Here is a 57,671-nt window from a genome sequence, read left to right on the forward strand (position 1 = left end):
GGCAGGCCGCCGCTGGGCGCCAGCCAGAAATAGTCGGCGACGACCTACGCCGCCACCGCCTGGCGCGGCTCGCTGCGCCGGTAGCTCAGCGCCTCGGCGATGTGCAGGCGGCGCACCGCGTCGGAGCCGTCGAGATCGGCCAAGGTGCGGGCGACCCGCAGCGTGCGATGCCAGGCGCGGGCCGACAGGCCGAGCCGGTCGGCGGCACGGGCCAGCAGGGCACGGCCGTCGGCGTCGGGCTCGGCGATCGCCGCGAGCAGCGCGCCATCGGTGTCGGCATTGCAGCGCGGCTTGGACCAGTGGCGCGCGCGCTCCGACAGGAGGCCAGCCGTCTGATCGGGCTCGACCGTGACGAGCTTGCCCTTGCGCTCGAGCGCGGCCAGCCGCTCGCGCTGCACGGCGCGCGCCGCAGCCACGCGCTGGGCAACCTCGGCCGAGGACTCGCCAGGCGGCGGCAAGGCGAGGTCGGACGCCGCAACCGGCGGCACGTCGACGGTGAGGTCGATGCGGTCGAGCAGCGGACCGGAAAGCTTGCCCTGGTAGTCGAGGCCGCAGCGCGGCGCCCGACCGCAAGCCCGGCTCGCTTCCATCAGATGGCCGCAACGGCACGGGTTCATCGCCGCGATCCGGCTGGCGCAGGGCCTCCAGGGCGGCGCGGTTGAACTCCGGCAGCTCATCGAGGAAGAGCACGCCATGGTGGGCGAGCGACACCTCGCCGGGCCGGGGGCGCAGGCCACCACCGACCAGGGCCTGCAGGGTCGCCGAATGGTGCGGATCGCGGAAGGTGCGGCGGCGGCTCAGCCGGCCCTCGCCGAGATCGCCGGCCAGGGAGCGCACCATCGATGCTTCCAGCGCCTCCTCCGCCTCAAGCGGCGGCAGGATGCCGGGCAGGCGCGCCGCCAGCATCGACTTGCCCGAACCCGGCGGACCGATCATCAAGAGGTTGTGGCCGCCGGCGGCGGCGACCTCGAGCACCCGCTTGGCCGTCTCCTGGCCCTTGATCTCGGCGAGGTCGGGATAGTGCGCGCGATCCGGCTCCATCAGGGCCTGCGGTGGCGGCAGGATCTGCTTGCCGCCGAGATGGTTGATCAGGGCGAGCAGCGACGGCGCGGCGATGATCCGCGGCGGCTCGAGGCCGGCGCCGCGGGGGACGGCGCCGGCCTCGTTCGCGGACTCGAAGCCGCCCCACGCGGCCTCGCCCCCGCAAACCGCTGGACAGATCACGCCGCGCCCCGCCGCCCGGGCGGCGATCGCCGCGGGCAGGACGCCGGGCACGCGCATCAGCGCGCCGTCGAGGGCCAGCTCGCCCAGCACGACATGGTTCTCGATGCTCTCGCGCGCGACCACGCCCAGCGCGGCGAGCAGGCCGACCGCGATCGGCAGGTCGTAGTGGCTGCCTTCCTTGGCGAGATCGGCGGGCGAGAGGTTGACGGTGATGCGCAGCGGCGGCAGCGCCAGGCCGAGCGCCCGGAAGGCGGCCCGCACCCGCTCCCGGCTTTCGCCGACCGCCTTGTCGGCAAGGCCGACCAGGGCGAAACCGAGATTGCCGGGCGCCACCAGCACCTGGACATCGATCGGCAGGACGTCGATACCCTGGAACGACACGGTCCTGACCCTGGCTTGCATGATGTTCCCCCCGGTGTATGCGGAGAACAATCTATGAACGTTGATGAATTAAGTAAATCGTCTTAAAGTTGTATTCTGCAATGACAGACGGATGCTGTCGCGGCGACGGCGCCGGGGCCGTTTACCGCGATGATCGCCGGCGATACCGTCCGTCCGGGTTGATGCGCCGCGCTTGCGGGGAGGATTTTCATGGCCGTCTACGACTACGATCTCGGCTCCTACAGCCGGCCCGTCACGACAGGCTCGGCGGAGGCCCAGGCATGGTTCGATCGCGGCCTGGTCTGGTGCTACGGCTTCAACCACGAGGAGGCGGTGCGCTGCTTCGCCAGGGCCGCCGAGGCCGACCCCTCCTGTGCGATGGCCCATTGGGGCATCGCCTATGCTGCCGGGCCGAACTACAACAAGCAATGGAAGGCGTTCGATCCCGTCGACCTCGAGCAGTCGCTGCAGCGCGCCCGCACGGCGACCCGGCAGGCGCTGGCCCTTGCGAGCACGGCGAGCCCGGTCGAGCAGGCCCTGATCGCGCCGCTGGCCGAGCGCTACCCGTCGGACGATCCCGCTGCCGTCACGCCGGACTGGAACGACCGCTACGCCGAGCGCCTGCGCGCGGTCCATCGCGCCCATCGCGACGATCCCGACGTGGCGGCGCTGTTCGCCGAAGCGCTGATGAACCGCACGCCCTGGCAGCTCTGGGACATCAGGACGGGCAAGCCGGCCGACGGCGCCGACACGCTCGAGGCCAGGGCGGTGCTCGAACGGGCGATCGCCCGCCCGGGCGGCATGGCGCATCCCGGCCTGCTGCACCTCTACGTCCATCTGATGGAGATGTCGTCCGAGCCGCAGAGCGCGCTCCGCGCCGCCGATGCATTGCGCGGCCTCGTCCCCGACGCCGGCCATCTGGTGCACATGGCGACGCACATCGACGTCCTCTGCGGGCTGTACAAGAGCGTGATCGACGGCAACGGCCACGCCATCGTCGCCGACCGCAAGTACGTCGCCCGCGCGGGCGCCACCAATTTCTACACCCTCTATCGCTGCCACGATTTCCACTTCAGGATCTACGGCGCGATGTTCCTCGGCCAGCTGCAGCCGGCCCTCGAGGCGGCCGATGACCTGATCGCCAGCCTGCCCGAGGACCTCTTGCGCATCGAGTCGCCGCCGATGGCCGACTGGCTCGAAGGCTTCGTGCCGATGAAGCTGCACGTGCTGATCCGCTTCGGCCGCTGGGCCGACATCCTCGCCATGAAGCTGCCGGCGGACCGCGATCTCTACGCGGTCACCACGGCGATGACCCACTACGCCCGCGCCGTCGCCCATGCCGCGAGCGGCGACGTGGCGGCGGCCGAGCACGAGGCCCGCGCCTTCGACGCCGCCTACGCCCGCGTGCCGCCCTCGCGCTACCTGTTCAACAACACCTGCCGCGACATCCTGGCGGTCGCCGCCGAGATGCTTCTGGGCGAGATCGCCTACCGCAAGGGCCGGTTCGACCAGGCCTTCGCCCATCTCGCGAGGTCGGTCGAGCTCGACGACACCCTGCCCTACGACGAGCCGTGGGGCTGGATGCAGCCGACGCGCCACGCGCTGGGCGCCCTGCTGCTCGAGCAGGGTCATGTCGAGCGCGCCGAGGAGATCTACCGCGCCGACCTCGGGCTGGGCGGCACCCTGCCGCGCGCCTGCCAGCATCCGGAGAATGTCTGGAGCCTGCATGGCCTGCACGAATGCCTGGTGCGGCTCGGCAAGCACGCCGAGGCGCGCATGGTGAAGCAGCGCCTCGACATCGCCACCGCGTGGGCCGACGTGCCGATCAAGGCGTCGTGCTTCTGCCGGCTGCGGACGGCTGCATGAGCCTCGGGACTGACAACCTGCCGTCATAGACCTGGACTGCCGAAACCCATTCCGAGATCCTCGCTGCCGCCTGATCCCCGCCAACCGCCAGCACCGCGGCCGGCGCCGCACGCTTCCCCACAATCGGCTCCAGTCGCGACGGGCACATGAAAAGGCCCCCGTCACCGGGGGCCCTTCCATCCCTTTGCGGGAGGCTCTTTACGAGCCGCGATAGCTCGTGTCTCCATGGCTGCGGGGGCCCCGGTCGATGTCCCTGGCTCCCTCGGCCTTGGCGCCATCCATGCTCGAATGAGTGCCGTTGTCCACGTGGGTGCCGGCGCTTTCGCTCTGGCGCGTGGACTTGCCGGTTTCGGAATCCCACGTGACATCGCGGGTAAGGCCACAAGAGCTGGTCGTTCCATGTTTAACGGACATTGTCCTTCTCCTTCAGGGTCGTTCGGGTCATCATTGGCAATCCAATGACAGTCGTGATTGTGGGCGGAAGACACGACAAAAGTCGTCCGACGGAGAGCGGCAGGAATGAGAGGATTCTCAAAATCGACAATTTTTTTGAGACAGGACCTGGTCGTCAAGCTGGTCAACGATCAGTACGGCGGCTTTACCCAACTGGCGGCTGACTGGGAGAAAAAGGCTGACGACTCTCCTGACTTTCCTCGCCCCAAGCAACGATCGAGCATATATCGCTGGATGTCACAAGGCGTTCCGGTCAAGGGTCCCGAGAACAGATACAAACTGCTCGCGCTATGTGGACTTCTCGACGTCGATCCACTTGCGGTTCTCGACTACGAGAAACTTGGATACTTCTCCAGTTTCACCAAGGTCCGACAATTGATCTATTCGACTCAACTTGTCATGGATTCTATCGGACCTCTTTTCGAGCTATATAAGCCAAATGAACATTGGCCTTCTTCGCGTCTGGCAAAGATGTACTTTGGCCACGACTGGCATGACAGCACCTTCTCCAACGCCAATGAGTGGAAAGAGGATCACTACGGTCTGCTGAGAGCTACTTTTTCCAGCAATCACCTCGAGAGACCCAAGGCTGTTCACATCGCCTATCGCAGGACGCGGTATCCGGATACGATGTGGCGATATTATGGGACCGTCATTTCGGTGGGCATGGAGCTCAGGTTGTACTCCGAGAGCGGGGCATACCGGATCATGCCAGCCGTACACGATCGAGAGATCAGATTTCGCACCTACTTCGGGGCAAGACCTGTGGAGTTCAAGGTTGTCAGCCTCCACGAGTTCAAGCTGGAGAGGGAGTGGCCCTTCGATGACAAGGATACGATTGGATTTGAATGGTGAACCACTCGATGTCTCGCCGGCTATTGCGTGACTCGCGCGGTGCGCCATTCATCCGGTCTCAATCGGCTGCGCCCTGAGCCGGCGCCGCGAAGAAGCCGGCGCGCGGGAAATGGACGACGACGTCGCCCACGCGCTCGTCGTGGCGGGCAAGCGAGATGCGGTCGGCCGTCAGGCCGACCAGGCTGCCGGTCACCGGCACCCGGCCGGTATCGTCGGGCGTGACGCTCAGGATCTGGCCGGCTTTCAGTCCGCTGGGATCGTCGGCGGCGACGCTTGTCGGCTCGGGCTTCGCCGCCTTGGCGATGGCAAGCGCATCGCTCGCCGCGAGCTCGCGTCGCGTGCCGCCCTTGCCGGCTGCGGTCATGCGCTCGGCCCAGGCAACGATGCGCGGCAGGCGGTCGAGCGGGCTCGCCGTCGGGCCGACCTGCTGCTGGATGAACCACACCGGATTGTAGAGCGCGCAATCGGGAAGCGAGGCCGCATCACCCAGCAGGAACGGCCGGCCGTCGACGAGCATGGTCTCGGCGAGCGACATCAGCGCATAGGTCTGGTCGCGCACGATGGGCAGCGCCGCGCGCAGCCGCTCGGGGTCGAAATTGCGGCCGGAGAACTCGCTGCGGTCCTTCTTGAAGGCCGGGCCGAAACGCTCGTCGACCGGCACCTGGCTCATCACCACGCCGACCGCGGGACCGAAGATCGAGCGGTCGATCCACAGCGCCAGCGCCCGCGCCTCGCCTTCGCGCCCCTTGGGCAGGAAGCTGGGCGTCGGCAGGCGGCGCTCGAGCTCCATCATGATCAGCTGGGTGTCGCAGTAGGCGTCGGCGCCGATCTGCATCACCGGCGTCTTGCGATAGCCGCCGGTCAGCGGCATCAGGTCGGGCTTGGGCATGATGCTGGGAATGTCGACCGACTGCCACGCCGCGCGCTTCAGCCCGAGGGCGATGCGCGCCTTCTCGGCGAACGGCGACACGGCATAGTGGTGGAGGATGATGTCCGTCATGGCTCGACACCGTCGCCACCTCGCCCGGGCTTGTCAACGCGCGCAGCGCGGCCTTGAATGGCGCCATGCGCCGCCGCCATTTCCTGTCCGCAACTGCCAGCCTGATGGCCGCGCTCCCGTCGGCCGAGGCATGGGCGTGGCCCGACCAGCCGATCAAGATCGTGGTGCCCTTCACGCCGGGTACCGGTCCGGACATCATCGCCCGTTTCATCGACGACCGTCTGTCGCCAAAGCTCGGCCAGCCGATCGTGGTCGAGAATGTCGCCGGCGCGAGCGGCAACATCGGCACCCAGCAGGTCGCGCGTGCCAAGCCGGACGGCTACACGCTCCTGTCCCAGGTCAGCACGCTGGTGATGAACGCCAGCCTGTTCAAGAATTTGCCCTACGATCCGGTGGCCGATTTCGCGCCGATCGGCCTCACGGCGCTGGGCTCGCTGGTGCTGGTCTCCCATCCCGGCCAAGTGCCCGCCACGCTCGCCGAGCTCGAAGCCGCGGCGCGGGCCGCGCCCAAGATCCTGACCTACGGCAGCCCGGGGGTCGGCACGCCGCATCACCTGTCGATGGCCCTGGTCGAAACGACGATGGCGATCGAGCTGGTGCACGTCCCCTACAAGGGGACAGCGGGCGCCCTGCAGGACCTGCTGGGCGGCCAGATCAACTACATGTTCCTGCCCATCCATGTCGCTGCCCAGCACGTCCGCGGCGGCAAGCTGAAGGCGATTGCCGCCGGCAGCCAGCGCCGGCTGGCGCAGCTGCCCGACGTACCGACCTTGAGCGAAAGCGGGCTGAAAGGCATCGATGTCGACATGTGGTACGGCTTCTTCGCCCCCAAGGGCACGCCGGCCGACCTGATCGATCGTCTCAATCGCGACATCGGCGCCGTGCTGGAAACACCCGACGCACGCCGCGTATTCGAAGCGCAGGGCCTGATCCCGGTGACCTCCACCCCGCAGGCGCTGGGTGAGATCGTGGCGCACGACCGCGACCGCTGGGCCGACGTCGTGAGCAAGCGCGGCATCCAGGCCGGGTAGCTCAATCGTACAGGTGGCACGCCACGGCGCGGCCGCCGCCCTTGTCGCGCATCGGCGGATCCACCGACCTGCAGGCGTCCATCGCCCTGGGGCAACGGGTGTGGAAGCGGCAGCCGGGCGGCGGGCGCAGCGCGCTCGGAATCTCGCCGGTGATGATCTGCTGGCCACGCTCGGCCTCGAGCTCGGGATCGGCGATCGGCACGGCCGCCAGCAGCGCCTGGGTGTAGGGGTGCAGCGGGTCCTTGTAGAGCTGGTCGCGGGTGGCGACCTCGACGATGCGGCCGAGATACATCACGGCGATACGGTCGCTGATGTGGCGTACCACCGACAGGTCGTGGGCGATGAAGATGTAGGTGAGGCCGAGCCGGTCCTGCAGCTCCATGAACAGGTTCACGACCTGCGCCTGGATCGACACGTCGAGCGCCGACACCGGCTCGTCGCAGATCAGCAGGCTGGGCTCAAGCGCCATGGCGCGGGCGATGCCGATGCGCTGGCGCTGGCCGCCCGAGAACTCGTGCGGATAGCGCTCGGCCATGTCGGGCAGCAGGCCGACCATCGACAGCAGATCGGCGACGCGCGCGCGGTAGCGCGGCCCGTCGTCGGCCAGGCCGTGCACGACCAGCGGCTCGCCGACGATGTCGGCCACCTTCATGCGCGGGTTCAGGGAGCCGTAGGGATCCTGGTAGACCATCTGCATCTTGCGGCGGATCGGCCGCATGCGCGCGCGGTCGTGGCGCGTGATGTCCTCGCCCTCGAACTCGACCTTGCCTGACGTGATGTCGAGCATGCGCAGCACGGCGAGCCCGGTCGTCGACTTGCCGCAGCCCGATTCGCCCACCAGGCCGAGCGTCTCGCCGCGCCGCACCGTGAAGCTCACGCCGTCGACGGCTTTCACCGTGCCGGCCTGGCGACGCACGACGACGCCCGCCGTGACCGGAAAGTGGACTTTCAGGTCCTCGACCTTGAGGACCGTTTCAGGCGGCGACGGCGAGTCGGTCATGGAACAGGCAGGCGGAGAAATGGTTGGGGGCGCTCTCGACCAGCGGCGGCCGCTCGGCACGGCAGCGCTCGACGGCATGGCGGCAGCGCGGGGCGAAGGCGCAGCCCGGCGGCAGGGTGGCGAGGTCGGGCGGCTGGCCCTCGATCGGCACCAGCGGCCGGTCCGTGTCGCCATCGAGCCGCGGCACCGACGCCATCAGGCCCCGGGTGTAGGGATGGCGCGGCGTCCTGTAGAGCTGGCGCGCCGGCGCGGTCTCGACGATGCGGCCGCCATACATCACCACGACGCGGTCGGCGTAGCGCGCCACCACGCCGAGATCGTGGGTGATCAGGATCATCGCCGAGTTGGCCTCGCGCGTCAGCTCCTTGAGCAGCGCCAGGATCTGCGCCTGCACCGTGACGTCGAGCGCCGTGGTCGGCTCGTCGGCGATGATGAGCTGCGGCTGGCAGGCGAGCGCCATGGCGATCATGACGCGCTGGCGCATGCCGCCCGAATATTGGTGCGGATAGGAGGAGAGCCGGCTGCGGCCGTCGGGAATGCGCACCTTGCCCAGGAGCTCGGCGGCCTTGTCGAGGGCGGCCGCCCACGGCGTCTTGCGATGCAGGTTGATCGGCTCGCCAACCTGCAGGCCGACGGTGAGCGCCGGATTGAGCGAGCTCATCGGCTCCTGGAAGATCATGGCGATGCGATCGCCACGGATGGCGCGGATCTCCTCGTCGCTGAGCTTCAGGAGATCCTTGCCGTCGAACACGATCTCGCCGTCCTCGATGCGGCCCGGCGGATCGGGGATCAGGCGCAGGATGGAGAGCGCGGTGACGCTCTTGCCCGAGCCCGATTCGCCGACGATGGCCAGCGTCTCGCCGGCGGCGAGGTCGAACGACACCCCGTCGACCGCCCGCACCGTGCCGCGCTCGGTGCGGAAGCGCGTCGACAGGTTGCGCACGCTGAGCAGCGGTGCGCGCTGGACCGGAGGGACCATGGGCCTAGTAGCCCATCTTCTTCTTCAGCTCCTGGTCGACCCACATGCGGGCATAGATCGGGCCCGGCCGTACCGCGCCGGCGCGCAGCTCGCCGCCGTAGTTCTTCACCCACGGCCACCACGCCGTATAGATGTAGGGCGTCGGCAGCCAGATGTAGGGCGCCTTGTCGAGGATCTCGCGCGTCAGCTCCTTGGCCATCGCCTGGCGCTTGCTCTCGTCGGGCTCGCGGTACATCTCGGCGATCTTGGCGTCGAATGCCGGATCGCTGTACTGAGAGGGGTTCCACACCTCCTTGGTGACGAAGCTCTTGCGCAAGGTCGTCGTCGGGTTGGTGTGGCCGTTGTTCATGAAGTAGCCCGGCGCGTTGGTCTTGGTCGTCATCGCCGACAGGAAAGCCGCGTACTCCATGGGCTGGATCTCGAGCTTGACGCCGACCGCCTCGAGATAGGCGGCGACCAGCGGCAGCAGGTCCATGTGGTCCGGATTGCACGAGCAGACCTGGACCTTGAAGCTGAAGCCCTTTGGATAGCCGGCCTCGGCCAGCAGCTTCTTCGCCTTGTCCGGGTTGAAGGTGAACAGCTCCTTGACCGAAGGCGGCATGGCGTCGAGCGTCTCGAAGTAGCCGAGATAGTCGGGATGCTGCGGATAGGCGAACAGCTCGGCGTTGCCGCCGTAGTAGGCCTTCACGATCTCCTGCTTGTCGACCGCCATGTTGAGCGCGCGGCGCACGCGGATGTCGTCGAACGGCTTGGTGTCGACGCGCATCGACAGGAACGTGCCCGACATGTTGAGCCATTTCGACCATTTGAGCTGCGGCGTCGACTTCTTGAGGTCGTCGGCCGCGCTCCACCGGATGCTCTCCAGCATGTCGAGCTTGGCGGTGCGCAGCGCGGTCAGGAAGGTCGCCTCGTCCTTGATGGTGCGATAGACGACCTTGTCGACGAACGGCAGCTTGTACTCCTCGCCGCCGATCTTGTCCTTGTCCCAGTAGATCGGGTTTCTGCTGTAGACGTTCATGCTGCCCTGCACGAAGTCGCTCAGCATGAACGGCCCGGTGCCGTTGATGTTCTTCCAGTTGGCGGCGCCCGCCTCGGCCACTTCCTTCGGCACGATCGGCGAGTAGTAGCCCCAGCCGAAACGGTAGTCCCATTCGGCGTGGAAGCCCTTGAAGGTGAAGACCACGGTGTACTTGTCGGTCGCCTCGACCTTGTCGACATGGTCGAAGTAGCCGGCGATCTTCTTCGGGCTGTTGTTCAGCCGGTTGTACGAGAACACCACGTCCTCGGCGACCAGCTCGCGCGACTTCATGACGCCCGGCTTGTCGGGGAACATGATTCCCTGACGCAGCTTGATCGTGACGCGCGTGGGGTTTTCGTCCCACTTCCAGCTCTCCGCCAGCTCGCCGCGGATCGCATCGGTCGCCAGCCACGCGTCGGCGTAGAACGGATGCTTGCCGCCATTGCGCACGCTCTTCGACAGGTCGGCAGCGAACAGCTGCTCGTAGACCGCGCCGGTGTCGTGGTTGAGCTTCCAGTTCCAGTCGGCCGGATCGAACGACAGGGCCGAGAGCGTCACGTAGACGGTGCCGATCTCGAGCGTGCCGCCGTATCTAGGCTTCTCCGGCGTTTCCGCCAGAACCGGCATCATCGCCAACCCCAATGCTGCCGCCGCACCCAACAGCACCTTGCCCAACCTGCGCATACGCATCCTCCTCGCTATCAGATTCATCGTCCTCCCCAACTTCGTTGGGGAGGTGTCGCCGTCCTACGGCGACGGAGGGGTCATGAGCACCACCACTGACACTTATGACCCCTCCGCCCCGTATGACGGGGCACCTCCCCACTGCGTGGGGAGGAATAACTCGCTAGTAGCCCATCTTCCTCTTCATCTCCTGGTCGAGCCAGATGCGGGCATAGATCGGGCCCGGCCGGATCGAGCCGACGCTGAGCTCGCCGTTGTAGTTCTTCACCCACGGCCACCATGCCGAGTAGACGTACTGCGTCGGCAGCCAGACATAGGGCGCATCGGCCACGGCGCGCGCCGTCAGCTCGCGCAGCAGGACCTGGCGCTTGGCCTCGTCCTTGGTCCTGTAGACCTCGTCCATCTTGGCATCGAACTCCGCGTCCGTGTGCATCGACGGGTTCCAGGTCTGGCCCGTCACGAACTGCTTGCGGATCGAGGTCGTGGGATTCGTGTGGCTCTGCGACATGAAGTAGCCGGCCGAATGCTTCTTGGTCGTCATCGCCGAGAGGAACGCCGAATACTCCATCGGCTTCAGCTCGGCCTTGACGCCGATCGCCTCGAAGTAGGCGACGAGCAGCGGCGCCAGGTCGACATGGTCGGGTGCGCAGGCGCAGTACTCCATGGGGAAGGTGAAGCCCTTGGGATAGCCGGCCTCGGCCAGCAGCTTCTTGGCCTTCTCGGGATTGTACTCGAAAAGCTCCCGGGCTTCCGGCGGCAGCTTGTCGAGCGTCTCGTAGTAGCCTGTCCAGTCAGGATGCATCGGGAAGGCGAACAGCTCGGCCTCGCCCTGGTAGTGCGCCTCGATGATCTCCTTCCTGTTGACCGCCAGGTTCATGGCGCGCCGCACGCGGATGTCGTCGAACGGCCTGACGTCGTTGCGCAGCGCGACGTAGGTGCCGAGCACATGCAGGCGCTTGTTCCATCTCAGGGCCGGCGCGCTCTTCTTCAGCTCGGGCACGTAGCGCGCGTTGATCGATTCCAGGATGTCGATCTTGGCGGTGCGCAGCGCGGCATGCTGGGTCGTCTCGTCCTTGATGGTGCGATAGACCAGCTTGTCGACGAACGGGATCTTGTACTCGACGCCGTCGAGCTTCTCCTTGTCCCAGTAGACCGGATTCTTCGAGTAGGTGTTGGAGTTGCCCTGCACGAAGTCGGTCAGCATGAACGGCCCGGTGCCGTTGACGTTCTTCCAGTTGGCGGGGCCGGCGTCGATCACCTCCTTGGGAACGACCGGGGTGTAGAAGCCCCAGGCGATGCGGTAGTCCCACTCGGCGTTGAACTCCTTGAAGTGGAAGACGACGGTGTGCCTGTCCTTGGCCTCGACCCTGTCGAGGAAATCGTAGTAGGTGGCGATGTTCTTGGGGCTCGACCGCATGCGGTTGAAGCTGAACACCACGTCGTCGGCGACGAACTCGCGCGACTTCATCACGCCGGGCTTGTCGGGATACATGATGCCCTTGCGCAGGTGGAAGGTCACCGACAGCGGGTCGTCGCTCCATTCCCACTTCTCGGCCAGCTCGCCGCGCTGGGAGTCGGGCGCCAGGAAGGCGTCGATGATGTAGGCGTACTTGCCGCCCTTCCTGACGCTCTTGTCGAGGTCGCCGGCAACCAGCTGCTCGTAGAACTGGCCGGTGTCGTGGTTGAGCTTCCAGTTCCAGTCGTAGGGATCCCACGACAGCGCCGACAGGGTGGCGAACCAGGTCGCCACTTCCAGGGTGCCGCCATATTGCGGCTTTTGCTGCGCCTCGGCGGCGCCGCCCCCCACCCAGCCGGCCAACGCCAAGCCGGCGACCCCGGCGACGAGACCGCGTGTCCACTTTCGCATCGACATGGTTTCCTCCGTCTGTTCATCGTTGATTGTCTTTTTTGGATCAGCGCGAGCCGCGCATGCGCGGATCGAGCAGATCGCGCAGCGCGTCGCCGAACATGTTGGTGGCGTAGACCACGACGGTGAGGCAGAGGCCGGGCGCCAGGGCGAGCCACGGTCCCTGCAGCATGAAGGTGCGGCCGCTGCCCGACAGCAGACCGCCCCAGGTCGGCGCCGGCGGCGGCACGCCGAGCCCGAGGAAGGACAGGCCCGATTCGGCCAGGATCACCGTGCCGACGCGAGTGGTGAACAGCACGATCACCGGCGCCATGACATTGGGCAGGATGTGGCGCCACAGGATGCGCAACGTCGACGCGCCGGTCGACTGGGCGGCATGCACGTACATGTTCTCGCGCACCGAGACCACGGCGCCACGGATGATGCGGCTGCCGGCGATGCCCAGCAGCAAGCCCAGGGTGACGATGATCTGCGGCATGCCGGGGCCGACCACCGAGACCACGACAATCAGGATGATGAGGTCGGGGAAGCTCATCCAGGCATCGACGAAGCGCTGCAGGACGAGGTCGAATCTGCCGCCGAGATAACCCGACACCACGCCCAGGATGATCGAGATCACGGTGGCCAGCCCGGCGGCGCAGAAGCCGATGATGACCGAGAGCTGGGCGCCGTAGATGCAGCGCGAGAGCATGTCACGGCCGAGATTGTCGGTGCCGAACGGGAACTGCAGCGACGGCGGCTTCAGCCGGTTGAGCGGGCTGATCTTGTTGTAGGCGTAGGGCGCCAGCACATCGGCGAAGATGCCGACCAGCAGGAACGCCACGAAGATGATGGCGCAGATCGCACCGAGCGGCTTCTCGCGGAACAGCCGGCCGATGAAATGCAGGACCGGTCCGCGGCGGCGGCGCGGTGCGGTGGCCGGCGAGATGTCGGCGATCGAGGCCATCAGCGGTACCTCACCTTGGGATCGAGCAGGCCGTAGCTGAGATCGACCAGCAGGTTGATGATCATCACCGCCACGCCCACGATCAGGAACACCCCGGTGATCACCGGATAGTCGCGCTGGCTCACCGCATCGAGCAGCAGCAGGCCCATGCCGGGAATGACGAAGATCTGCTCCATGATGACGGCGCCGCCGATCAGCAAAGGCGCCTGCAGGCCGATCAGGGTGACGACCGGGATCAGGGCGTTGCGCAGGGCGTGGCGCGCCACCACCAGCTTCTCGCCCAGGCCCTTGGCCCAGGCGGTGCGGATGTAATCCTGCCGCAGCACCTCGAGCATCATGGTACGGGTGAGCCGCATGGTGAGCGCCGACAAGGCGAGTCCCAGGATGATCGCCGGGATCACCATCTGGCTGAGATTGGCCAGCGGATCCTTGCTGAAGGCCACGAACTGGATGGGCGGCGACCAGCCCCACCAGATCGACGGGAACACCATCACCATGGTGCCGATCCAGAAGCTCGGCACGGCCAGCATCAGGATCGAGAAGGAGCGCGCCACGTAGTCGCCGCCGCTGTCCTGGCGGACCGCCGAGTAGACGCCGATCGGAATGGCGACCATCAGGCCGACGATCAGCGCCATGGCGCCGAGCTCGAAGGTGATCGGCAGGCGGGCCATCAGCTGCTCGGCAACCGGCGTGCTCTGCCACAGCGACTTGCCGAAATTGCCCTCGAGCAGGATGCCGCCGATCCAGCGCCCGTACTGCAGCCACATCGGCTGGTCGAGGCCGAGCGCCTTCTCGAGCTGCTCGCGGCCCATCTTGGCGGCGGCGATGTCGTTCTGCGACAGCATCAGGTCGATGATGTCGCCGGGGATCAGGCGGACCGTCACGAACACGATGACGCTGGCGAAGAACAGGGTCGGCACCAGCGCCAGCAGGCGTCGGACGATGTAGGCCTGCATCAGGCGCCTCCTCCTGTCACGATGACCTCCCGATCGACAAGCTCGGCATAAAGACGCGCCACGTCGGCGGCGCGCCGCTCGAGGATGCGCCGGCTGTTGAGCGAGCGCTTGTCGGTGACCTCGCCGGCCTCGGCCGACGGCGGCTCGTCGACCACCAGCAGGCGCTGCACGCTGAGGCTCGATCCGCCGCTGCGGCCCTCTGGCCGGCCGTTGAAGGCGGCGAGCAGGCGCTGCAGCGCCGGCCGCCAGGCCGTGGGGCCGCCAGCCTCGGCACAGGCCGTCGCGTCGAGCCACAGCAGAGCGCCGAGAAACGGCCGGTCGGGGGCCGCGATCACCAGGTCGCGGACATAAGGCTGCAGCGCATCGATCAGCCGGGTGCGCAGCGTGGTGGCACGCACCCAGGTGCCCGACGCCAGCTTGAACTCCTCGGACAGTCGGCCGGCGAAGGCGATGCCGGCGACCGGATTGTCCTGATCGACCCAGCGCGCCGCGTCGCCGGTACGGAAGAAGCCTTCCTCGTCGAACGCCGCCTGCGTCGCCGCCGGATCGCGATAGTAGCCCGCCATGACGTGCGGACCTTTTACGCGCAGCTCGTAGCGATCACACGCCGGCACCAGCTTGGCCGCCGCACTGGGCGGCGGCAGGCCAAGCAGGCCCGAGCGGTCGACGTTCCAGTAGACCATCAGGCCCACGCTGGTGGTCTCGGTCATGCCCCAGCCGCAGCCGAACGGCAGGCGCTCGCCGAGCTGGCCGACCGCCAGCGCCTGCAGCCGGTCGAAGCTTTCCTGCGGCAGGAGCGCCCCGCCGTAACCGAGCCCGCGCAGGTTCTTGAAGAATTTCTGGCGCAGGTCGGCGTCGCGCTCGAGCGCCTCGAGCAGCATCGGATAGGCCGCCGGCACGGTGGCGAAGCCCGACGGCGAGAGCTCGCGCAGGTTCTCCAGCGTCTCGTCGAAGCGGCCCGGCAGCGGCAGGCCGCCATCGATGTAGAGCGAGCCGGTCGAGCGGATGACGCCGTTGAAGTTGGAGTTGCCGCCCCAGGCGTGATGCCACGGCAGCCAGTCGAGCGAGACGCCGACCCGGTTCTCGTCGAGCGGCTCGCCCAGCGAGCGGTTCATCTCGGTAGCAGCGGCGAGATTGCCGTGGGTGTTCAGCACGCCCTTGGGCTGGCCGGTCGAGCCTGACGTGAACAGAATCTTGGCCGGCGTGTCCGGCCCGAGATGCAGCCGGCGCTCGGCCACCGCGGCATCGATCGAGGCGGTGGCCAGCGCGCCGAAGGCGAGCCCGCGGCCGTCGTCATAGCGGCCATCGACCGTGACGACGCGGGCGCCGCGCGCCGCGACGCACCTGAGAGCGGCGCCATAGACCTGCGAGTCCTGGGCGAACACCAGCGCCGGCTCGATCAGCGCCAGCGCCTGCTCGAGCCGCGCCGGGTCGGCCGAGCGCGACAGGTTGGGCGACAGCGGCGCCACCAGCGCGCCGGCGCGCTGGGCGCCTAGCATCAGCAGTGCGTACTCGAGGCTGTTGTCCGACAGGATCGCGATCGGAGCGCCGCCCGGTCCGAAGCCCTGGGCAATCAGCCAGGAGGCGACGGCGCCGCTCCTGGCCCACGCCGCGGCATAGGTCAGCCGCTGCCACGCCCGGTCGGGTCCGCGCCGCTCGGCGAGGAAAGTGACGTCGGGCCGGCGCAGCGCGGCGCGCTGCAACAGGTCGATGATCAGCGGCAGATCGGCCGGCAACTCACGCCCGGCCGTCAGCACCAGCGTGCCATCCGCGCGCCGCTCGACCGAAACCGCCGGCTTGGGCCGGTTAAGCACGCGCATGGGGGCGACGTGACTCACCCGCTCGATCCCTCCCGAACCTCTCAGCCCCTGCCCGCCCTGTACGGGACTCGTTGGGCTCAGGCTGCCGGGATTGCAGGCGCGGCGCAAGGCTGCTCATGCTCTTCCGAACCGCCGGCGCGCCCGCCGGTCCAGACGGAAGTCACTCGGAAGCCCCCAGAAACCGGTGAAAATTTGCGAGCTTAAGACCCGATCAGCCGCTTCTTCAGCTCGCCGGCGATCAGCTCGTTGCTGAAGGCGTTGGGATGGCCGTCGTGCGGAATGAGGAGCTTCGAGACGTCGTACATCCAGGTCAGGCGGTCGACGGCGAGCAGCGGCATTCCCTCGCGGCGCAGCCGGCTCAGAACTGAGACGAGCTCCTTCTGGTCAATCCCGGCGCCGCCCCACGAGCCTGCATTGGCGTGCTCGTCCGGCCAGGAATAGACCACGATCAGGGGTGCGTTGAACTTCTCGCGCGCATACTGCTGCAGGCGGGACAGGATCGCGACGAACAGCTCCATCTGCTCGTCCTGGCGCTGCTTGCGCCCGATCGCATCGACGAAGGCGAACTGCTCGCCCAGCAGATAGCGGGCGCCGGCGATCGGGTTGAGCAGGCGGTATTCGTTGAACGAGCCGGTGTGGCGCAGCACGCCGTTCTCCAGCACGTAGCGCGGCGAGGAGCCGAGCCAGGAGCCGTCGCCGGTGACGCGGGCGAGCTGGGCCGGGATGATCCAGGTCACCACCGCCTTCACCGGATGCTTGGCGTAGCGGTCGAGCAGGCCGCTGTCGAACAGGCGCAGCAGGTGGTTCGGGCCATAGCCCGGCACGCCGAGATTGACCCCCCGCACCTTGTAGTTGTTGGCCTTGGCGAACTGCGCCGCCAGTGATTCCTCGTCCACCAGCCCCTGGCCGAATATGAACGAATCGCCCAGGAACAGGTAGGTGTCGGCATCGGCCGGCGCCGTCGGCGTCACCCGCGCCGCCTCGGCATCGAAATGATAGGTCCGACGGTAGATCATCTCTCCGTTCCAGGTCGCCGTCGCGATCGCCTCGGAGTTGGGCAAGGGCCGGAAGCCCATGATCGGGTTGGGCTGTGGCCACCAGCGCGGCTCGGTCAGGCGCACCAGCCCCTGGCCCATGGGCGTCGGCGTCAGCAGCCCGGCGAAGCCGTCGAGCAGGGCGAGGCCCAGCGCCACGGCCCCGACCAGCAGGGCGCCGCTACGCCAACGGTTGCCGCGGAACAGCACGACACCGGTCAACCCAAGCAGGGCCGCCACCAGGCAGGTCCACAACGCGGACGGCAGCAGCATGGCGGCTGCCGCCAGCACGCCGGCCATCGCGGCCGCAAGCCAGAGATTTCGACCGACGCCGGCCATTGACCTAGGAATGCCCCACAGAAGTAGGCTGCGGTGTAAGGGTTTGGCGGGAAAACATCAATGCGCGGGAAATTGCCCTTTGCGGGCCTCCGGGGGTCGACCTGACGAGCCTCATTGCCTGCCCGGTCGCCGCGCGACCGTGCCGGGCGATTGCGGCGCCCACGTGATCAAGATCGAGCCACCGGGTAAGGGCACTCCTCGGCGGCGTGATCAACATCGCCACCCGAACGCTGAGCGGGAGGGTTCGCTGAGCCTTCGGCTGGAGCCCCTGGCCGGCGACCTCGGCGTCGCAGACTTCAATCGGGTGACGCGCGGTTCTACAATTCGGCAATGCAGTTGCTTAGTCGTGGGTCGGCAACGACGGTGAGGGCACGCCGCAAAGGCAACCCGGAGCCGCATCGGCCGCGTTCCTCGCATCGCCGCGAGCACGAGCGGCGGGTCAACCGCAACATGGACTGCGTGCAGGCCCACCTCTCCGAGGACCTCACGCTCGACAAGCTGGCCGCGGTCGCGGCGTTGTCGCCGTTCCATTTTCATCGTGTCTTCGCCTCCATCACCGGCGAGACATCGTCCGGCGGGGTCCGTGCGGTGCGGTGCGAGCTCCGCCTCCCCGGCCGGCCCTCTCCCTTGCTCTCCTCCCCAGCTTCGCTGGGGAGTTGTCGCCGTTCTACGGCGACGGAGGAGCCATGAGTCGTGACCCCATGACCCCTCCGCCCCGCATGACGGGGCACCTCCCCAGCGAAGCCGGGGAGGAGAATGAAAAGCCCGCCCATATACGAATGTCCTGCTCTGAAAGCGCGCGCGACCAGTCGCCCGCGGCGTGGCGGCAGGAAGCACGGCACCTCGGGCGCTCCGGGACGATTCTCGCCGTCAATCAGCTCGCCCAGCTCGCCATTCCCTTCGTGACGGTGACGATGACCGGCCAGCTCGGCGTCGCTCCCCTCGCGGCGGGCGGCGTGGTCGGCAGCATCGGGCTGCTGCTGTTCATCACCGCGCTCGGCGTGATGCAGGGCCTGATCCCGCAGCTGAGCGCCAGCCTGGGCGCGAAGGACCTCCAGGCAGCCGCGCGCACCGTGCGCGGCGGCTTGGTGATCGCCGTCGCGATGGGCCTCGGGGCGACCGTGATCATGGCCGGCGTGCCGTGGTGCCTCGCACGCGCCGGGCAGGATCCGGCCGTGCTGGCGGAGGCGCGACGCTTTATCCATGCCCTGCTGCCGGGATACCTGCCGGGCATCGTGGCGATCGCGCTCCGCTTCTTCCTGATCGCGGCGAACGACCTTCGCTGGCTGAACGCGATCATCATTGCCGGCACGGCCTTCAATCTGGCCTCCAACCTGTTCCTGGCCGGCGGCCGATTCGGGCTCGACGGCATGACCGCGATCGGCATCACGATTGCCATGACCAACTGGCTGATGCTTGGTCTGCTGATGACGGCAGCGGCCCGCTCGCGGCATGTCCCGCCGGGCGTCCTGAACCGGCATACCGGCCTGGCGATGCGCGAGGCACTCCGGCTCGGCATCCCCGTCGGCGCGATCTTCTTCACCGAGACGCTGCTGTTCACCGGGTCGAGCGTGCTGATGGGCACCTTCGGCAAGGCCGCGCTCGCCGCCCACGGCATCGTCCTGCTGTGGCTCAACATCGCGCTGATGATTCCCATCGGCATCTCCCAGGCCGCGATGGCGCGCGTCGCCGCCCTGATGGGGCAGCGTGACTTCGCGACCTTGCGGCAGGCCGTGCTGGTCTCGCTGGTGATCGGCTTCGCGCTGTCGATCGCCATCGGCATCGTGCTGATGATCGGCTCGAGCGGGCTGGTTCTGCTCACCTTGGGAACCAATTCGGCCGCCGACCAGGAGGTGATCACGGCAGCGCGCGGCTTCTTCCGGTTGTGCGCGATCACCCAGCTCCTGTCAGGTCTCGTCATCGTCATGGCGAGCATCCTGCGCGGCCTGCGCGACACCAACAGCGTCCTGTGGTTCGTCATGCTGATCTATTGGGGTGCCGGCCTCGGCGGCGCCGTCCTGTTCGCCTTTCCCCTGGGGCTCGGCGGCACAGGAGTTTGGCTCGGCATCACACTCGCCTTCGTCTTCGCCGTCACGCTGCTCACGGTGAGGTTCGGGCGGGCAATCTCTAGATTGCCGCGGCCCGTAGGCACCGCGCCGGGCACCGCCACGTCCCTGTCGTGACCAGGACAAGAAGGCTCGAGCGTCAGGCGCCGGCGCGATCCGGGGAAGCGAGGCGTCTGCTCATATGGACGGCGGTGCCGCTGTTCAGCACCTCCTCGCGGTCGATCCGATAGCCCAGGCGCTGGTAGAGCGTGACGTTCGCGGCAAAAAGCTTGTTGGTGTAGAGGCGCACCTCGCCGTAGCCCGCCGCGACCGCCAGTCGCTCGGCGTGAGCGACCAGCGTGCGGCCGAGGCCCTGGCCCTGGAAGGCAGGCGACACGGCGACGTTCTCGATCAGGAGGTGGTCGGTCTCGGCCACGGTCTCGATCAACGCCGCCAGCTCGCCCTCCTTGTAAAGGAGGTCGATGCGATGATCGCGCAGCGCCGCCTCGTAGTCAGCGCGCATCGGCAACGGCTCGCGGCCGGCGACTGGAACCCACTTGGCATAAGCGAGCCGGGTCAGCGCGCGGATCGCCGGTGCGTCGGCGGTGACGGCGCGGCGCAGCCCTTCGATGGGCTTGTCGTCGGGAGCGACGCGCTGTGGGATGTTCATGGTCAATTCTTGCGTCCGTTGCGTCAGTGCGTCAGTGGACTTTGGAATCAATAACTTGGCACTGACGCAAGAACGCGTGCTGACGCACGCTTACGTCGGTCGCTTCGGATTGCATCAGCAAGTTGGTCACAGCGCCTCTCTCTCTCTCGTTGGCACGCGTCGCACGTCGCCTCTCTCCTACCGCAGGAAACGGCGACGCGGAACGCTGGCCTGCCTTGCTGGCTTGCGTCTGCTGCCAATATCCGTGCAATCAATTGCACGGGGTTCACGGCTCGCGATCGAGCGCTCGATCTGCCGCATGCTGCTTCGGGATACGGCGAAGCGGAACGCCGGCCTGCCGCGCTGGTTCGCCTCTGCCGCCACTATCCATGCAATCGGAACTGCTTGCCCCCGGCGCACGGGCGATTGCGCGTCGGCACGGCAGAATGGAGCCGAGTTGGCGCCACGTAAGCCAATCATGCTCTAGGCCTCCGGAATCGAGCGGTCGACCTGCCAAGTGGCGCCGGAGACGGTCGGTTCGAGACTCAGCCGGCCAACGATCTGTTCCAGCGCCTGGTCGGTGCGCTTGCCGGCGACTGCCTGGGCGGTGACGGTCACCTTCGACGTGTCGGGAATGTCCTCGCTGTCGATCCGGCGCAGGCCGAGCCCGGCCTGGGTCAGCGACTGCAACAGCAGCGCGCGCATGTGCGCCTCCTCGCTGCCGCGGCAGGTGATCTCGATGCGATACCAGGTCTCGGCGTTGGTCGCGGCAAGCAGGCGGCGGTTGAGCCTCGACACGATCGGCCGCAGCGCGAAGTTGACGACGATCACGAAAGCCGCCGCCAGGGTGCCCGGCCCGAACAAGCCGCCGCCGACCAGCGTGCCGACCATGGCCGAGCACCACAGCGTCGCAGCCGTGTTCAGCCCGTGCACGTTGATGCCCTCGCGCAGGATGACCCCGGCGCCCAGGAAGCCGATGCCGGTCACCACCTGCCCGGCGACGCGCGTCGGATCGCCCTCGCCGACCAGCCCGGAGAAGGCGACGAAACCGCACGCGCCCAGCCCCACGAGGGCATTGGTGCGCAGTCCCGCCATCTTCTGGTTCCACTGCCGCTCGAAGCCGATCGCCGAGCCGAGCAACAGGGCAACAACAAGCTTCAGGGCCATCAGGGGCAGCGCGGCGAGGTCGAGGATCATCGGGCCGTCCTACCCGCAGGAACGTTACGCATTCATGACGTTCGCGGGAAGCGCGCTTCCGTGGCTCATGCGGCAGGGCATCTGCATACGGCAATAACGCCGTCTTCCCGACCGAAACCGAGCGCAGCAGAGGGACCTTTCTTGTTGTCGCTTCAACAAGATAAGGTCCCTCGACTGCGCCGCCCTTTGGGGCGGCTTCGCTCGGAATGATGGAATTTTGGCCGTACGCGAATGCCCTGCGGATCGCGAGCCGTCTACGGATTGATGACGGGCCGCCGTTCGACTAGGCGTAAGCCTCGCCGCCTTTAGTCCGAGGCCGCCACGTCTGAACCCCTGCAGGTAACATGAGCACATCCGACATCACCCGCGTTCCGAACAAGAAATTTCCCGCCAAATCGTCGGTGGCAATCTATCGCCTGCCGGGCGGCGGCGGCTTCCTGTGGGCCGTGGCGGTATCGCCCGACCGCACCCGGGACATTCGCGTCCAGACGCTGGGGGCGCTTGGGGTCATCGATACATACCTGAAGGAGGCCGGTCTCGACCGCACCCGCATCGTCAAGGCCGAGATCGTGGTGACCGACCACGACAACAAACCGGCGTTCGACGACGCCTGGGCGAGCTGGATGCCGGCGGGCTACGGGCCGGTCCGGTCCTTCGTGCAGTCGGTGATGCCGGAAGGCGACCTGATCGAGATCATCATCACGGCCGCGCTGCCGGCCTAGAGCCTAGTCCAGCTTCGCGCCGGAAGCCTTGATGATCTTCGCCCACTTCGCGGAGTCCTCCGCGAGGAACTGACCGAATGTCGCGCCGAAGACCGTGCCGGGCTCGGCGCCGACTTCGGCGAGGCGCTTCTGCATATCCGGCGATTGGAGAATGGCGGCGACGTCCTTTTCCAGCTTGGCAAGGATCGGCGCCGGTGTCTTCGCCGGCGCCACCAGGCCGAACCAGGAGAAGACCTCGAACCCGGCGAGGCCGGATTCGGCGACGGTCGGAACGTCGGGCAGCGCTGCCGCGCGGCGGGCGCCGGCGACCGCCAGGACGTTGATGCTCTTGCGCTGCACCTGCTGCAGGACGCCCGGCATGTTGTCGAACATCATCGCGATATGCCCGGCGACAAGGTCGTTCATCGCCGGTGCCGCGCCCTTGTAGGGCACGTGGACGATGTCGATGCCGGCGACGCTCTTCAGCAACTCGCCGGTGAGATGATTGGTCGATCCGTTGCCCGAGGATCCGAAATTGAGGGTGCCGGGCCGCGCCTTGGCAAGGGCGATGAGCTCCCGGACATCCTTGGCCTGCAGCGAAGGATGCACGACGAGAACGATCGGCACGGTCGCGACCAGCGCGATCGGCGCGAACGCCTTGACGGGATCGAGCGGCAGGGTCTTGTAGAGCGCCGCGTTGATGGTGAGCGGCGGTGGAGCCGAGAGCAACAGGGTGTAGCCGTCGGGCTCCGAGGCCGCGACCACCTCCGCGCCGACATTGCCGCCGGCGCCGGCGCGATTCTCGACGAGAAACTGCTGGCCGTTCAGGTCCGACAGCTTTTGCGCCAGCATGCGCGCAATGATGTCGTTGGAGCCGCCGGCCGGAACCGGAACCACGATCCTGACGGGGCGGGACGGGTAGGCCTGCGCCATCGCGGCGGCGCTGAGCGCCACCAGGCAGCAGGCAGTCAACATGGTACGGATGAAATGGCAGCTCATGGTATCGACGTGGCCTCCCCGGCGCAGGGCGTTCGAGCTTGGACGCCCACTCATTCTCCTCCCCCGCAATCAGGGAAGGTGCCCCATAGGCGTTAAAATGCAAAGGGACCTCACCCTGAGGAGCGGCCTGCCCTTCGACGCGCTCCCCTCCTCACCCTGAGGAGCCGCGCACAGCGCGGCGTCTCGAAGGGCGAGGAGGGGAGCTTGCTCAGGATGAGGAGGCCGCGTCTCGATTCGGGCGAAGTAACCTTCGCCCTTTGGTCGGCAACAGTGAAGGACGCTGGGTAATGTCTCAGTTCGAATTTTCGGGATGGCTACTGCCATTACTCGCCCCGCTCGCTCCTCCTGATCTGCTGCGCGACCTGCGGCATCACCTGGTCCAAAAGAGCCAGGCAGTCTCGATAGCCGGCCAGGCCGAGTTCATAGGGGTCCGGAATGCCGCCTTGATGTTCGTTTGCGACAATCACGTGCGCCAGGTCGGCGCCCATAGCGGAACGGACCTTGTCGGCCTCGTCGTGGCCGACACAAACGATCCATCGGTACTGACCGAGATCAAGGTCCCCGATCCAGCGGCTGACATGGCCGCTCAAATTGACCCCACGCTCCTTCATGCACGCGACCGAGCGGTAGTTGGCGGGGCGTCCTGCCAGCTCCTTCGTCAGGCCAGCACTTTCGACTAGGAACGCGGTGCCAAGATGCTGCTGAAGCACCACTTGCATCATCGGGCTGCGGCTGATGTTACCGACACAGACACAGAGGACTTTGCGACCCATGGTGGCTCCTAGACTTCCTGCTCTTTGTAAGCTCCACGCGGTCCTTGGGGGAGGGATGAGTAAGCGTCCAGATGCGAGTGGCATGCCTTGCGGCGCCTGTCGATGACCCTTGACTCGGAGCACCGGTCCCTCAAGTCGTCGCGCGCGTGCACCTTCCCCCGTCGCTGGCCGATTGCTAGACAGCAAGCCTCTCGGGGGGACTAGCACCATGGCCAATACGCCCGTCGATATCCTGATCGTGGGCGCCGGCGCGTCCGGCGCGGCGGTGGCGTGGCGGCTGTCGGAGGCGGGCTTCCGCATTGTCTGCCTCGAGCAGGGCGGCTGGCAGAAACCGGACGAATACTCGACCACCTTCCCCGACTGGGAATTCCGCGGCGCCACCAGCTTCAGCTTCAACCCCAATGTGCGCGCGCTGCCCGAGGATTATCCGGTCAACGACGCCGAGTCCGACATCACGCCGCTGATGTTCAACGCGGTCGGCGGCAGCACCATCCATTGGACGGCGCATGCGCCGCGCTTCCATCCTTCCGACTTCCGGGTGAAGAGCCTCGACGGCGTGGCCGACGACTGGCCGATCTCCTACGCCGACCTCGAGCCCTACTACGATCTCAACGATGCCTGGATGGGCTGCTCGGGCATCGCCGGCGATCCGGCCAATCCGCCGCGCACCAAGCGGCCGATGCCGCCGCTGTCGCTCGGCCCGGACGGCGAGCGCCTGGCGCGCGCCTTCGACCGGCTGGGCTGGCACTGGTGGCCGTCCGACTCCTACATCAACTCGATCCCCTATCGCGGCCGCGGCGCCTGCAATCATTGCGGCCCCAACGGGCTGGGCTGCACCCAGCGCGCCAAGGGCTCGACCGACATCACCTACTGGCCGGCGGCGATCGCCAACGGCGTCGAGCTGCGCACCGGCGCGCGCGTCTGCGAGATCGCTACCGGCCCCGACGGCCGCGCCACCGGTGCGCATTATTTCGCGGCCGACGGCACCAGGCAGTTCCAGCCGGCGCGGCTGGTGATCCTGGCGGCCAACGGCATCGGCACGGCGCGGCTGATGCTGCTGTCGAAGGGCGTGCGGCATCCCGACGGGCTCGCCAACTCGAGCGGGCTGGTCGGCCGCAACCTGATGTTCCACCCCTGCGCCATGATCACCGGCTTCTTCGACGACGGGCTGGCGCCGACATGGCAGGGCGCGCTCGCCAACATCCTGCTGAGCCAGGAATTCTACGAGACCGATCGGGCGCGCGGCTTCGTGCGCGGCTACACCTTCCAGATGGCGCGCGGCAGCGGGCCGGCGGTCACGGCGATGGGCCTCAACCTGCCGCCGGTGCGCTGGGGTGCCGGCCATCACGCCGAGTTCGCCCGCCGCTTCGGCAAGTCGACGATGATCGCCGCGCACGGCGAGGACCTTCCCGAGGCGCACAACCGGGTCGAGCTCGACCCGGTGCTGACCGATTCGCACGGCATCCCGGCGCCCAGGATCTTCTACAAGCTGTCGGAGAACTCGGCGCGGCAGATGGCGCACGCCGTCGAGACCGCCGGGACGGTGCTGCGCGAGGCCGGCGCGCACACGGTCCAGGCGACGCCGCTGCTGCGCGCCGCCGGCTGGCATCTCATGGGCACCGCCCGCATGGGCGACGATCCGGCCGGCTCGGTGGTCGACCGCAACGGCCGCGCCCACGACGTCGACAATCTCTACATCGTCGACGCCAGCATCTTCGTCACGGGTGGCGCGCTCAACCCGACGCCGACCCTGCAGGCGATCGCGCTGCGCATCGCCGACCACATTCGTCTCGCGCACGCCGACCTGCGCGGCGCGGCCTAGGGAGCAAACGATGACGGATACAGGATCGCCGTCCGACACGAGGGCGCTCACCCAGACTGAGCGCAGCGCGCTCAGCGCCCTGATGGACCGGCTGGTGCCACCGATCGACGACCTGCCCGGCGCCGGAACGATGGCGTTGCTCGCCGAGGTCGAGGCGATGGCCGGCCGGCACGCGCCGTACCGGCGCGCGCTGCTGCATATCGCGGACGCGCTCGGCACGGCCGCCTTCTCCGCCCTCGACGGTGCCGCCCAGGACGCCGCGATCAGCCGCTTCGAAAAGGCCGAGCCCATGACCTTCGAGGCGGTGCGGGCCATGGTCTATCTCGCCTACTACGGCAACGGGCGCGTCCACCAACGCATCGGCTGGCGCGGCGGGCCCTTGCAGCCGCACGGCTTCCCCTTGCCGCCGTTCGACGAGCTGGTGCTGGAGACGACCCGCAAGCGCCAACCGCTGTGGCGGCAGGTCTGAAACACCTCCCCAACGAAGTTGGGGAGGTGTCGGCGTAATCGCCGACGGAGGGGTCAGGAGTCTCAGTGGGGCTCTCGACCCCTCCGCCCCGTAAGACGGGGCACCTCCCCGGCGAAGACGCCAGGGAGGAGTCCGACTACGCCGCCACCGCGAGGCCCGTCGTCTCGTCGACGCCGGTCTTGAGGTTGATCACCTGGACCGCCGCGCCCGAGGCGCCCTTGCCCAGATTGTCGAGCGAGGCCACCACCAAAATGTTCTCCTCGGCGTCGTTGCCGTAGACGGCGAGCTCCATCGAGTTGGTGTCGATCAGCCGGTCGGCGCGCAGGAAGCGGTCGCGCTCCAGCCACTTGCGGTCGGCGAGCGGCCGCACGGTGACGAATTTCTCGCCCGCATAGTGATCGGCCAGCACCTTGTGCACGTCGGCCGCCGTCACCTTCTTCGCCACGATGTCGCGCGTGATCGGCACCATGACCAGCATGCCCTGAGCGTAGTGCCCGACCGACGGCACGAACAGCGGTGCGTGCTCGAGATGCGAGTACTTCTTCATCTCCGGCACGTGCTTGTGCGCCAGCTCGACACCGTACAGGCCGAACGGCTCGACGTCCGGGTCCTCGTGAACGGCGATCAGCTCCTTGCCGCCGCCGGTGTAGCCGGAGACGCCGAACACGGCGGGCGTCGCGTCGGCGCGCACGATGCCGGCGTCGACCAGCGGCCGCATCAGGGCGATGCCGCCCGTCGAGTAGCAGCCGGGATTGCTGATCCGCTTGGACTCGCGCAGCTTCTTGCGCTGCGCCTTGTCGAGCTCGGGGAAGCCGAACGTCCAGCCGTCGGCGATGCGGTGTGCCGTGCTGGCGTCGATCACGCAGGTATCGGCGTCACCCAGCGCCGCCATCAGCTCCTTGACCGCGGCGTCGGGCAGGCAGAGCACGGCGATGTCGGCCGCCTTGGTGATCTCGACGCGCTTGGCGAGATCCTTGCGGTCGGCCATCGGCAGCTCGAGCAGCTCGATGTCCGGCCGATCCTTCAGCCGCTCGTGGATCTTCAGCCCGGTGGTGCCGTGCTGGCCATCGATGAAGATCCTGGTCTTGTTGCTGGTCATGGTCTTCTCTCGCGCAAGTTGGAGGCCTTCTGGAACCGGCCGACTGGAGAAGAAGGATGATGGGAAAGCCGCTCGATCCTCTCCAGCGGCTTCACAATGACGGCGCGCTGTTACGCGCGCGCGTCTTCACGCCGCTTGTAAAAGCGGCGGCGTCGCGACCGGAAGGGAGCGAACGGCTTCATGGTGGACGCGGATATTTCACCGGCGGGGGCCTGTGTCAAGCCCGGGAAGCGGCTGACCCGAATTGCCGGGCAAGCGTCGTGTCCTGCCATACGCAGCCGGAAGCTGACCGGCGCGAGCTTTCCTACCTACGCTCACGTCGGCAAGGCGAAGCTCCGATGGTTCACGGGCGAGGATCTGATCCATCGTTTCGAATCGTCGCCCGGCAGCTTCCGCGCCTTTTGCCGCGTCTGCGGCTCGATGGCGCCGGGACAGGCGCCTTATCTAACAACCGTGATGTCGCTCACGAGGAGCGCGCCGAAGGGAAAAGCTCCGCCAAGGTCCCGACCGCGCGCTCCGCCTCGGCGCGGTCGGGCGTCTCGTCGGTGACGTCGTAACCCTCCATCTCGCCGCCGGCGAAGGACTGGACGACGATCCCGTCGCGTCGCGGCACGGTCAGGATATGCCGGTAGACCAAGCCGTAGCGCACGTCGGGTTGCGGGATCAGGCGGGCGATCTGTCCGCGCACCGGGACGAGCGTCTCGTCCCGCCATAGCGCCCGAGCGCCGTAGCCCGTGCAGTTGATGACGACCTTTTTGCCCAAGGCGGCGATCTGCGACGGCGAGGTGAACTCGGCGCGCCGGAACTGGCCGCCGGCGATGAAGAAATCGTTGAGCAGCGTGCGGCCATAGTCGGGAATGTTGAAGATCATGATCTCGCTGCGGGCGACGGAGGCCGCCGTGAACGGCGAAGCCTCGGCCGGCACGCGGCGCCAGATCGGCGTGATGTCGGCTATGCGCCGTCGATAGGAGACGAAGTCCAGGGCTGGCCGGGCAACGGAAGGGCTGCTCGCGCCGCTGTCCGCTCCGGCCGGAGGTGCGGGTGGGGTTACGCTGTACTGGTCGACCCATTCCACCGGCGTGCCCGGCAGTCCCAGGTAATCGCGGTGCGTCTTGAAGGCGGTGCGCGCCATATCCTCCCACACCGTTCCAAAACCCGCATCCGCCTTGTCGGCCAGCGCGACCCGCGAGTCGGGAGTCCATTCGCCGGTGGCCCTGGCTGATGTGGTCAACGGCAACTGGTCGCGGGCATAGATCGTCACGCGCGCGCCGGCGCGCTGGGCGAGGGTCGCCGAGGTAAGGCCGAGTGCGCCGCAACCGATCACCGCGACCTCGGTGGGACTGCCCTGCATCGCCAGCCGCACCGCCCGGGCGCTGGAGCCCCAGGACAGCGACCAGCCGCTGCCGCCGTGTCCGTAGTTGTGCACGATCAGCATGTCGCCGAGCCGCTCGGTATCGACGCGCGGCCCGGCCGGCCGGAACGGCCTGAGGCAGACGGCGATGTCGATGATCCGGTCGGTTCGCGCGCGGATGGGCACGAGCGACGGCGCGGCCTCGAAGGACGATCGGCCGGGCACCTGCGAACAGGCTGCTGCCAGCATGCCGCCGCCAAGGACGGAAGAGGCCTGCAGCAGCCCGCGCCGGCTCAAGCGCGCCTTCTCGCCCATTCCTGATACGGTCGTCGCGAATGCCGGACGGGCGGCCGCCGGCTTCTCTTGGCAATCAACCCGAAGGCGGATTGTCGGGCGGCTCGCCTTTGCAGGCTCGGCTCGTGAGCCAGCAACTGGTTCCCCTGATCGAGCGTCGCTTGGCGAGAGGCGCCTGGCCCAAGTCCGTGCCCGAAATGCCCGCTATCCATCCGGCACTGGCGAAAGGATACCGTCGCGCCGTCTTCCCCTGCGGCTTGTCGATCGATAGTGATCATCCGGCGAGCCAATGATTACGCGGCTACGCCTGGTTCCGATCGGAATGACGGTGCTTTTGCAGGTTGCAAATGCCGACCGGGACAACAGGTCTCGCTGATCCGCTTGTCGCTGCAGTCCCCACTCGGACTGGTGTCAGCGTACGGTGACGGTGGTCGTCGAGGCCTGGGCCGGCGCGGTGTAGACCGGGGCCGGGCGCGTGACCGTGGTCGTCGCGCCGGACGGCGTGTTGTAGGTGGTGGTCGTGGTCGCGGCTGCGGGAACCGGGCTCTGGACAGTTCGTGATTCAACGGCGCACGCCGACGTGCCAGCGGCCAACGCCAAGCAGATCAACAACCGTTTCATGAAGTCCTCCTTGCGTGCCGACCTCGACAACGGCGTCTCGGAGGAACGGTTCCGGACCGTCCAGCCGGAACGCGGCGCTCTATTTCCGGTCGGGATGCCAGACTCCGTCCCAGTCCGCCGGCGCGCCGTGCTCGGCGAAGCCGCGGCAGCGCTCGATGAACACCTTGCATGGACCGTCGCCCGGCTTGAGCGCCAGCGCGCGCTCGAAGTGGCGGGCCGCATAGGCGAAGCGGCGGCCGCGATAGGAATCCTTGCCCTTCTCCCACGCCTCGAGGAAGGCGTCGTGGCCCTCGTCGGGCGCCGGACCGAGCGGCTGCCAGAGCTCGAGCACGCCCGACGTGCCGACCGCCACCACGCGATCGACATGGCGCCACACGAAGCGGCTCCTGGCGCGGTCATGGACCTCGCCGCTTGCCAGCACCTCGGTGCCGTAGATCTTGTTCAGGCCCTCCAGGCGCGAGGCCTGGTTGGCGACGGCGCCGACCAGCGTGTAGTTGATGCGCTCGCGGGCGCCGACATTGCCGACCACGGCCGGGCCGGTATGCAGGCCGAAGCGGGTGCGAAAGCCCGGCCGGCCGCGGTCGCGCCATTTCGATTCGAGCCGGCGGCTGGCCTCGGCCGCCTCGAGCGCAGCGCGCACCGCGTTGACGACATGGTCGGGATCGGGCGCCGGGGCATTCCAGAACGCCATGATTCCGTCGCCGATATACTTGTCGATCATGCCGCGGTGGTTGGTGATCGCCGTGCCCAGCACCTCGAAGTAGCGCGACAGGCGGCTGGTCAGCAGCTTGGGGTCGATGCTCTCGCTGATGAAGGAGAAGCCCTCGACGTCGGTGAACATCACGGTGAGCTCTCGCTGCTCGCCGCCGATGCCGGAATCCTCGGGCGAGCGCAGGATCTGCGCCACCAGGTCCTTGGAGACGTAGCGGCCAAAAATCTGCAGGCCGCGGCGCATGTTCTCGACCGAGTCGGAGAGCTGGCGCAACTCGGTGATGCTGCTCGACACCGGCACGGGATCGGAGAAATCGAGATTGCGGATGCGCTCGGTGCGCTGGGCGATCCGCCTGACGGCGCGCGACATCAGGAGCGACACGCCGAGCACCGCAAGGGCGGCGATCGCCAGCGCACCGGCAGCGATGGCGGCGGCGCGCTGCAGCAGCACCTTGGATGCGGCCGAGAGCTCCTCGTCCGGCACGGCGACGCCGATCATGAAGGTGCGGCCGAGCAGCGCCGGCATCGACCGCACCAGCAGCCGATAGTCGCGGCCATCCAGCGTGACATTGCGATCGGCCCTGCCGCCCGTGCCGGAAGCCTCGACCAGGAGCCGGCCCAACGCCTGGCGGGCCAGCGCATCCTGCCTGAAGCAGTCGGGATCGGCCGGCCTGCACGGCTCCGACCCGATGAGGGCCCCCGGGCTGCCCGGCGAGGCCATGACGATGGCATTGGGCGTGATCTTGTACTGGGTGATCAGCTCGTCGAGGGTGTCGAGCGAGAAGTCGAAGCCCAGCACACCGCCACGCAGCGGGATGCCGGCCGAGATGCCAACCTCGTCGGCCCAGGCGAATCGGTAAGGCTCGGTAAGGGTCGGCGCCTTGCGGTTGGTCGCATCGATGTACCAGGGGCGCTGGCGTGGATCGAAGCTGGTCGGATGCACGCGCGGCGGCGTGGTGCCGCCGCCGGGCAGGACGAACCACCAGGTCTCCGGCCGCGTTCCCGGCCCGGCCTCGACGCTGCGCACGATGATGGCCTCGCCGTCGGGCGCACCGAATTCTTCACGCTGAGCGATCGACAACAGCGACAGCCGGCCGGCATAGAGGAAGCGGCCGTCGTCGTAGCCGACGAAGGCCGCCTCGACGGCGGGATGGCGGTCGAGCAGGTCGACCAGCTGGCGCCGCCTCTCGTTGTCTGCCGCCTCTCCGGCCGATGCGGCGAAGCTTGGCTGCGCCGCCAGCGTCATGCCGACCGAGACGATGGAGCGCAGGCCACCGGACAGGAAGTTGGATACCGCCGCTTCCAGGGTCGCCATGCGATGCTCGACGCTGCGCTGCTCGAGCAGATCGACCGAGCGCCAGCCGAGCCACAGCAATGCCGAGGAGAGTGGCACCACGACCAGCGCGGTCATCAGCAGGATGCCGACGCTTCCCGCTCGCTCATGGCGATATGAGCGAGCGGGACGCTCGAGGTCCGGAAGAACATTAGGTCTGAGCGTCACGTGCCGCAGCGGAAGCGGACGAACAGGTTGACCTTGTCGGCAAGCTGATGGTCGAGCACCACGAACGGGCCCTTGCAGGTGCGCTCCAGGAAGGGCTGGACGACGTTCCAGTTGCGCTCGCTCTCGCGCTTGGGGTCGGGATCGACGACGACGGTGCCGCGCACCAGCAGCAGCTGATAGTCGCCCGCCGACTCGGCCGGCGCGATGCGCACCTCGTAGAGGCGGCCGTCGACGCGCACCGTCTCGACCCGCGAGCCCTCGAGCGTACCCTTTGACGTGACGCAGGCCGGGAGCCCGAGGACCACTGCCGCCAACGTCAAGACAGGCAGCACACCGCCCTCTTCGCGCCTCTTCACCTTACGCTTGGGACGACGGCGCCACCGCATGGCGCAGTGCCCGGAAACTGCATGCATGTATCTGCTCCAACGGCCCGTTGCGCTGCTTTAGTAGCTGCAGACCCTCGCAGTCCTGGATTGTGGCAGCTACATGGCGCGGACTCACCCATCCGTGCGTTGACGCATTCTGGCAAGGTGTCTTTAATTCGCTTGGGGTGTGAGAATTTGGTAGTTGCATACCGTCGTGCGTCCAGACGCGCGGTGGGCAAGGCGTCCGACTGGGGCGCCTGGCAGCGAAATCGCGACGTGCATGAGGCGCTTGCCCCGGCGCTCAAGGGGGCAGCGATGGCAAGTCTCGTCAACGGTCTCGGCGGCAGCGCCGGCTTCGGCGAAAACTCGATGCCGCTCAACGACGACTCGCCGTCGATCCCCATCGACCTGACATCCCTCTTCGGCCTCACCGGGCTGAACTTCTTCGGCACGACCTATACGGGCCTGTACCTCAACTACAACGGCAGCATTTCCTTCGGCTCGGGCATCACCTCCTTCAGCCCGACGACCATCAGCGGCAACACCAGCGTGCCGATCATCGCGCCGTTCTGGGCCGACGTCGACATCCGCAACACCAAGGATCCGCATCCGGGCACCAACCAGATCTGGTGGGACCTCGACGTCGCCAACAAGACCTTCACCGCCACGTGGGACAATGTCGGCTACTTCAACCAGCACAACGACAAGACCAACGACTTCCAGCTCCGCCTGGTGGGCAAGGACACGCCGGGCGATTTCGACATCTTCTTCATCTACGAGTCGATCGACTGGCTGACCGGCGACGCCTCGGGCGGCACGGGCGGCACGGGCGGCAGCATGGCCCGCGCCGGTTACTCGTCGGGCAACGGCAAGAACTTCAAGGAAATCGCCGAGTCCGGCACGGCCGCGATGGCGAACCTCGAGAGCCTCGGCAACGCGGGCGCGGGCATCTTCCTGTACGAGGTGCGCAACGGCGTGGTGCCGCTGTTCACCAGCGCCGGCGACACCGTCGACTTCAACAACCTGACCGACGAGCAGAAGGCGTCGATTGCCGCCGGCAACGACGTCTATGTCGCCAAGGGCGGAAGCGACACGGTCACCCTGCCCAACCCGGCCAACTACAATCAGGTCGTCGGCAAGGACAAGGACAACAACGACATCACGCTCGACTGGGATGACAGGTCGACCTTCGACACCCAGTCGAGGGCTGGCGACACCAGCACGATCAGGGCCGGCAACGGCAGGCATGTCATCCAGACTGGAGCTGGTACCGATATCGTCCTGATCGACGGCGCCGGCGACAACAAGATCATGACGGGCAACGGCCACGCCCTGATCACCATCGTCTCGACCGCCGGCAACAATACGATAGAGGCCGGCGATGGCGAGCTGGACGTCAGCATCGCCACGACAGGCGCCGGAAACAACAAGATCGCGGCCTCCTTCGGCGACACGACCATCGAGGTCGACTCGACCAATGCGACCGGCCTCAACGAGATCACGACCGGCTCGGGCGACGCCGAGATCGACATTCTCCAGGGCAATGCGACCAACAAGATCACCGCGATGAACAGGGGCAAACTCGACATCGAGATCACCTCGACCGGCAGCGGCAACAACGAGATCACCACGGGCACCGGCGCGACGACCATCAAGATCGACTCGACCACCGGGACCGGTTCCAATGCGATCAAGATCGGTACCGGCGAGACCAAGATCGACATCGTCCAGGGCCAAGGGGTCAACCACATTGTGCACGACGCCGGCCTTCTCGACGGCAAGCTGGAGATCAAGATTGAGCTGGCCGACCGGACGGGGAGCAATTCCATCGATCTGAAAGGCAACACGGCCGTCAGCATCCTCGGCAAGCCGACAGTCATCAACACCGGCAGCCAGGTCATCAATGTCATTGATGGCTTCTCGACCATCACATTCGACGGCAACTTCACCGACGCCACGGTGACGGGGTCGTCGTCCGAATTGGACAACCCTTTGATCATGGGGCTGACGCTCAAGAACTTCCGCACCACCCTGGAGATCGAAGCCAAGGCTCATATCGCCGACCTGCGCATGGAGACGGACAGCATCGTGAAGGTGGCGGATGGCGGCTCGCTGACCATCACCCATGTCCACAATGTCGGCACGGGCTCGCTCGACGGCGGACGCATCGACGTCGGCGCGAATGCAACGCTTTTGCTCGTCAACGAGTTCTACGGCACCGTCAATCTCGGGACGGGGTCGAGCACACTGGTGCTCGACCGGCCGGGCGAGTTCGGCTTCGCGCGGACCGCCAACTCGAGGGCGCTGGAGTTCAAGCTGGGTAACATCAAGACCGGCGACAAGATCATCCTCGAGGGATCACTTTCGGAGAACATCACCGTCACATCCGCAACGCTCGGCAACTTTACGCTCGCCGACGGCATCGTCCAGCTCACGCTGGAGCTCGGGGATCTCACGCAGATCGCGGTCGGCTCGATCGACGGCGAGACCGACGCCGCCGGCGTCTATTTCGACGTCAGCAAAGACGGGGCCAATACCGTCCTGACGCTGAAGGACGGCAACAACGTCGACGCGACGATGCAGGGCCCCCAAGTGCGGGCGGCTCACGACCTGACGGGAAGCGGCCTCAAGATCGGCATCATCGGGACGAGCTTCGCGAGCGACAGGGCAGGCGCCAGCAGGGACTGGCTAAACGGCACAATTCCCACGGTCCACCCGCAGCATGATACCGCCGGCCCTGGCGACGACGGCCGTGCGCTGGCTGCCGTGCTGCATTCGATGGCTCCCGACGCAGAGCTGTACTTCTACGGCATAGCAGATTCGGACGACCTCCGGGCGGGTATCAACGCATTGCGCGACTCCAAAGTCGACATCATCGTCGCCAGCGGGATCGTCTACTCCCCCTTCAGCTACTTCCTCAGCCGTCTCGATCCGACGATCAGCGCTGCCGTGCGGGCGGGAATCACCGTGCTGACGGGGGCCGGCAACTCCCGACCGGCCTCTTCGATACAAGGCATCGGGGCCCATCCGGACGTGATTACGGTTGCCGCGATGAATCTGCTGGCGACCCCGACCGAAACGGCGCGTGGCGGCCACTATCTGCCTGCGGAGACCCGCTCCTACTCGTCCGTCGGCACGAACGGCAAGCCCGACGTCACGGGCGTCGATGGCGGTCAAACGACCTTTCCCCTCGCGTTCGCTTCTAACCCGATGTTGAACACGTTGGAGGCCGCGGCGTCCGTGGCTGGCGTCGTCGCCCTGATGATGGATGCCAATCCGCTACTCAAGACGCAGCCCAAGGTGGTCGCCAGGATCCTCGAAGCGACGGCGCTGCAGTTCGGCGCGGCCTCGGACGCGGGCGCAGGCTTTGTCAACACCAAGCAGGCCATCGCCGCGGCGCTGGCGCAGCGGCAGAACTTCCTCGATGCGTCCACCAACAAGATCAGCGGCGCGAGCCTCGCGGTTCCCGACGGCCTGTCCGCGGCCGCGACGGCGGCGCAGCCCGTCTCGGCCGCCCTCTCGGTTCCCGTCGGCAATGCCGGCACCGGGCTGACGGTGATGATGCTGGTCGAGATGGGCCAGGCAGTCACGGTCAGCGGGTCGCCCACCTTCAGCCTCAACACCGGCGGCACCTTCACCTATGACGCGGCGCTGTCGTCGCCCAGCCAAGGCCGGCTGGTGTTCAACTACACGGTTGCCGCAGCCGAGCAGACGAGCCTTCTTTCCGTCACCGCCTTCAACGGGACGATCAAGGACTCGTCCGGCGCCGATGCCGATTTCTCGAACCTGATCGGAAAGGCAACCGGGCTCACCATCAATTCCCCGTTGATCGTGACCGCGGTGACGAGCTCGCACACCGGGCAGGTGACGGCAGGTCAGGCACTGGAGCTCACCATCACGCTCCACCATGGTGCCAGCCTGGTATCGGCAGGCGGCCTGCCCTCCCTGACGCTGAATGTCGGAGCGATCGCCACCTTCGATGCCGCGAAGTCCAACCTGGCGGCCGGCCAGCTGGTGTTCGACTACGTGATCGCGCCGGGCGAAGCGACGCCCAGCCTGACCATCGCCAGCATCGACCTGCCGAACGGCTCGACGATCAAGGACGTCGACGGCAACAATGCCGATTTCGCCTTGGCTCTCGACCAGAATATGGGCGTTCAGATCGGCCCGGCCTTCGTCGCCGCCGTCCTGCCCGAGGTCGAGATGACGGCCGTCGGCGCCGGCCAGACAGTGGAAGTGATGATCGCGCTCAGCCAGGGCGTGGTCGTCGACCTCTCCAAGGGATCGCCCACCCTGACGCTGGGCAACGGCGCAACCGCGACCTACGACGCTGCCGCGTCGGACCCGACCAAGGGCCTGCTGATATTCGACTACAAGGTTGCGGCCGGCGACCAGGCAGCGACCAACCTGCTGGTGACCAAGGTCGCGCTCAACGGCGCGACGATCCGAGATGCCGGTGGCAGCGATGTCGATCTCGGCGGGGCGGCGAACGCACCGACCGGACTGACCATCGGCTCGCCGCTCACCGTCGCCTCGACGGCAGCGTCGAGGACGGGCGTGCTCAACCTCGGCGAGACGGTGACGATCACCCTCACCATGAGCGGCGGACTGCAGGCGTTCCAAGCGAATGGTGGCAGCTTCTCCACCTTTACGTTGAGCGACGGCGGCAAGGCGGTCTTTGACGCCGCCGCATCCGATGCCGCTGCCGGCAAGCTCGTGTTCGACTACACGGTCGCCGGTTCGGATCAGTCGGTCGGCAATCTGGCGATCAGTCAGTTCAACCAGAACGGCGGCGTCTACTTCGACGACAAGGGCAACTTCGCCGACTTCTCGGGCGCGCTCGGCGTTGCGCTCGGCCTGCAGGTCGTGGTGCCCGACCCGGCAACGGCCACGATCGCTGCGACGTCGGCCACGAAGGCCGAGGGCAACAGTGGGACGACCGCCTTCACCTTCACTGTCACTTTGAGCAAGGCGCTGGGCTCGGCCGTCGCGATGGATTGGGCCGTCACGGGCAGCGACACCAACTCGGTCAGCGCCACCGATTTCGCGGGCGGCGGTCCCATGCCCGGCGGCACGCTGAGCTTTGCCGCGGGCGAGACCGCCAAGACGATCACGGTCAATGTGCAGGGCGACACGACAGTCGAGGCCGATGAGAACTTCACCGTGACGCTCTCGCACGCGACGGGCAGCGTCGTTCTCGGCACGGCAAGTGCCGGCGGCACCATCCAGAACGACGAAGCGACGGTGTCGATCGCTGCGACCAGCGCCAGCAAGGCCGAAGGCAATTCCGGCTCGACTGTCTACACTTTCACCGTGACGCGGGGCGGCAACACCTCCGCCACGCAGAGCGTGGCGTGGTCGGTCGCCGGCGTCAGCGCGGATCCCGCCAATGCCGCCGATTTCACCGGCAGTATCCTGCCTTCCGGCAGCGTCACCTTCGCCGCCGGCGAGACGACCAAGACGATCTCGATCAACGTGCTCGGCGACACGACAGGCGAAAGCAGCGAGGCTTTCGCCGTCACGCTGGCCAATGCGTCGGCCGGCCTCACCATCACGACGGCGAGCGCCGGCGGCACCATCCAGAACGACGACACGTCCGTGTCGATCGCCGCAACCGATGCGACCAAGGCCGAAGGCAATGCCGGCACGACCGCCTTCACCTTCACCCTGACACGCAGCGGCGACACCTCCGGCACGCAGAGCGTGGCGTGGTCGGTCGCCGGCTCCGGTACCAGTCCGGCCAACACCACCGACTTCGTGGGCGGCATCCTGCCGGCGGGCAGCGTCACCTTCGCCACCGGCGAGACCGCGAAGGTCATCACGATCAACGTCCAGGGCGACACGACAGGCGAAGGCAACGAAGGCTTCACGGTGACGCTTGCCAGCCCGTCGGCCGGCCTCACCCTCGGTACCACCAGCGCCGCCGGCACCATCCAGAACGACGACACGGCGGTCTCGATCGCCGCCGCCAGTGCCAGCAAGGCCGAAGGCAACAGCGGATCGACCGCCTTCACTTTCACCCTGACACGCAGCGGCGACAGCGGGACGGCACAGAGCGTTTCGTGGTCGGTCGCCGGCTTCGGCGCCACTCCGGCCAACGCCGCCGACTTCGCCGGCGGCACGCTGCCGTCGGGCAACGTCACCTTCGCCGTTGGCGAGACCGTCAAGACGGTCACGGTCAATGTCCAGGGCGACACCCAGGGCGAGAGCAACGAGGACTTCACCGTCACGCTGGCCAACGCCTCGGCGGGTCTCGCCATCGGCACCGCCAGCGCCACCGGCACCATCCAGGACGACGACACCTCGGTGTCGATCGCCGCCACGAGCGCCAGCAAGGCGGAGGGCAACAGCGGATCGACCGCCTTCACCTTCACCGTGACCCGCAGCGGCAGCACCTCCGCCATTCAGAGCGTCGCGTGGTCGGTCGCCGGTTCCGGCGCCAACCCGGCCGCCGCCAGCGACTTCGCCGGCAGCGCGTTGCCAACCGGCAGCGTCACCTTCGGGGTCGGCGAGACCTCGAAGATCGTTACCGTCAACATCCAGGGCGACACCACGAGCGAGCCCAACGAGAGCTTCGCCGTCACCCTGGCCAACGCCTCGGCCGGCCTGATCATCGCCACAGCAACCGCCACCGGCACCATCCAGAACGACGATGCCGGCCCGCTCACTGTCCACGACGATGCCTATGTCGTCCTGCGCGGCAGCACCATCGTCGTCAGCGCCGCCAACGGCGTCCTGTTCAACGACGAGGGCAGCGGCCTCACCGCCTCGCTCAAGACCGCGCCCTCCGTCGGCGGCCTGCAGCTCGCCGCCGACGGCAGCTTCACCTACACTCCGCTGTTCGGCTTCGCCGGCGTCGTCACCTTCGCCTATCACGCCACCAGCGCCGGCAACTCGGCCGACGGCGACGCCGTGCTGTTCGTCGTGCCGACCGTCGCCTCGCCCTCCGCCACCACCCTCGACCTGCTCGCCCTCACCTCCGAGCAGCAGATCGCCGCCACCTACGCCGCCTTCTTCGGCCGCGCCGCCGATGCCGGCGGCTTCGGCTTCTGGGTCGGCGAGTTCAATCGCCTCCTGCCGGTGCAGGGCCCGGCCGCCCTGTTCGCCAACATCGCCTCCTCGTTCGGCATCAGCCCCGAGGCCAAGGCCCTCTACCCCTTCCTCGCCAACCCGTTCGGCGCCACCGACGCCCAGATCAGCGCCTTCCTCGACAGCGTCTACAACAACCTGTTCAACCGATCCTCCGATACCGGCGGCCTCGGCTACTGGACCGGCGAGATCCGCAACGCGCTGGCCAACGGCCAGTTCGTCGGCTCCGTCCTGGTCAACATCATGAGCGGCGCCCAGGACACTGCCGCCGGCAAGGACATCAGCACCCTGATGGGCAAGGTCGCCGTCAGCATCGACTACGTCCACGAGCAGCAGGACCACAACACGCAATGGGCCGGCGTCAGCGACATCATCGCCGCCACCAACCTCCTGCATGCCGTCGCCGCCACCCCGCAATCCATCCTCACCGGCATCAAGACCGCAGAGACCCTGATCGCCAATCACAGCTGACAGGCAGGCTGAACGAGGCGTTCATCCGCTGGAAGCGCCAACTTTGTTCGAAAGCCCACCCGAAACCTTGTCCTGAGGAGGCCGCGTAGCGACCGTCTCGAAGGACGGGCCTCAACGCATTCGCCGGAAAATCGGCATCGACGCAGCGCCCTGTTGCCGACCAAAGGCGGCGGAGCAGCCATACGCTGCGTATCCAGAAGGTCACCTGCTCCAGCGACGTCATCGCCGAGCGAGCGGCACAGCCGAGCCGACTTGCCGGCGGCAGCTTCGCGTCACAGGATGGCGATGGAGGCCATCATGACGACGACCACGGACCTGACCGGCGTGCGCCGCGTTCACGGCTATTGCGGGCTTTGCATCGCGCGCTGCGGCACTATCGCCACGCTGGAGAACGGCCGCTTCACGCGGCTCGATCCCGATCCCGGCCATCCGACCGGCCAGGCGCTGTGCGCCAAGGGCCGTGCCGCGCCCGAGCTGGTCTATCACAAGGACCGGCTGACCCGGCCGCTCCTGCGGACGCGAGCCAAGGGCGAGGCCGATCCGGGCTGGCGGCCGATCTCGTGGGACGAGGCGCTCGACCGCATCGCCCGGGCGATGCGCGAGATCGCCGACAAGCATGGTCCGCAAGCCGTCGCCTTCAGCCAGTCCTCGCCCTCGACCACGGCGATCGGCGATTCGGCGCCGCTGGTGCGCCGGCTGATGAACGCCTTCGGCACGCCCAACATGGTGTGGCCACTCGATCTCTGCGGCTGGGGCCGCGCCTTCGCCACCCGCTTCGCCTTCGGCGTCGCCAGCGTCGGCACTGGCAGCGCCGGCGGCGCCATGGCCGACATCGACCGCTCGGGCTGCCTGATCCTGTGGGGCTACAACCCGTCCTACTCGCGGCTCACCCACGCGACGGCGACCGTCGAGGCGCTGAAGCGCGGCATGAAGCTGATCGTGGTCGACCCGCGCCACGCCGGCCTTGCCAGCAAGGCCGATGTCTGGCTGCGCGTGCGCCCAGGCAGCGACGGCGCGCTGGCGCTCAGCCTCGCCAACCTGATGATCGTCAACGGCTGGTACGATCGCGCCTTCGTGCGCGACTGGACCAACGGGCCGCTGCTGGTGCGCACCGACACCGGCCAGCTGCTCAGCGCTGCCGATCTCGGGGCGAGCGGCGCGCCGCGCGCCTGGGTGGCGTGGGATGCCGCCGCCGGAAAGCCCGTCGTCTACGATCCGGCTGCCGGCCGTTATGATTGCGACACAAGCAGGGGCGACACGGGTGGGCTCGCGCTGGAGGGCGAATACGCCGTCGCCACGCCGAGCGGCACGATCGCCTGCCGACCGGTGTTCGATCACTACGCCGCGCTCTGCCGTCGCTACGATCCGCAGACCGTCGAAGCGACGTGCTGGATCGCGCCGGCCGATCTCGAGCGGGCGGCGCGGTTGATCTGGCACGCCCGGCCGGTGTCGTACTATGCCTGGAGCGGCCACGAGCACCACGACAACACGACCGAGACGGCCCGCGCCATGGCGCTGCTCTATGCGCTCACCGGCAGCTTCGATGCGCCCGGCGGCAACGTGCTGCTGCCCGCGATCCCGAGCCGCTCGATCGGCGGCGAGGAGCTGCCGTCGGCCAAGTCGATGGCGCCGCCGATCGGCCTCAGCGAGCGCCCGCTCGGCGTGGCCCAGACCAACAGCGTATCGACCCCGGATTTCTATCGCGCGGTGCTCGAGGGCATCCCTTATCCGATGCGCGGGCTCGTGGGCTTCGGCCACAACATGCTGCTGGCCCAGGGCGATCCGGTGCGCGGCCGCGCCGCCCTGGCGGCGCTCGACTTCCATGTCCATGCCGACCTGTTCATGAACCCGACGGCCGAGCTCGCCGACATCGTGCTGCCGATTGCCTCGAGCTTCGAGCGCGACGGGCTGAAGATCGGCTTCGAGATCAGCGCCGAGGCGCAGTCATTGGCGCAGTACCGCAGCGCCCTGGTGCCGCCGCCCGGCGAGGCACGGCCCGACACCGACGTGATCTTCGACTTGGCGACGCGGCTCGGCCTCGGCAACCAGTTCTGGGGCGGCGACATCGATGCCGCCTACCGCCAGCAGCTCGAGCCGAGCGGGCTGACGCTGGAACAGCTGCGCGCCGCGCCGGCCGGCGTGCGCGTCGCGCTCACGACGCGCCATGCCAAGCACGCCGACAAGGACGCGGCCGGCAATCCGCGCGGCTTTCCGACGCCGTCGCGCCGTATCGAGTTTTGGTCCGAAACCCTGCGCGCGGGCGGCCATGCGCCGCTGCCCGGGTTCGTCGAGCCGCGCAACAGCCCGCTCGCCCGGCCCGATCTCGCCGCGAGCTTCCCGCTGGTGCTGACCTGCGCCAAGCCGACCCTGTTCTGCCAGAGCCAGTTCCGCGGGCTCGCGGGATTGCGCCGGCGCGCACTGCATCCGGAAGTCGAGCTGCATCCCGCCGCGGCCGCGTCTCGCGGCATCGCGGCGGGCGACTGGATCGAGGTGCGCACCCCGGCGGGAGCGATGCGCGCGCGCGCCCGCTTCAATCGCGACCTCGATCCACGCGTCGTGGTCGGCGAGCATGGCTGGTGGCAAGGCTGCGAGGCGCTCGGCGTGCCGGGCTACGATCCGTTCGCGCCGGATGGCGCCAACTTCAATGCCACGATCGATCCCGCGGCGCGCGATCCGATCAGCGGCACGCCCAACCACCGCTCCAACCTCTGCGAGGTTCGACGGATCAGCGACGCTCGCACCCTGCAAGCGCCATGACATCCGTGCGGTCGATCGGCAGCAGGCAGTCGAGCGTCCTCGACACGGACGTCCATGAGACCTCCACACCGATGCGCTCCGCAAGCAAACGATGCCCTTGTTGCGCTGCTGCAGGATCGCAACCAAGTCCCGCCAGGTCGAGGCATCGCGAGGCGCGCAGCGGCAGGCCCAACGGGGCGAGCCGGGGCGGCAACTCGTCCAACAGGATCGTGTCGATCTCGTAGACGCCGGCGGCGGGCATCACGAGCCCGTCGCCGCAGTAGTCCTTCGCCGGATCGACCTCCACCAGCCCGAGCGTGACGCCGGCGAGAGACGCTCACGAAGCGAGCCTCGCGAGCGAGGCATCTCATCGCCCTCGGTGGCAAGGTCCGCGCGTGGCCGAGAGCCGGCCGATCAGCCCGTCACGCCGGCGCGTTGCGGGCGATGACGGCGCGATAGAAGGCAGCGCTGAGCTTGGGCGTGCGCTTCAGGGTGTCATAGTCGACATGGACCAGGCCGAAGCGGGTGGCGTAGCCGTCGGCCCATTCGAAATTGTCCAGCAGGCTCCACAGGAAGTAGCCGCGCACCGGCACGCCCTCGGCGGTGGCGCGCTGCAGATGGATCAGGCAGTTGCGCAGGTACATGACCCGATCGAGGTCGTAGACGGTGCCGTCCGCGGCCGGCTCGTCGGCGCTCGAGGTGCCGTTCTCGGTGATGAAGATTTCCTTGGCACCCCACAGCCGCTCGACGTGGCGCGGTGCCCAGTAGAGCGCCTCGGGGCCGAGCTTCAGCCACGACGATGCCATGTGCGGATGCGACGCCGGCAGCGGCAGGGTGATGAATCCCGGGCTCGACTCGCTCGCCAGCACGTACTCGCTCGGCGTGTAGACGTTGAGACCGACGAAATCGACCTTGCTCGAGATGATCGCGGGATCGCCCGGCGCAACGCGCGGCGCATCGGCGCCCTGCGCGGCCAGCCAAGCATCGGTGTAACGGCCTTCCATCATCACCGTGAGATAGGGCGCGTTGAGCTCGCGGGTGGCGATCTCGGCGGCGCGCACGTTGTCATCGGTCTCGACCGACGGCAGCGCGACGGCGATGTTCTCTGCCGGCCCCACGATGGTGCCGGCGCGACCGTTGGCGCGCACCGCCTGCACGCCCAGCCCATGCGCCAGGACGGCGTGGTGGCGCGCCTGATTGAGGCGGGCAGGCGGCAATGTCAGGCCGGGCGCGAAGATGCCGTTGCCGTAACCCTCCTGGATGAAGGCGCGGATCTCGTTCAGGGGGAAGAAGCGGTGCACGCGATCGCCGAGGCGGCGCACGACATGCGCGGCATAGGCGCCGAACGCCTCGGCGGTATCGCGCGATTCCCAGCCGCCGCGCGCCTGCAGGGCCTGAGGCAGATCCCAATGATAGAGCGTGGCATAGGGCTCGATGCCGCTGGCGAGCAGGCTGTCGACCAGGCGGTCATAGAAATCGAGGCCCTTGGGATTGGCCGCACCGGCCCCGTCCTGAAAGACGCGCGGCCAGGCAACGGAGAAGCGATAGGCGCGCACGCCCAGCGCCTTCATCAGCGCCACGTCCTCCTCGTAGCGGTGGAAATGGTCGACGCCGCCAGCGCCGGTCGAGCCGTCGCGGATGCGGCCCGGCTGGCGCGCGAACGCCTCCCAGACCGAGAGGCCACGGCCATCGACCTCTGCAGCACCCTCGACCTGGTAGGCCGACGTGGCGGTGCCCCAGAGGAAACCCTCGGGGAATTGCAGGCGTGCCGGAAGTGCGGGCGCACCAAGCCGGGGGGTCGCATTGGCTGTATCGTAAGCCGCGGTCGCGCCGGCAGCCGTCATCCAGGCCCGACGCGTCAGAGGGGGCATCGGACCCGGTCGTCTCGAAAGGTCATCAATGTTTAGTGTAGCATCGGCCGAGCCATTAGCCCATCCGGGTCAACCTCTCGAAATGTCTCGCACGCGTGAGCCTCGAATGAATCGACGCTTGTTGCTGAACGGACTTGCCGCGCTGACGGCGTTCCGGGCGAGCTCGTCGGCAGCCCGGCAAAGGACGACGCCGGTCATCGGCATTCTGGGCGAGGGCAACCCGGAGGACCGTGCGATCGCCCACAATCTGGCGATGTTCCGCCGTGGCTTGCGCCAGGAGGGCTTCATCGATGGCCAGAATGTCGACCTGGTCTACCGCTGGGCCCGCAACCGGCCGGAACGGCTTCCCGCACTCGCCGACGAGCTGGTCGCCCTGGCGGTCGACGTGTTGGTCAACGAAGGAGGCACGATCACCGCCCTCCAGGCCAAGAAGGCGACCTCCACCATTCCCATCGTCTTTCACGCCAGCAACGCCATCGCCGATGGCCTGGTCGACACGCTGGCCCGTCCATCCGGCAACCTCACGGGCGTCAGTCAGTTCACCACCGAGACCTTGACCAAGGCGTACCAGCTGCTCGGCCAGGTGGTGCCGACGGCGAAGGGCTTCGCTCTTGTCTCGACAGGCCAGGCGCCGAGCGTCACCGACCGCGTGCTCCAGGACATCCGGGCCACGACGCCCCTGCCGGTCCGCGAGTTCACCGTCGACAGCGACGCCGATCTCGAGGCCGCCTTTACACAGCTGAAGGCCACGCTATCGGCTGCGATCGTCTTCACCAACGTGAACCATGCCGCGCGCCTGGTTGGTGCCGCCGCACGCCACCGTGTTCCGGCAGTCTATAACCAGCGCGCCTTCGTCGAGGCCGGCGGGTTGATGAGCTATGGCGCCAGCATCCCGGCATCGTACGTCATCAAGGGCCTCTATGCCGGTCGCATCCTCAAGGGCGCCAAGCCACACGACCTGCCGGTGCAGCAACCCAGCCGCTTCGAGCTGGCCCTCAATCTCGGCACGGCGCAGTCTCTCGGCCTTGCCGTGCCGCAATCGATCCTGCTTACAGCCGACGAGGTGATCGACTAGACGCGAGCGACATCACGCGACCCGCAGCGCGCGCAGCAAGGGGAGGCGGTCGTCGATGAAGGCTCGGATGTCTTACTCCCGAACCGACACGCCGTTCAGTCGTTCACCGTTTTGCAGGGCCTGCAGAATCCGACGCTCTGAAGCCGCAAGCACGACGCCACCACCGGTGACCGGGCTGGCGAGGGCGATGTCCGCAGTTTCTTCAGGGTCATCGTCGATGAGATGGCGATTCAGCAAATCGGTGCGATGCTTCGCGTTGGCCGCCGTCTTGTCGTCCTGGGCCGTCTCGACAAGGCCGTGGGCGACGAGGAACATCACGGCATCGAGGAACGCGATTGGCGCCACGCGCTCGCCTGCCAAGCCGTCCCGACGGCAGGCGGCCGAAACCCCGCGCGCAACAGCACGAGGCGCGCACGCAGCGGATCGAGCTCGGCCTGGTAATCCCGGGTGTAGGGGATCGTGACGCGGTAGGAGTCCATCATCGCCACAGTCTGTGCGGGGCGCGCGCGGACGTCATCTCGTCGCTGGGAGCGCGGACGCATCCCGTGCCCCAACCCTTCCCCGTCTTACGGAGGAGGGTTCGAGGTGTGTCCACTCCCTAGCAGTGCCGCTGGGGGAGGTCCGCGCTTCGCGGACGAAGGGGTCATGATCTTAATGGACCGCGGGCGTCCCGCCCGCGGTCCAGAAGAGGGTTACTTCTTCGTCATGTTCCAGAACACCGTGACCGGGGCCAGCATGACGCCGTCGACGCTGGTGCGCAGGGCAAAGGGCTGGCGGTACTGACCGAGATTGATGTGGGTCGGATGCTCGACCCAGTACTTCTGCAGGTCGATCACGATCTGTTTCTGCTTGGCCGGGTCGGTCTCCTTGGAGAACTGGTCGCGCAGCTTCTCGATCGTCTCGTCGCACGGCCAGCCGAACATCGCCTTGTCGCACGAGGCGTTGAAGAACCCGGCCATCACCGGGTTGAGGATGTCGGCAGCCGCCCAGCCCGTGATGAAGGCGTGCCAGCCGCCCTTGTCCGGCGGATCCTTCTTGGTGCGCCGCCCGACCAGGGTCTGCCAGTCCATCGACTGCATGTCGACCTTGAAGCCCGCCGCCTCCATCTGCTGCTTGGCGACCGGCGCCATGTTGGTCAGGATCCCGAGGTCGGTCGACTGCATCAGCACGATCGGCGTGCCGTCGTAGCCGGCCTCCTTCAGGATCTCGCGGGCCTTGGCGGCATTCTGGTTCAGGATGTCCTTCATGCCCTCTTCGGTGGCGAACGGGGTGCCGCAGACGAACATCGGCTTGCACACCTGGTACCAGTTCGGATCGCCGATGCTGGCCTTGAGGAAATCCTCCTGACCCAAGGCCACCGAAACTGCGTAACGGATCTTCGGGTTGTCGAACGGCTTGGCCAGCGTGTTGAAGCGCAAGGCGAACTGGTTGCCGAGCTTGTTGTAGTCGAACAGCTTGACGTTCTTGTCCTTCGCCAGGAGCGGCAGCATGTCGAGGCTGGGCGATTCCAGCATGTCGATCTCGCCGCTCTGCAGGGCGCTCACCTGGGTCTGCACGTCCGGGATCCAGACCCATTCGATGCGGTCGACCTTGGCGAGCTTGGCGCCGGCCAGGCCCGAGGGCGGCTCGGCGCGCGGCTTGTAGGTCGGGTTCTTCAGAAACACGACCTTCTCGCCCGGCTTCCACTCCTTGGCGACGAACACGAACGGACCGGAGCCGATCACGTCCTCGACCTTGATCTGGGTCATGGGGTCGGTATCGGCCGTCTTCTTGGGCATCATGAAGGGCACGTTGGCCGACGGCTTGCCGAGCGACTGCAGCACCAAGCCGTAGGGCTCCTTCATCTTCATCTTGAAGGTCCGCGCATCGACGGACTCGAAGCCGGCGACCGAGGCCATCATCTTCTGGCCCATCGAATCGCGGGCGCCCCAGCGCTTGATCGAGGCTATGCAATCCTCGCCCGTCACCGGCGTGCCGTCCGACCACACGAGCCCCTCACGCAAGGTGAAGGTCCAGGTGAGCTTGTCGTCCGACACGCTCCACGTGTCGACCATCTGCGGCTTGACCTCGTAGTTCGCGTCGAGCGCGAACAGCACGTCCCACACCATGTAGCCGAAGGCGCGCTGGACATAGGCGGTGGTCCAGATCGGATCGAGAATCTTGACGTCCGAGTTCATCACCGCCTTGAGCGTGGTTTGCGCGGCGGCTGGTCCTGCCGTTCCGCCGATCACACCACAGGCGCTGGCCAGTACGGCCAAAGCCGTCATCGATTTCCTGAATTGAAGCATGGCTTGCCCCCTCCTTCCCCCGTCACCGAAGCAAATATCGAGCCTCTCCCAAGCGGCAGTAGAAGCCTGCGGAGCGGACCGGGCAAGGCCGCTCCGACTTCAAATCTTGCGGATCGCGCGCCCGGAGGTTCAGGCGGCCCTGGCCGCCTGGCTGATCACCGCCTGGGACACGACCTCGCCAAAGCGCGCCGTGCCGAGCGGACCGCCGATATCGGGCGTGCGCGTGGCGGGGTCGGCAAGCGCCTGGTCGACGGCCCGGTTGATTGCCGCGGCCGCATTGTTGAGCGCGTTGTTGCGCTGACGGGCGCCCAGCCAGTCGAGCAGCATGGCGGAGGACAGGATAAGCGATACCGGGTTGGCGCGGTCACGGCCGGCAATGTCGGGCGCCGAGCCGTGCTGGGCCTGGGCGACGGCGTAGTCGGAGCCGGCGTTCAGAGCGCCGGCGAGACCGAGGCTTCCCGACAGCTCGGAGGCTTCGTCGGACAGGATGTCGCCGAACATGTTGGTGGTGACGATGACGTCGAAGCGCTGGGCGTCACGTATCAGGATCGCGGCGGCGGCGTCGACGATCAGCTCGTCGAGCTGAATGTCAGGGAACTCGGCCGCTACCTTGCGCACCTCGCGCAGGAACAGCCCGTCCGACAGCTTCAGCACATTGGCCTTGTGCACCGCCGTCACCTTCTTGCGCCGCCCGCGCGCCAGCTCGAAGGCGGTACGGGTCACGCGCTCGCAGGCATGCGCGGTGATCTTGCGGACCGACATCGCCATGTCCGGCGGCGGCATGAACTCGCCGGTGCCAGCGTACATATTGCGATCGGAATAGAAGCCTTCGGTGTTCTCCCGCACGATGATCAGGTCCATCGGCGTGCGCGACAGCGACAGGCCAGGCCGCGAGCGGCAGGGGCGGATGTTGGCGTAGAGGTCGAATCCGATGCGGAACTCGGCCGACTGGTTGATGCCGCCCTCGGCGCGCGATGGATAGTCGAAACTCGACATCGGCCCGAGGATGGCGCCGTCGACGGCGCGGGCGCGCTCGACGACGGCGGGCGGCAAGGTGGTACCGACCGTCTTCAGCGTGGCGAGCCCGATCTCGTGGACCTCGTAGCGGATGTCGAGGCCGAAGGCCCGGTTGACCGCCTGCAGGACCTTCAGGGTCGCGCCGGTGATCTCCGGACCGATGCCGTCGCCGGGCATGACCACGATGTCCATTCAGTGTCTCCCTCTCATCGCAGGCTTCTCACCCGGCGGCGAGCGCTGGCGCCGGCCTTCCCGGGGCCGGCGTGCCGGAAGGCGGGCTTTGGGGCGGCGAGCCTTCCGGTTGCGGCTTCATCGGATCGACCGTGTTGCCGGTATGCAGCACGACCGCAGCGCCCTCCTTGGCGAACTCGATGCCGAGCGCGGGGAACGTGCTGACCATTCGCTTCACGGCCTCGCGCTGAATGGCCGCCGGATTGCCCGGGCGCGCCGTGAACTTGAAGCGCATGAGCAGAGCATTCTCGGCGATATCGGCCACGCCCTGCATCTTGAACGGGGCCAGGATCTCGTCCTTGAACTGCGGCAGCTCGGCAATCTCGGCGCCGATCTTCTTGGCGGCCTTGCGCAGCTTCTCGATGTCGGTCTCCCGGGCGAAGCGCAGGTTGAACTTCACCGTGATCCAGTCACGGCTGAAGTTGGTGATCTGGCCGAGCTGACCGAACGGGATGGTGTGAACCTGCCCGTTCTGATGGCGCAGCTTGATCGAGCGCAGGGTGAAGCCTTCGACCGTGCCCTTGGCGCGGCCGGCATCGATGTACTCGCCGACCCGGAAGGCATCGTCCGACAGGTAGAAGAGGCCGGAAACGATGTCGCGCACCAGGGTCTGGCTGCCGAACGAGATGGCGATGCCGAACACCGAGGCGCCGGCGATCAGCGGCGTGATGTCGACCCCGAAATCGCCCAGCGCGATCATCACCGCGATCAGGACGATCAGCACCGCCATGGCGCGGCGCAGCAGCGGCATCATGGTGCTGATGCGCGATGCCGGCGCGCCCGACGCGTCGCCGTCGGCGATCGCGTCGGCCGCGCTCTTGCTCTTGCGCTCCATGTACGGGTCGGTGGCGTACTTGAACAGCTCCCAGGCGACGAAGGCGATGAACAGCGTGATGGCCGCCGTGCGCGACGATCTGGTGAGCTCGCTCCAGCCGCTTTCGTCGACCAGGGCGAGCACGTCGACCACCCAGACCTCGGCGATCAGCACCACGACGCCGATCAGCACGGCGACGCGTATGCAGCGCGCCGCCACGTCGGGCAGCTTGGGCGAGTCGCTCGCCGCCGTGCGGCCGAGCAGCTGCGAATCGAGGCGGCGCACGACGGCCTGCATCAGCGTCTCGAAGAGCAGCAGGCCGACCACCAGCTCGAGAGTGAGAGCCATCGCCGCGCCGACATGGACGCGGCCGGAGACGGCGCCATAGACCACCGTGGCAGCGAGAGCGCCGAAGAACAGCGGCGCCACGGGAATCCAGTAGCGCCCGACCTGGCCGATCGCCGGCGCGACGGTGCCGAGGCCGCCGAACCATTGCCGCGCCGCCTCGCGGGCGCCGAAGCTCATCCACAGGAAGGCGAGGAGATAGATCGAGGCCATCATGATCTGATAGGCCGACACCGCCTCGGGAGGCGTGCCGATGGCCCGCAGGACCTCGCCCAGCAGGCGGCCTGCCGCCATCAGCAGCAGCACGAGCGAGATGCGCCGGTACATCAGGCGCGCCTCGCCGTCGCCGGCGGCGCACAGGCGAGCCGCCGGCATGTCGGGCTGCAGAATGACCCTGAACACCAGGACGAACAGGCGCCATTGCCAGATCGTCGTCAGCACCGCGACGGCGAACCTGTCCTGCGGGGCGCCGCCGGCGAACCACGCGCCGGCCGCAGCGTGGCAGACCAGCCAGACGACGAGCACGCCGAGCCCATCGAGCGCTGCCACGATGCCCAGGCTGGCGAGCGAGTGCCAGCCGAACTCGGGCGCAACCCGGGCAGCCAGCCGGCCGCGCAAGGAAACCAGCGCCTGCCGCAACATGGCCTCCGCCGCCACCGCCACGGCGGCGATGATGCCCAGAAGCAACAGGAAGCTGCCGGTGCCGCGTCCACCTTGAGCGGTCCCATCGAGCCGGCCCGGGATCGAGGCGATCTGCCCCAGCATGACCGGAATCGCCCTGAGCACCCCGTCGGTGCGCTCGAAGAACACCGTGAAGCCGTCGGGCCCTTCCTTTGGCGGCATTTTGACGATCTTCGGCCCGGGCGGCGGCTTGCCGCTCTTGGCCCCCTTGCTGTCGGACGCCGCCGGCTTCGCCGATACTGCCGCCGGGGCTTGGGCCCCCTCGGTCTTGAGCTTCTCGGTGACCGAGCTGCTGATCGCGTCGACCAGCGCATCGAACTGCTCTTGCGTCATGCCCGCTGGCGGCGCCGCCGGCGTGGATTGAGCATATGCGGGCCCGCCGAGTACGGCGACGAGCACCGTCAGAAGCAACATTCGGATCATGTGGGCCACCCTTCCCCCCGTATTCCGCCGGCCATGGCGAGCCAACCTCGCTCCGCTCGCCCCGGAGTGCAAGTCGATTGCCTGATCGGCCTCAGGCGATGCTTCATCGCGGCTGATCCTCCGACCTCCGCGACCCTCGAACGGTGGCCGGAAGCGGATCCGTTTTGTCTTGCGACCTGCCGGCCTGGCGCCTGGCCGGGATCGGAGGCCGATCGTCAGGCGCCCAGTGCGACGAGCAGCGTGCGCACGCTCATGTAGATCAGGATCACCGAGCCGATGGTCCAGAAGGTGGCCCGGACCTCGTGAATCTGCGCCGTGAAGTAGGCGGCAAAGTGCAACAGGCGGGAGATCACGTAGCCGTAGAGCACCCACTGGGCGAGCGCCAGCGAGGGCTGAGTGAGGACGAAGAGGAAGCCCGCGACCAGGAAGAACGGCAGGTTCTCGAGATCGTTCACCTGGATGCGGCGGATTCGCTCGACCCGCTCGTCAGGCAGCAGCTGCGCCGGATCGGGGAACGGGTTCAGCGGAGTCTTCTTCAGATCCTCGGGCGATCTGTAGCCGCCCTTGGAGGGCTCGGAAGAGCGGCACATGCGATGGATTGTTCTCCTGGACGGGCTGATCGGCGCGGCGGGGGCCGAGGGGATGGACCCACGCCACGCCGGAAGGCAACGCGGAGCCGCATCGGCCGCGCTTCTCGCATCGGCCCGCGGGTCCGGCTATCGCGACCGGTAGAGTTCCCGCGGACTACGGTTGCGGCAGATGTCGTCGATCTCCGTCCGCGACAGGTTGGGCGGTGCCGAGGCGATCTCGCCCCGATCGAGCAGCTCGCAGACGCGGGCGATCTCCTCGCCCATCTCCCAGTTGCCGACCTCGGCCACGGCGAACAGGCCCAGGAGAATCCAGACCATCGGCGACCAGGCGAGGCCGCCCAGCTCGTTCGCCGCCCGCCGCAACCAGGAGCCCGGCACCGACGAGCCTGGCCCCGGCCCCGCCTGAGAGATCCTGCCAGCCGACTGTCCCATGCGCCGAGGGGCGTCGTTCATGGCGCCAACCTCCCGCAGTCTCATAGGTCGGCGAGGGACGGCGCGGGGACGGCGCGCCGCCGCAGGCGTCGCGGCCGGGGCTCGGAGAACCCGTTGTCAAAGCGCATCGCCGGCACGGCGACGATCGCGAGCAGCTGAGCCGCCACGAAAAGCGCGAACGCAAAGTTATCAAGCAGAGCTTCCATCATGGCCTCCGGTCGATCTCGATGGGACCATTCAAACCCACGACCGTAGCGCCGAGCGTCTACGGCGCGTTACCAAGGCGTGATTTCGTCGGGTCGAAGGGTGAAAACGTGCGAAATTTTTCGAACAGGCAGGTTGAGCCGCCGCTCCGCACCCAGTTCTTGTCATCCTGAGCGCAGCGAAGGATCTCATCGCCAGAAGTTTCAAAGGCACTTATGGCAAACGGCGATGAGGTCCTTCGCAAGCTCAAGACGACAGTACGGCTGCTCCGCAGGTTGACGCCAGGCATGGTGATGTGGCCGGGCTTGTCGGCTAGCATGGTCGGATGAGAAGAGTTGGTGTGCTGCTGGCGACGGCAGTCCTCGCAGGACCGGCGTATGGCCAATCCCCGGGCCAGTCTCCGGGCAAGCCCCCGGCCCCTCAGACGGGGAATGAAGTTGCCTGCGGTCCCCTGAAAGGAGAGTCCTCGCGCAAGGACTCGACCTCCCAGTGGACGATCTCCAGTCCCTCGGGAAAGACCACCGAAACCGGAATCCTGAAGAGCGGCCCGCGCTTCGAATGCCTGGACGGCGCTATCCTGACCCTGGAGTTCGCCTCGACGGCGGGACACGGCGTGTTCGAGGCGTACTTCCCGGACGGCAGCATCATCAGCTATGGCCGCCAGCAGATCGACCGTCGCGGCGCGCGCTTCGTTCTCCCCATCCAGGCGAAGGCGCGCATCGCCGCGCAATGGCGCGCCGCCTTCGACTATCACTGCAAGCTCGACATGCCCGCCGATCCCATCCTCGCGAGCGCCCGGGCGGACTGCATCCGTTAGGATGGGCGGCGGCCCGTCAAGATACCGTCATCCCGAGCGGAGCCGCTCAGGGCGGCGAAGTCGAGGAACCTCTCCTGGCGGAATCACGGAAGATGAGGTCCCTCCCCTACGCCTCCCTTCGACTTCGCTCAGGGCAGGCGCCACGCTCGGCTCCGGTCGGGATGACGGATTTTTGCCATGGGCGAATGGCCACGCCACTCCGCGGGACCTGCTCGATCACGCCGGCCCGTCCACGCAGCTTGTTCCCGCCGCACGATCGATGCTGCCGTCGGGCAAGGAAGAGGCGTCGATGATCAGCCGCGTGCTGTCACGCAGCGATCGGCGGAGATTCACCCCTGGCGGAACGGCGTGAATGCGCGCCGCTTTCTCCAGTCGCTGAAGGCAGCTTCGCGACAGTTGCAGCTCGCTCGCCAGGAGGCGGTCGGCGCGCAACCCGATCTGCCGGGGCACCCGGCACTCGATCTCCAGCGACTGGACGCACCTCGGCTTCTCCGAGAGCACGCGCTTGTCGACCACGACGTCGTCGAATTTCTGGACATGGTCGGTCCAGCGTTTCAGGGCCGCGACGTCGAAGGCCAAGCGCTGAACCAGTGCGGGCTCGTTCACCTGCAGCGACAGCAGAACATCAGGATCGATCGCCGAGACCTCCCGACGCTCGACGACCGGCCGGTTCCAGCTGCTGTCGCAGACCGTGCATCGATAGATCAGCCAGGCATCGATGCGCGTGCCGTTCGCATTGACCCTGATCTTCCCGCTGCTGCGATAGCCTCTCGGACCACCGCATCGGCTGCAGGTGAGCCAGGGTTGAGGGGCTGTTCGGGGAGTAATCGTCCACTGCACGCAAAGGATATTGGACACGCCGGCTTGCTCTTCCCGTTGGGAAGCTCAGCGAAGCGGCGACAGGAGCGAGGCCCACGAAGGGCGCGGCGTGGCAGAGGCGATCGAGAAGCGGACAGAAAGCAGCTCGCGCGGCGGTCGGATGGACCCGCACGGTCAAGCAATGCCAAACCGGTCTCGAACCGCCGCCCCGACGAGCTTGTGCGCAAAAACAGACGGCGCCGCAGGAGCGTCGCCGCACGATCGGGGTAGTGCTGAGACTGGTGTTTACTTAGGCAAGGGGCTCGACCGCTATCTGCTGACGGCGCACTGCGTAGCCGAGGGGCCGGGGTTTGACAAGCGAGTGTGGTCTGCCATCCGCTGACGTGGCAGAAGCGCCCCATTTCGGAACTATATAGAGGTGTCGGATGGGGATTCTAGTACTCGATCGCCGACGCTCTTCCTCGGTGGTTGAGATGCCACTAGTCTGCAAGCAAACTGCTCAGGGACTCCTATGGGTTGCAATGCTCAGAACCACCGCGCCGACTGCAACTGCGGATTCGGAGGAGACACTGGAGGTGGTGGTCTAGGACGCTTCACAATCGGCCCCGCCGCCCCCGTCACAGGTTTGTGGAAGGTGTCCGATCATTCGAACTACGACAGCTATGTCAATCCCAACGCTCGCTGTCCCGTATGCAGCGATGGTGTATTTTTTTACCAATCCCCCAATGGAGGCCGTGTATTTTTTGATGAGTTGGGGCCACCTTGGCCTAAGCATCCATGCACGGACACCAGTTATTGGCGCCGCTCAACAATACCCCCTGACCCACCGTTGTTTCACCGTCGGGCCACAAAGGCCCCTTTGCCCAATCCGAATCAATGGCAGCCATTGACCTCGAATCGCTTCGTGCGAGGTTCGCATTTGCTCTTGCATGTTGATGCCAGCGACAGCGGTCTACCTGCGACCTATCTTCATGTGCGCCCCGGGCCATTCGACAGTGGTCCGGCGTATTGGCGACGCTACTCTAGAGACCTCAGTCGCATAGAACTCTCTACGATTGTCCTGAGCCAAGACGGGACCCTAAAGGACCACCGCGAGGTGGTGGCAGCGTGGTTGGGTGCGGACGACAGCGCATTGCGCTTGGCGATCGATATTACGCCATCAGCCGATGATTATAACCTTCTGGGATGGGGTCTCTCTTTTTATTGGGCACCAAAGACGCACATAGCATTGCACCCCCGGCAGCGGCTGGTGACGGAATGGGGCCTTCGCGAAGCGAGTATCATTGATTGGCTCGACCATCCAGCAGTCGATTTATTTGCAGCGCGTGCGTACTTCGAGAAAGCTGCCGAAGGGAACTCGTGGGAAGGAATGACGAATTTGGGTGTAATGTTGAGAGACGGAATAGGCGGACCTGCTGATCAAGCAAGAGCGGCGCGATTGCTTGAGCGCGCAGCCGAAGCTTTGGACCCAATACCGATTCACCAGCTCTCCAAGTGCTATCGGGACGGCGTTGGTGTGGAAGTGGACCCCCAGCATGCAGCATATCTGAGCGAGCTTGCGAAGGTTAGAGAGGATGAATTGCGGGACGAATTGTGGAGAACAGTTGACGGGTGGGCGTCAAAGACCCGTGGGGCAACGTGATAAGTTGTCGAGCGCTAAGCTCGACCTATCCCCGGAACCGCTCAAGCGTGGCGTCTGGACGCATTTGAGTAGTTCGTCGGGTCCGACGGCGGCGGCCAGCACTGGACGGTCATTGCCTCGCTCGTCGCAACCTGCAAACTCAATGACATCCATCCTTACGCCTACCTGACCGGAGTGCTCACCAGGATCGTCGCACGACTTCCCATGCATCGGCGAGCTCCGGCGCTTCGCCTACGTCAAGCCGAAAGTGCTGCAAAACCTGCGCACCTCCGACTTTGTATAGCTAGGTTGCTGGTTCTACTGGTGAAAATCAGGTCACACGGAAGTTCTTGAACTGCCATGGGTCCTTCTTGTCCAGGTCCTCGGGGAACAGCCCGCCGCGGTCCTTCAACGGCGTCCAGTCGCTGTACTTGCCGACCACCGGGCCGAGATAGGGCATGCAGATCTCGAGGTTGCGGGCGAAGTCCATCTCGTCGGCCTCGACGATGCCGCGGTCGGGGTTCTCGAGCGCCCAGACGATGCCCGAGAGGACCGGCGCGCAGACCTGGATCGAGGTCGCGTTGTTGTACGGCGTCAGCGTGCGCGTCTCCTTGATGTCGAGCTGCGAGCCGTACCAGTAGGCGCCCTTCTTGTGGCCCATCAGCAGGACGCCGAGCTCGTCGCGGCCCGAGGTGATCTCGTCGACGATCAGGCGCTGGCGCTTCTGCTGGTGCAGGTTCTTCCCGGAGATCTCGTGCATCGACATGATCGCCTGGTCGCACGGATGGTAGGCATAGTGCACGGTCGGCCGGTAGGCGACCCGGTTGCGCTCGCGCACCGTGTAGTAGTCGGCGATCGAGATCGATTCGTTGTGGGTGATGATGAAGCCGTGGAACGGCCCCTCGAGCGGCGTCCAGGTGCGCACGCGCGTCAGCAGGCCGGGCTGGTTGAGGTAGATCGCCGCGTCGCAGCCGAACTTGTGGCGCGCGCCGTCCGGCGGCAGCGCCTTCTCGTGCGTGCCCCAGCCCATCTCGGCCGGCTGGCAGCCCTCCGAAACAAAGCCGTCGATCGACCAGGTGTTGACGAACTCGCCGACCTCCTTGGGCCTGGGCGAGACCTGGGTGTCGCGCTCGGCGATGTGGATCACCTTGATGCCGAGCCGGCGGGCGAGCGCGCCCCAGCCCTCGCGCGTGGTCGGCGGCTTGGCCTTCACGCCGGTGTCGCGCGCGACGTTCATCATCGCCTGCTTGACGAAGTGCGAGACCAGGCCGGGGTTGGCGCCATGGGCGATCACCGCCGTCGGCCCGCCGCGGTACTTCGGGACGAGCTTCAGCATGGTGTCGCGCAGCGCGTAATTGGAGCGCCGCGACACCGACAGGGTGGGATCGGTGTAGCCGCCCGGCCACGGCTCGATGCATGTGTCGATGTAGAGCGCGCCCTTCTCCTGGCAGAGCTCGACCAGAGCCGTCGAGGCGACCTCGACCGAGAGGTTGACCAGGAAGTCGCCCTTGGCGAGCCGGCCGGCCAGCATCTGGCGGTAGTTGGCCTGGGTCAGGCGCTTCTTGATGAACTCGACGCCGTAGCGCCTGGTCTCCGGCAGGCCGCCGCGATCGTCCTCGGAGATGATGGTGATCTGGCCGGGCTTGATGCCGATATGGCGCAGGATGAGCGGCAGCACGCCCTGGCCGATCGAGCCGAAGCCGATCATCACCATGCGACCCTTGAAATCGATGTGCTTCTTGTTGCCGGAGAGCTTCTTCGCCATTTCAAGGTCCCTGTTCTTGGCTGGAGAGCGTTCTAAGGATTCAGGACATGACAGTCGATAGAGGAAGGAAACCGAAAGGTCCCTCGCTTCGCTCGGGATGACAGTCTTGTTGTCATCCCGAGGGCGAAGCCCGAGGGACCTTTGAGTGTGTGTCCCAAAACGACGACGGGGCCGTTACGGCCCCGTCGCTTCATCGCCTCGTGGGGAGGAGGGTCAGATGCAGACGGCCTTGAGCGGGGCGAACCCGTTGAAGGCGACCGACGAGTAGGTCGTCGTGTAGGCGCCGGTCGACAGGATCTCGACCTTGTCGCCGGGCTTCAGGCCGAGCGGCA

43 protein-coding genes and 3 pseudogenes (1 of these 46 running past the window's edge) are annotated in these 57,671 nt (G+C 67.1%); 14 read left to right on the top strand and 32 right to left on the bottom strand.

Annotated features, from left to right (window positions below; genetic code table 11):
- Positions 1-44 precede the first annotated feature (44 nt).
- A pseudogene (locus ACILR9_RS06275) lies at positions 45-1,626 on the bottom strand (YifB family Mg chelatase-like AAA ATPase).
- 189 nt (positions 1,627-1,815) lie between these two features.
- Between ACILR9_RS06275 and ACILR9_RS06280 the strand changes: the two are divergent.
- Positions 1,816-3,471 (top strand): tetratricopeptide repeat protein, encoded by a 1,656-nt coding sequence (locus ACILR9_RS06280; RefSeq protein WP_395709050.1) that lies wholly within the window; start codon positions 1,816-1,818, stop codon positions 3,469-3,471.
- 519 nt (positions 3,472-3,990) lie between these two features.
- Positions 3,991-4,779: a hypothetical protein gene (locus ACILR9_RS06285; protein ID WP_395709051.1), complete on the top strand. Its 789-nt coding sequence runs from the start codon at positions 3,991-3,993 to the stop codon at positions 4,777-4,779.
- Positions 4,780-4,837: 58 nt separating this feature from the next.
- Here the strand turns inward: ACILR9_RS06285 and ACILR9_RS06290 are convergent, their stop codons facing one another.
- Positions 4,838-5,779: a glutathione S-transferase family protein gene (locus tag ACILR9_RS06290; RefSeq protein WP_395709052.1), complete on the bottom strand. Its 942-nt coding sequence runs from the start codon at positions 5,777-5,779 to the stop codon at positions 4,838-4,840.
- Between the two features lie 65 nt (positions 5,780-5,844).
- On the opposite strand from ACILR9_RS06290, the gene ACILR9_RS06295 reads away from it, so the two are divergent.
- Positions 5,845-6,810: a Bug family tripartite tricarboxylate transporter substrate binding protein gene (locus ACILR9_RS06295; protein ID WP_395709053.1), complete on the top strand. Its 966-nt coding sequence runs from the start codon at positions 5,845-5,847 to the stop codon at positions 6,808-6,810.
- Position 6,811: 1 nt separating this feature from the next.
- Here the strand turns inward: ACILR9_RS06295 and ACILR9_RS06300 are convergent, their stop codons facing one another.
- The 8 genes from ACILR9_RS06300 to ACILR9_RS06335 form a co-directional block, all read right to left on the bottom strand.
- Positions 6,812-7,810, bottom strand: coding sequence for an ABC transporter ATP-binding protein (locus ACILR9_RS06300; RefSeq protein WP_395709054.1), 999 nt, complete (start codon positions 7,808-7,810; stop codon positions 6,812-6,814).
- Positions 7,785-8,789 carry an ABC transporter ATP-binding protein gene (locus ACILR9_RS06305; RefSeq protein WP_395709055.1) on the bottom strand — a complete coding sequence of 335 codons (1,005 nt, stop codon included), beginning with the start codon at positions 8,787-8,789 and terminating at the stop codon, positions 7,785-7,787. The genes ACILR9_RS06300 and ACILR9_RS06305 overlap by 26 nt, the downstream gene beginning before the upstream one ends.
- Positions 8,790-8,793: 4 nt before the next feature.
- The gene (locus ACILR9_RS06310) at positions 8,794-10,491 is read right to left on the bottom strand and encodes an ABC transporter substrate-binding protein (protein ID WP_395709056.1); all 1,698 of its coding nucleotides are present in this window, start codon (positions 10,489-10,491) and stop codon (positions 8,794-8,796) included.
- Between the two features lie 163 nt (positions 10,492-10,654).
- On the bottom strand, positions 10,655-12,364 hold the full coding sequence (locus ACILR9_RS06315) for an ABC transporter substrate-binding protein (RefSeq protein WP_395709057.1): 1,710 nt from the start codon (positions 12,362-12,364) through the stop codon (positions 10,655-10,657).
- A gap of 40 nt (positions 12,365-12,404) precedes the next feature.
- Complete coding sequence (locus ACILR9_RS06320; RefSeq protein WP_395709058.1) at positions 12,405-13,304, bottom strand: ABC transporter permease; 900 nt, start codon at positions 13,302-13,304, stop codon at positions 12,405-12,407.
- Complete coding sequence (locus ACILR9_RS06325) at positions 13,304-14,260, bottom strand: ABC transporter permease (protein WP_395709059.1); 957 nt, start codon at positions 14,258-14,260, stop codon at positions 13,304-13,306. The genes ACILR9_RS06320 and ACILR9_RS06325 overlap by 1 nt, the downstream gene beginning before the upstream one ends.
- A complete protein-coding gene (locus tag ACILR9_RS06330; protein WP_395709060.1) occupies positions 14,260-16,098 on the bottom strand; it encodes an AMP-binding protein in 1,839 nt (612 codons plus the stop codon). Before ACILR9_RS06330 ends, ACILR9_RS06325 begins: the two co-directional genes overlap by 1 nt.
- 182 nt (positions 16,099-16,280) lie before the next feature.
- Positions 16,281-17,453 carry a hypothetical protein gene (locus ACILR9_RS06335; RefSeq protein WP_395709061.1) on the bottom strand — a complete coding sequence of 391 codons (1,173 nt, stop codon included), beginning with the start codon at positions 17,451-17,453 and terminating at the stop codon, positions 16,281-16,283.
- A gap of 450 nt (positions 17,454-17,903) precedes the next feature.
- Between ACILR9_RS06335 and ACILR9_RS06340 the strand changes: the two genes are divergently transcribed.
- Both ACILR9_RS06340 and ACILR9_RS06345 read left to right on the top strand, forming a co-directional pair.
- Positions 17,904-18,143 carry an AraC family transcriptional regulator gene (locus ACILR9_RS06340; RefSeq protein ID WP_395709273.1) on the top strand — a complete coding sequence of 80 codons (240 nt, stop codon included), beginning with the start codon at positions 17,904-17,906 and terminating at the stop codon, positions 18,141-18,143.
- Positions 18,144-18,232: 89 nt separating this feature from the next.
- Positions 18,233-19,636 (top strand): MATE family efflux transporter, encoded by a 1,404-nt coding sequence (locus ACILR9_RS06345; RefSeq protein WP_395709062.1) that lies wholly within the window; start codon positions 18,233-18,235, stop codon positions 19,634-19,636.
- Positions 19,637-19,658: 22 nt separating this feature from the next.
- Here ACILR9_RS06345 and ACILR9_RS06350 read toward each other — a convergent pair whose 3' ends face one another.
- Complete coding sequence (locus ACILR9_RS06350; protein ID WP_395709063.1) at positions 19,659-20,168, bottom strand: GNAT family N-acetyltransferase; 510 nt, start codon at positions 20,166-20,168, stop codon at positions 19,659-19,661.
- A gap of 463 nt (positions 20,169-20,631) precedes the next feature.
- A pseudogene (locus tag ACILR9_RS06355) lies at positions 20,632-21,314 on the bottom strand (MgtC/SapB family protein); the annotation flags it as partial.
- A gap of 374 nt (positions 21,315-21,688) precedes the next feature.
- Here ACILR9_RS06355 and ACILR9_RS06360 point away from each other — a divergent pair.
- A complete protein-coding gene (locus ACILR9_RS06360; protein ID WP_395709064.1) occupies positions 21,689-22,066 on the top strand; it encodes a RidA family protein in 378 nt (125 codons plus the stop codon).
- 3 nt (positions 22,067-22,069) lie between these two features.
- Here ACILR9_RS06360 and ACILR9_RS06365 read toward each other — a convergent pair whose 3' ends face one another.
- The gene (locus tag ACILR9_RS06365; RefSeq protein WP_395709065.1) at positions 22,070-23,044 is read right to left on the bottom strand and encodes a Bug family tripartite tricarboxylate transporter substrate binding protein; all 975 of its coding nucleotides are present in this window, start codon (positions 23,042-23,044) and stop codon (positions 22,070-22,072) included.
- A 323-nt stretch (positions 23,045-23,367) separates the two neighbouring features.
- On the bottom strand, positions 23,368-23,817 hold the full coding sequence (locus ACILR9_RS06370) for a low molecular weight phosphatase family protein (RefSeq protein ID WP_395709066.1): 450 nt from the start codon (positions 23,815-23,817) through the stop codon (positions 23,368-23,370).
- 208 nt (positions 23,818-24,025) lie between these two features.
- On the opposite strand from ACILR9_RS06370, the gene ACILR9_RS06375 reads away from it, so the two are divergent.
- Together ACILR9_RS06375 and ACILR9_RS06380 are read left to right on the top strand one after the other, a co-directional pair.
- Entirely contained in the window at positions 24,026-25,639 is a 1,614-nt protein-coding gene (locus tag ACILR9_RS06375) for a GMC family oxidoreductase (protein ID WP_395709067.1), read from the top strand.
- Between the two features lie 10 nt (positions 25,640-25,649).
- Positions 25,650-26,108: a hypothetical protein gene (locus ACILR9_RS06380; RefSeq protein ID WP_395709068.1), complete on the top strand. Its 459-nt coding sequence runs from the start codon at positions 25,650-25,652 to the stop codon at positions 26,106-26,108.
- Between the two features lie 136 nt (positions 26,109-26,244).
- Here ACILR9_RS06380 and argC read toward each other — a convergent pair whose 3' ends face one another.
- The 5 genes from argC to ACILR9_RS06405 all read right to left on the bottom strand — a co-directional run bounded on the left by argC (position 26,245) and on the right by ACILR9_RS06405 (position 32,017).
- Entirely contained in the window at positions 26,245-27,207 is a 963-nt protein-coding gene (gene argC, locus ACILR9_RS06385; RefSeq protein ID WP_395709069.1) for an N-acetyl-gamma-glutamyl-phosphate reductase, read from the bottom strand.
- A gap of 463 nt (positions 27,208-27,670) precedes the next feature.
- Positions 27,671-28,855 (bottom strand): FAD-dependent oxidoreductase, encoded by a 1,185-nt coding sequence (locus ACILR9_RS06390; RefSeq protein WP_395709070.1) that lies wholly within the window; start codon positions 28,853-28,855, stop codon positions 27,671-27,673.
- Positions 28,856-29,263: 408 nt separating this feature from the next.
- A complete protein-coding gene (locus tag ACILR9_RS06395) occupies positions 29,264-29,473 on the bottom strand; it encodes a hypothetical protein (RefSeq protein WP_395709071.1) in 210 nt (69 codons plus the stop codon).
- Between the two features lie 79 nt (positions 29,474-29,552).
- On the bottom strand, positions 29,553-31,595 hold the full coding sequence (locus tag ACILR9_RS06400; RefSeq protein WP_395709072.1) for an adenylate/guanylate cyclase domain-containing protein: 2,043 nt from the start codon (positions 31,593-31,595) through the stop codon (positions 29,553-29,555).
- Between the two features lie 86 nt (positions 31,596-31,681).
- A complete protein-coding gene (locus ACILR9_RS06405; RefSeq protein WP_395709073.1) occupies positions 31,682-32,017 on the bottom strand; it encodes a hypothetical protein in 336 nt (111 codons plus the stop codon).
- Between the two features lie 348 nt (positions 32,018-32,365).
- On the opposite strand from ACILR9_RS06405, the gene ACILR9_RS06410 reads away from it, so the two are divergent.
- Both ACILR9_RS06410 and ACILR9_RS06415 read left to right on the top strand, forming a co-directional pair.
- Complete coding sequence (locus ACILR9_RS06410) at positions 32,366-39,610, top strand: Calx-beta domain-containing protein (RefSeq protein WP_395709074.1); 7,245 nt, start codon at positions 32,366-32,368, stop codon at positions 39,608-39,610.
- 297 nt (positions 39,611-39,907) lie between these two features.
- Positions 39,908-42,367 (top strand): molybdopterin-dependent oxidoreductase, encoded by a 2,460-nt coding sequence (locus tag ACILR9_RS06415; protein WP_395709075.1) that lies wholly within the window; start codon positions 39,908-39,910, stop codon positions 42,365-42,367.
- Here the strand turns inward: ACILR9_RS06415 and ACILR9_RS06420 are convergent.
- Together ACILR9_RS06420 and ACILR9_RS06425 are read right to left on the bottom strand one after the other, a co-directional pair.
- On the bottom strand, positions 42,336-42,653 hold the full coding sequence (locus tag ACILR9_RS06420) for a hypothetical protein (RefSeq protein WP_395709076.1): 318 nt from the start codon (positions 42,651-42,653) through the stop codon (positions 42,336-42,338). The genes ACILR9_RS06415 and ACILR9_RS06420 overlap by 32 nt on opposite strands.
- Before the next feature lie 115 nt (positions 42,654-42,768).
- The gene (locus ACILR9_RS06425) at positions 42,769-44,217 is read right to left on the bottom strand and encodes a GH1 family beta-glucosidase (protein ID WP_395709077.1); all 1,449 of its coding nucleotides are present in this window, start codon (positions 44,215-44,217) and stop codon (positions 42,769-42,771) included.
- A gap of 106 nt (positions 44,218-44,323) precedes the next feature.
- On the opposite strand from ACILR9_RS06425, the gene ACILR9_RS06430 reads away from it, so the two are divergent.
- Positions 44,324-45,292, top strand: a complete 969-nt coding sequence (locus ACILR9_RS06430; RefSeq protein WP_395709078.1) for an ABC transporter substrate-binding protein — start codon at positions 44,324-44,326, stop codon at positions 45,290-45,292.
- Between the two features lie 72 nt (positions 45,293-45,364).
- On the opposite strand, the gene ACILR9_RS06435 is transcribed toward ACILR9_RS06430, so the two are convergent.
- From ACILR9_RS06435 to ACILR9_RS06470, 8 genes are all read right to left on the bottom strand, one after another.
- Complete coding sequence (locus ACILR9_RS06435) at positions 45,365-45,607, bottom strand: hypothetical protein (protein ID WP_395709079.1); 243 nt, start codon at positions 45,605-45,607, stop codon at positions 45,365-45,367.
- Positions 45,607-45,774, bottom strand: a complete 168-nt coding sequence (locus ACILR9_RS06440; RefSeq protein ID WP_395709080.1) for a hypothetical protein — start codon at positions 45,772-45,774, stop codon at positions 45,607-45,609. The genes ACILR9_RS06435 and ACILR9_RS06440 overlap by 1 nt, the downstream gene beginning before the upstream one ends.
- A gap of 210 nt (positions 45,775-45,984) precedes the next feature.
- A complete protein-coding gene (locus ACILR9_RS06445; protein WP_395709081.1) occupies positions 45,985-47,580 on the bottom strand; it encodes an ABC transporter substrate-binding protein in 1,596 nt (531 codons plus the stop codon).
- A gap of 129 nt (positions 47,581-47,709) precedes the next feature.
- On the bottom strand, positions 47,710-48,789 hold the full coding sequence (locus ACILR9_RS06450; protein ID WP_395709082.1) for an isocitrate/isopropylmalate dehydrogenase family protein: 1,080 nt from the start codon (positions 48,787-48,789) through the stop codon (positions 47,710-47,712).
- A gap of 28 nt (positions 48,790-48,817) precedes the next feature.
- The gene (locus ACILR9_RS06455; protein ID WP_395709083.1) at positions 48,818-51,091 is read right to left on the bottom strand and encodes a mechanosensitive ion channel family protein; all 2,274 of its coding nucleotides are present in this window, start codon (positions 51,089-51,091) and stop codon (positions 48,818-48,820) included.
- Between the two features lie 215 nt (positions 51,092-51,306).
- Positions 51,307-51,681 carry an MAPEG family protein gene (locus tag ACILR9_RS06460; RefSeq protein WP_395709084.1) on the bottom strand — a complete coding sequence of 125 codons (375 nt, stop codon included), beginning with the start codon at positions 51,679-51,681 and terminating at the stop codon, positions 51,307-51,309.
- Between the two features lie 126 nt (positions 51,682-51,807).
- On the bottom strand, positions 51,808-52,134 hold the full coding sequence (locus ACILR9_RS06465) for a hypothetical protein (RefSeq protein ID WP_395709085.1): 327 nt from the start codon (positions 52,132-52,134) through the stop codon (positions 51,808-51,810).
- Between the two features lie 20 nt (positions 52,135-52,154).
- Complete coding sequence (locus ACILR9_RS06470; protein ID WP_395709086.1) at positions 52,155-52,319, bottom strand: hypothetical protein; 165 nt, start codon at positions 52,317-52,319, stop codon at positions 52,155-52,157.
- A gap of 338 nt (positions 52,320-52,657) precedes the next feature.
- On the opposite strand from ACILR9_RS06470, the gene ACILR9_RS06475 reads away from it, so the two are divergent.
- Entirely contained in the window at positions 52,658-53,134 is a 477-nt protein-coding gene (locus ACILR9_RS06475; RefSeq protein ID WP_395709087.1) for a hypothetical protein, read from the top strand.
- Between the two features lie 216 nt (positions 53,135-53,350).
- On the opposite strand, the gene ACILR9_RS06480 is transcribed toward ACILR9_RS06475, so the two are convergent.
- Positions 53,351-53,992 (bottom strand): DUF1062 domain-containing protein, encoded by a 642-nt coding sequence (locus ACILR9_RS06480; RefSeq protein WP_395709088.1) that lies wholly within the window; start codon positions 53,990-53,992, stop codon positions 53,351-53,353.
- Positions 53,993-55,091: 1,099 nt separating this feature from the next.
- Between ACILR9_RS06480 and ACILR9_RS06485 the strand changes: the two genes are divergently transcribed.
- Positions 55,092-55,595, top strand: a complete 504-nt coding sequence (locus ACILR9_RS06485) for a tetratricopeptide repeat protein (RefSeq protein ID WP_395709089.1) — start codon at positions 55,092-55,094, stop codon at positions 55,593-55,595.
- 72 nt (positions 55,596-55,667) lie between these two features.
- A pseudogene (locus ACILR9_RS06490) lies at positions 55,668-55,790 on the top strand (transposase domain-containing protein); the annotation flags it as partial.
- 115 nt (positions 55,791-55,905) lie between these two features.
- Here the strand turns inward: ACILR9_RS06490 and ACILR9_RS06495 are convergent.
- On the bottom strand, positions 55,906-57,339 hold the full coding sequence (locus tag ACILR9_RS06495) for a homospermidine synthase (protein WP_395709090.1): 1,434 nt from the start codon (positions 57,337-57,339) through the stop codon (positions 55,906-55,908).
- Positions 57,340-57,552: 213 nt separating this feature from the next.
- On the bottom strand, positions 57,553-57,671 hold the end of the coding sequence (locus tag ACILR9_RS06500; protein WP_395709091.1) for a type III PLP-dependent enzyme. Its footprint extends 1,012 nt past the window's final position; 119 of the gene's 1,131 nt are visible here — the last part of the coding sequence; its start codon lies beyond the right edge, outside the window; it ends in the stop codon at positions 57,553-57,555.

The organism is Reyranella sp. (assembly GCF_044224635.1).
Classification (GTDB): Bacteria; Pseudomonadota; Alphaproteobacteria; order Reyranellales; family Reyranellaceae; genus Reyranella.

What these genes read in the sequence shown, in the direction of transcription:
- ACILR9_RS06280 (WP_395709050.1), top strand. Translation starts at nt 1,816, where the DNA reads ATGGCCGTCTACGACTACGATCTCGGCTCCTACAGCCGGCCCGTCACG.
- ACILR9_RS06285 (WP_395709051.1), top strand. Translation starts at nt 3,991, where the DNA reads ATGAGAGGATTCTCAAAATCGACAATTTTTTTGAGACAGGACCTGGTC.
- ACILR9_RS06290 (WP_395709052.1), bottom strand. Translation starts at nt 5,779, where the DNA reads ATGACGGACATCATCCTCCACCACTATGCCGTGTCGCCGTTCGCCGAG.
- ACILR9_RS06295 (WP_395709053.1), top strand. Translation starts at nt 5,845, where the DNA reads ATGCGCCGCCGCCATTTCCTGTCCGCAACTGCCAGCCTGATGGCCGCG.
- ACILR9_RS06300 (WP_395709054.1), bottom strand. Translation starts at nt 7,810, where the DNA reads ATGACCGACTCGCCGTCGCCGCCTGAAACGGTCCTCAAGGTCGAGGAC.
- ACILR9_RS06305 (WP_395709055.1), bottom strand. Translation starts at nt 8,789, where the DNA reads ATGGTCCCTCCGGTCCAGCGCGCACCGCTGCTCAGCGTGCGCAACCTG.
- ACILR9_RS06310 (WP_395709056.1), bottom strand. Translation starts at nt 10,491, where the DNA reads ATGCGCAGGTTGGGCAAGGTGCTGTTGGGTGCGGCGGCAGCATTGGGG.
- ACILR9_RS06315 (WP_395709057.1), bottom strand. Translation starts at nt 12,364, where the DNA reads ATGTCGATGCGAAAGTGGACACGCGGTCTCGTCGCCGGGGTCGCCGGC.
- ACILR9_RS06320 (WP_395709058.1), bottom strand. Translation starts at nt 13,304, where the DNA reads ATGGCCTCGATCGCCGACATCTCGCCGGCCACCGCACCGCGCCGCCGC.
- ACILR9_RS06325 (WP_395709059.1), bottom strand. Translation starts at nt 14,260, where the DNA reads ATGCAGGCCTACATCGTCCGACGCCTGCTGGCGCTGGTGCCGACCCTG.
- ACILR9_RS06335 (WP_395709061.1), bottom strand. Translation starts at nt 17,453, where the DNA reads ATGGCCGGCGTCGGTCGAAATCTCTGGCTTGCGGCCGCGATGGCCGGC.
- ACILR9_RS06340 (WP_395709273.1), top strand. Translation starts at nt 17,904, where the DNA reads ATGGACTGCGTGCAGGCCCACCTCTCCGAGGACCTCACGCTCGACAAG.
- ACILR9_RS06345 (WP_395709062.1), top strand. Translation starts at nt 18,233, where the DNA reads ATGTCCTGCTCTGAAAGCGCGCGCGACCAGTCGCCCGCGGCGTGGCGG.
- ACILR9_RS06350 (WP_395709063.1), bottom strand. Translation starts at nt 20,168, where the DNA reads ATGAACATCCCACAGCGCGTCGCTCCCGACGACAAGCCCATCGAAGGG.
- ACILR9_RS06360 (WP_395709064.1), top strand. Translation starts at nt 21,689, where the DNA reads ATGAGCACATCCGACATCACCCGCGTTCCGAACAAGAAATTTCCCGCC.
- ACILR9_RS06365 (WP_395709065.1), bottom strand. Translation starts at nt 23,044, where the DNA reads ATGAGCTGCCATTTCATCCGTACCATGTTGACTGCCTGCTGCCTGGTG.
- ACILR9_RS06370 (WP_395709066.1), bottom strand. Translation starts at nt 23,817, where the DNA reads ATGGGTCGCAAAGTCCTCTGTGTCTGTGTCGGTAACATCAGCCGCAGC.
- ACILR9_RS06375 (WP_395709067.1), top strand. Translation starts at nt 24,026, where the DNA reads ATGGCCAATACGCCCGTCGATATCCTGATCGTGGGCGCCGGCGCGTCC.
- ACILR9_RS06380 (WP_395709068.1), top strand. Translation starts at nt 25,650, where the DNA reads ATGACGGATACAGGATCGCCGTCCGACACGAGGGCGCTCACCCAGACT.
- argC (WP_395709069.1), bottom strand. Translation starts at nt 27,207, where the DNA reads ATGACCAGCAACAAGACCAGGATCTTCATCGATGGCCAGCACGGCACC.
- ACILR9_RS06395 (WP_395709071.1), bottom strand. Translation starts at nt 29,473, where the DNA reads ATGAAACGGTTGTTGATCTGCTTGGCGTTGGCCGCTGGCACGTCGGCG.
- ACILR9_RS06400 (WP_395709072.1), bottom strand. Translation starts at nt 31,595, where the DNA reads ATGACCGCGCTGGTCGTGGTGCCACTCTCCTCGGCATTGCTGTGGCTC.
- ACILR9_RS06410 (WP_395709074.1), top strand. Translation starts at nt 32,366, where the DNA reads ATGGCAAGTCTCGTCAACGGTCTCGGCGGCAGCGCCGGCTTCGGCGAA.
- ACILR9_RS06415 (WP_395709075.1), top strand. Translation starts at nt 39,908, where the DNA reads ATGACGACGACCACGGACCTGACCGGCGTGCGCCGCGTTCACGGCTAT.
- ACILR9_RS06425 (WP_395709077.1), bottom strand. Translation starts at nt 44,217, where the DNA reads ATGCCCCCTCTGACGCGTCGGGCCTGGATGACGGCTGCCGGCGCGACC.
- ACILR9_RS06430 (WP_395709078.1), top strand. Translation starts at nt 44,324, where the DNA reads ATGAATCGACGCTTGTTGCTGAACGGACTTGCCGCGCTGACGGCGTTC.
- ACILR9_RS06435 (WP_395709079.1), bottom strand. Translation starts at nt 45,607, where the DNA reads ATGTTCCTCGTCGCCCACGGCCTTGTCGAGACGGCCCAGGACGACAAG.
- ACILR9_RS06440 (WP_395709080.1), bottom strand. Translation starts at nt 45,774, where the DNA reads ATGATGGACTCCTACCGCGTCACGATCCCCTACACCCGGGATTACCAG.
- ACILR9_RS06445 (WP_395709081.1), bottom strand. Translation starts at nt 47,580, where the DNA reads ATGCTTCAATTCAGGAAATCGATGACGGCTTTGGCCGTACTGGCCAGC.
- ACILR9_RS06450 (WP_395709082.1), bottom strand. Translation starts at nt 48,789, where the DNA reads ATGGACATCGTGGTCATGCCCGGCGACGGCATCGGTCCGGAGATCACC.
- ACILR9_RS06455 (WP_395709083.1), bottom strand. Translation starts at nt 51,091, where the DNA reads ATGATCCGAATGTTGCTTCTGACGGTGCTCGTCGCCGTACTCGGCGGG.
- ACILR9_RS06460 (WP_395709084.1), bottom strand. Translation starts at nt 51,681, where the DNA reads ATGTGCCGCTCTTCCGAGCCCTCCAAGGGCGGCTACAGATCGCCCGAG.
- ACILR9_RS06465 (WP_395709085.1), bottom strand. Translation starts at nt 52,134, where the DNA reads ATGAACGACGCCCCTCGGCGCATGGGACAGTCGGCTGGCAGGATCTCT.
- ACILR9_RS06470 (WP_395709086.1), bottom strand. Translation starts at nt 52,319, where the DNA reads ATGGAAGCTCTGCTTGATAACTTTGCGTTCGCGCTTTTCGTGGCGGCT.
- ACILR9_RS06495 (WP_395709090.1), bottom strand. Translation starts at nt 57,339, where the DNA reads ATGGCGAAGAAGCTCTCCGGCAACAAGAAGCACATCGATTTCAAGGGT.